Here is a 57,671-nt window from a genome sequence, read left to right on the forward strand (position 1 = left end):
CCGCGGGGGGGGGGGAGGGGGGGGGGGGGGGACACCCCCCCGTGGCGCGGGCGGAGACGGGGGGGGGCCCCCGCACCCCCCCCCCGCCCCGCCCCCCCGTTGTCACAACATCTGTTTCCATCACACACCGGATGCAAACAGGTCAGGTCTCATGCGTTGATGCGCTCTGTCTCGTCCTGCCAGGTGGCAGCCATGGGGCGCAGCTTGTCCTCGTTGGCGCGGGCGTGGTGCGCGCAGAACAGCAGCTCACCGCCGCTGGACTGGAGGACGACCCGGACGTAGGCCTGGGCACCGCAGGCATCGCAGCGGTGGGTGGCGTTCAACTCCGGGGTCTCAAGTGTGGCGTTCACAGACATCCTCCTTCTTGCTCTGTTCACCGGGCGGACGGGGTCCGCCTGAGGCGAGTACGTACATACAACCACGTCCACCCGTGGGCTCATCCAACCCGCACCGTGTTTTCGCCCACCGCGCACCAGCCCGTGAGCACGGTCCGATTCAGTCTCAGGACTCCGCGCCTCAGGGCAGGTTGAGGTGGGTGACGCGCCGCGTCGTCGTCGTCACGGTGCCACCGGTGGGCAGGCGCATTAGAGTAAGGGCGCCCGTCCGTTGTACGCGACGGGCCTTCCCCCGAGCCGCAGCAGGAGAGAGCGCACCCGTGCCGCCCACCACATCCGAGTACAACGCCCGCCACCTCTCTGTCCTTGAGGGGCTCGAAGCGGTGCGCAAGCGCCCGGGCATGTACATCGGCTCCACGGATTCGCGGGGCTTGATGCACTGCCTGTGGGAGATCATCGACAACTCAGTTGACGAGGCCCTTGCCGGACACGGGCACCAGATCACGGTGATCCTCCACAAGGACGGCTGCGTGGAGGTGCACGACGACGGCCGTGGCATCCCCATTGACAAGGAGCCACGCACTGGTTTGTCCGGTGTGGAAGTGGTGTTCACCAAGCTGCACGCCGGTGGCAAATTCGGCGGTGGCTCCTACACGGCCTCGGGTGGTCTCCACGGTGTGGGTGCCTCCGTGGTCAACGCGCTGTCCTCCCGGCTGGACGTCCAGGTGGATCGCGGGGGCAAGACCTATCAGATGTCTTTCCGGCGGGGTGAGCCCGGGCAGTTCACGGACAAAGGTGCCCCGTCACCGGAGGCCACCTTTGAAGCGTTCGTCTCCGGTTCGGAGCTGGAGGTGGTGGGCAAGGCCCGCCGCGGTGTGACCGGAACCCGGATCCGCTACTGGGCAGACCGGCAGATCTTCACCCCGGACGCCCAGTTCTCCTATGAGGACCTGGTCAACCGTGCGCGCACCACCGCTTTTCTGATCCCCGGGCTGCGGATCACCGTGCGCGACGAGCGCCGTGCCCCCGGAACCGCAGGGGAGCTGGGGCCGCACGAGGAAGTCTTCCAACACGACGGCGGCATCTCCGAGTTCGCCGAGTTCCTGGCCACGGACGACTCCGTCACGGACATCTGGCGCTTCCAGGGCGAGGCATCGTTCACGGAAACCGTTCCTGTCCTGGATGACGGCGGGCAATCACGGTTGCAGGACGTTGAACGTGACTGTGAGGTGGACGTGGCCCTGCGGTGGGGGATCGGTTACGACACCACGGTACGCACGTTCGTGAACATCATCTCCACCCCCAAGGGCGGCACCCATCAGACAGGGTTCGAACAAGCCCTGGTCAAAGTCTTCCGCAAGCAGATCGAAGCCAATGCCCGCCGCCTGAAGGCCGGCAACGACAAGATCGACAAGGACGACGTCATGGCCGGGCTCACTGCCGTGTTGACCGTCCGGTTGGCCGAGCCCCAGTTCGAGGGCCAGACCAAGGAGATCCTGGGTACGCCGGCCGTGCGCCAAATCGTGTTCAAGGTGGTGGAGAAGGAGCTCACCAAGGCACTGACCGCCACCAAGCGTGACGCCAAGAACCAAGCCAATGCGGTGCTGGAGAAGGTGGTCGCGGAGATGAAGTCGCGGATCTCCGCGCGGCTGCACAAGGAGACGCAGCGCCGCAAAAATGCCTTGGAGACCTCCTCCATGCCCACCAAGTTGGTGGAGTGCCGTTCAACGGAGGTGGAGAAGTCTGAACTGTTCATCGTGGAGGGTGACTCCGCCCTGGGTACGGCCCGGTTGGCCCGTGACTCCGAGTACCAGGCCTTGCTGCCCATCCGCGGCAAGATCCTCAACGTCCAGAAGGCCTCCGTGACGGACATGTTGGCCAATGCCGAGTGCGCGGCCCTGATTCAGGTGATCGGCGCCGGTTCGGGGCGTACTTTCGACGTCGACGCCGCCCGCTACGGCAAGATCATCATGATGACGGACGCCGACGTGGACGGCGCCCACATCCGTACCCTGCTGCTGACCTTGTTCTACCGCTACATGCGTCCGCTGGTGGAGGCCGGCAAGGTCTATGCGGCCGTGCCCCCGCTGCACCGCGTGGAAATCGTGAGCCGAGGGTCCAAGGCCAATGAGATGGTCTACACCTACTCCGAGCGTGAGCTGCATTCCCTGTTGACCAAACTCGAGTCGGAAGGGCGTTCCTACAAGGAGCCCATCCAGCGGTACAAGGGTCTGGGTGAGATGGATGCCGATCAGTTGGCTGAAACCACCATGGACATCCGCCACCGCATGCTGCGCCGGGTGACAGTTGAGGGGGCGGAAGCCGCCGAACGGGCCTTCTCCTTGCTCATGGGTTCGGAGGTTGCACCGCGTAAGGACTTCATCATCGCGGGTGCCGCGCAGCTGGATGCGGAGCGGATCGACGCCTGATCCGTCACTACGGTTAACAGAAGGTGAACCTTTGGGAAATCGTTGGTTTCTGTGGGGTTAGGTTGGGAATCGGTGGCAACTGATGGTGAAATTGACGGATGTCATCCTAGATTTGTGGTGTTCCACAGGGCATCACAACACAAACGCAACTGATCGCTCCGCGCGGAGCGCAACGTGAACAGTGCGGAGTTGCTGGTGGCCTGACGTCACTTTCGAAAGGGCTGCCCACACCATGTGGCTCCAGGACTATGACCCTCTAGGTTCATCCGTTCTCTCCGCGCTGGTTGCTGCGATCCCCATCATCGTCTTTCTGGTTGCCTTGACCGTGTTCAAGTTGACCGGTCTGAAGGCATCATCGATTGCCTTGGTTCTGGCGGTTGGTCTGGGTGCATTCGTTTTTGGCCTGCCTGCACCAGCCACGGCCTCCGCGGTCGTTTACGGTTTCCTGGGCGGTTTGTGGCCCATCGGCTGGATCGTGCTCATGGCGGTCTGGTTGTACCGAATCGCGGTGCGCGCCGGGTACTTTGACGTCATTCGATCCTCGATCTCCGCGATCTCTGAGGACCAGCGGCTGCAGGTGCTGTTGATCGCCTTCTGCTTCGGTGGATTCCTGGAAGGCGCTGCAGGTTTCGGCATTCCCATTGCCATTTGTGGTGCGCTGCTGGTCAACCTGGGCTTCCGACCCCTGCGAGCGGCCGGAATCGCCTTGGTGGCCAACGCGGCTTTCGGAGGCTACGGCGCCATCGGTATCCCCGTGATCGTGGGTGCCACGCAGGGTGATGTTCCGCTGACCGAACTGTCCCGCATGATGGTGCTGGTCATCCAGGGCATCATGGTCTTCATCCCGGTGTTGCTGGTGGTCATCCTGGACGGGCGTCGGGGCCTGCGGGAAACTGGTGGCATTGCGCTGGCCATCGGATTCTTGGTCTCCGGGCTGCAGTCCGTGTTCCTGTGGGTGGCTGGTCCTGAGCTGGTTGACATCATCCCGCCTCTGGTGGGCATGGCCGCCATGGCGTTCCTGTTGCAGTTCTGGACCCCGCGCACCATCTACCGTGAAGCCCAGGCGCCGACGTTGGAGGAGCTGCGGGCGAATCACCAACCCACCACGTTGGGCCAAGTGGTGCGGGCATGGTCCCCGTTCTACATCCTCTCCGGCTTCATCCTGCTGTGGTCCGTACCTGCTGTGGGTGAGGTGTTGGCGCGTGCCACCGTGCCGTTGTCCATGCCCTTCCTCCACCAGGAGATCGCGCGTACGGCACCGATCGTGGCGGAGACCACCGCCGTGGACGTCGTATGGAGTTGGGGGATTCTGGCGGCCTCCGGAACCGCGATTCTGTTCGCGGCCCTGTTCACCGTGTTGATCACCCCGAGCATCACGTGGCGGCAAACAGGGGAGGAGCTGGTGGGCGCGCTCAAGCAGCTGTGGGCTCCCATCCTGATGATCTGCATGGTCATGGCCGTGGCCAACGTGATGAACTTTTCGGGCATGTCCTCCTCCATGGCCTTGGCTCTCTCCGCCGCTGCGGGCGCCTTCCCGCTGCTGTCTCCGATCATCGGGTGGATCGGGGTGTTCGTGACCGGTTCGGTGGTCAACAACAACACGTTGTTCGCCTCCCTGCAGGCTGTCACCGCCGGTCAGATCGGCACCAGCCAAACGCTCCTGGTGGCCTCCAACACCGCCGGTGGTGTGATGGCCAAGGTGATCTCACCGCAGTCGATCGCCATTGCCACCGCAGCCGTGGGGGAGCGCGGCAAGGAAGCCGACCTCACGCGACAGGTGCTGCTCTACAGCCTGGGTTTGCTGGCCGTGTTGTGTGTCTGGGTGTTTGTGCTCTCCTTGGTTCTCTGAGCGGCAGTCGCCGATCAGTGAGGCCAGAATTCGGAGCAACTGGATAGGATGACAGGGTGGCCGTGACCGCGGTCACGGCCACCCTGTTCCGTGTGCCGGACACCCACCTGCGTGTGCGGCATGAACGCCCAACCCAGGAGTCCCACATGGTCGATGTTGCCCATTCCATCCAGCAAGATCCGGTTGGTTCCACCCAGTCAGTGACCGTCACGGTCACGGGCGCTGCAGGTCAGATCGGTTATGCCACGGTGTTCCGTGCTGCTGCCGGTGCGTTGTTGGGATCGGGCACGCCGGTTCGATTGCGGTTGCTGGAGATTCCGGAAGCTGCACGCGCCGCGGAGGGTGTGGCCATGGAGTTGCAGGACGCGGCCATGCCACTGTTGGAGTCGGTGGACGTGTTCGATGACCCGACTGCCGCCTTCGACGGTTCGGAAGTTGGTCTGCTGATCGGTGCCAGGCCACGCTCCAAGGGAATGGAACGGGCCGATCTGCTGGCGGCCAACGCCGGGATTTTCTCCGTCCAGGGCCAAGCGATCAACAACGGTGCAGCTGAGAACTTCCGTGCCGTGGTGGTGGGAAATCCGGCCAACACCAACGCATTGATCGCAGCCTCCCACGCACCGGATGTTCCAGCGGAGCGCTTCACGGCGCTCACCCGCCTGGATCATCACCGTGCTCAGGCGCAGTTGGCGTTGGCCTGTGAGGTGACCGTCAACGACGTCGACGGCGTGGCCATCTGGGGCAACCACTCCGCCTCCCAGTTCGTGGATCTCTCCCGCGCCACCGTCAAGGGCAACCCGGCAGAAGAAGTGCTGGCCGAACGCGGGCTGGACCGGAAGTGGATTGACGAGTTCTTCATCCCCAAGGTGGCCAACCGCGGCGCGGAGATCATTGAGGTTCGCGGCGGATCCTCCGTTGCCTCGGCAGCCCATGCCACGCTGCGCCACATCCGTACGTGGTTGCGTGGCACGGAGGAGGGGCGGTGGACGTCCATGGCCGTGCCGTCCACCGGTGTTCACGGTGTGCCGCAGGGTGTGGTGAGTTCCTTCCCGGTGTTCTGCCAGGACGGTGACCATCGCATTGTGGAGCCGTGGGAGATCGACGACTTTGCCCGCGAGCGCATTGAACGTTCCCTGGCCGAGTTGGTGGAGGAGCGCCAGGCGGTGGAACAGCTGGGCCTGTTGGGCCCCCGCGCCTGAGCCACCTTTGTGGCGCCCACTGCTTGTGGAGCGCCGAGTGCCCGAGTTTGGTGGTGTCCAAGTGCGGCAGATGACCAAACTCGGAGACTCGGCAGCTGGGACGAGGTCTGGGCCAGGGGGTGGGTCAGGGGAGGGGGATGTGCCTGACGTTGTCGTCGTGGAGCTGGCCGCCCATGGGGAAGGTGGTGGTACCCATCACCTGGAAGCCGCAACGCTCATAGAAGGCATTGGCTCGCGGGTTCAGCTGATTGACCGTGAGCCACACACCGGATGCGTTCCCCGCACGGGCCACGTCAACGGTGGCCGTCATGAGCTCACGCGCGGCACCGGTGCCTCGGGCCTCAGCCACCACGTAGAACTTGGACAGGAACCACACGCTGTCCTGTTCTGCCAGCTCGGGGCGCTGCCGGCGGCCCGTTGCTGTCACGGGGCGGTTGGCCACCAGGACCACATAACCGATGGCCGTACCGTCCTCCTCCAGGATCACCACATGGGTGTCCGGATCCGCCAACCATTGCTCAAACCGGGCTGGTGAGAGTTCCGTCTCCACATGGGCCATGGCGGTGGAGTGATCCACACCCGGAGGGCAGGCGTCGTGAAAAGTCACCACGGCGAGGTCATGGAGCAGGGCGCCGTCACCGGCCAGGCCAGTTCGCACCCGACGGGTCATTGACTGTCCTCGGACGCCGACTCCAAGTCCGACTCTGACTCCGATGCAGATGCAGATGCAGATGAAGATGCAGACGCCACGTCAGCATCGGACGTCGTCGTGGGTGTGCTCCATGCCGGACCAATGGCATCCATGACCTGCTCCAAGGCAACGCCTGATCCGTCACGGCGACCGAACTCGGTGGGCAGCGACCGTGCCACTCCGGCGGAAGACACCGCCTTGGCCGGGCCGTGACCTGCCCAGGCCAAGGTCAGCGAGGTTTCTCCGCGCAGGAACCGTTGGCAGCGCACACCACCGGTGGCCCGGCCCTTGGCGGGGTAATCGGAGAGTGGTGTGATTTTCACGGAGTGCTCGGTCATGCCGGGCAGAACTTCATCAGCCTTGGCCACCGTCACCACCACGGAGTCCGGGGCTGAGGCTGCAGCGGTGCCGAAGAAGATCACGTGATCATCGGCAGCCAACTTGATTCCCGCCACGCCACCGGCGGTGCGGCCTTGTGGTCGCACCGATGATGCCGGGAAGTGGAGAAGCTTGGCCTGGGCTGTCACAAACACCAAATCGCAGTCCTCGGGTGCCACGTCCACGCCCACCACCTCATCACGGGTGCGGCCTTGACCCTTCAGCGTGATGACCTCCCAGTCATCACGGTTCAGCGGGTGTTCGGGGTTCAGTCGCTTGACCACACCCTGCTTGGTGCCCAGGGCCAACACAGCATTCAGCGGCGCCAGGGCCACCAAGGATTCACCCTTGTTCAGGCTCAAGAAGTCCTTGGCGGCAACGCCATCGGCCAGTTTGGGGACGCCGTCGTAATCGGGCAGTGCGGGGACATCCAGGACCGGGATGCGGATCATCCGCCCGGCAGAGGTCACGGCACCGATCTCGCCGCGGGCCGTGGTGGCCACCTGAGAACGCAGGGCGTCGTGTTTGATCCGCCGCCCGGGGTCGGCCAGAGGGGTACGGTCTGCGGTGCGCGCCAACTGTCCGGAGGTGGAGAGGAACACCCAGCACGGGTCGTCGGAGATCTCCAGGGTGGGGCCGGTCTTCGCCTTGGCCGCCGTTGCCGTCACCTCCGGCAGGTCCTCGGACTTCAAGAGCTTGGTGCGGCGGTCATCGCCGTGCTTGTCCGCAACGTCCGCAAGTTCCCCGGACACCACCTCACGCAGCCGAGCATCCGAGCCAAGAATGGCCTGAAGCTCGGCGATTTCGCGCTGGAGGTCATCCCGCTCGGCCTCGAGTTCAATCCGGGAGAACTTGGTCAGCTGCCGCAGCCGCAGTTCCAGAATGTGATCGGCCTGGGCCTGGGAGAGATCAAAGATCTGCATGAGCCGCTCGCGTGCCTCAGCGGTCTCATCAGAGGAGCGGATGATCTGGATGACCTCGTCAATGTCCAGAATCGCAATGAGCAACCCCTCCACCAGGTGGAGACGGTCCTGACGCTTGCCCAACCGGTACTCAGTACGACGACGCACCACCGTCAACCGGTGATCCACGTAGACCCGCAGCAGATCCAATAGGCCCATGGTCCGGGGTCGACCATCCACCAGGGCCACGTTGTTGATGCCGAAGGACTCTTCCAACGGCGTGTGCTTGTAGAGCTGGGCCAACACGGCCTGCGGGTTGAACCCGTTCTTGAGCTCGATCACCAACCGCAAGCCGTTGGCGCGGTCGGTGAGGTCCACGACGTCGGAGATGCCGGCCAACTTCTTGGACTGCACCGCGGACTTGATCTTCTCGATCACTTTCTCCGGGCCCACCATGTACGGCAGTTCCGTGACCACAATGCCTTGCTTGCGCGCGGTGACCTGCTCGATGGACACCGTGGCGCGGGTCCTGAAGGACCCCCGACCGGTGGCGTAGGCATCCTTGATCCCGTCCAGTCCCACGATCCGTCCGCCGGAGGGCAGATCCGGTCCCGGAATGAACTTCATGACCTCGGTCAGGGTGGCCTCTGGGTTGTCCACCAGGTGACGGGCACCGGCCACCACTTCCCGCAGGTTGTGGGGTGCCATGTTGGTGGCCATGCCCACGGCAATGCCGGAGGCACCGTTGACCAACAGGTTGGGGAAGACCGATGGCAGCACCGCAGGCTGGGTGAACTGGTTGTCGTAGTTCGGGATGAAGTCCACGACGTCTTCACCCAGGTCAGCCGTCAACGCAAGGGCAGCGGGGGCCAGCCGGGCCTCGGTGTACCGTGAGGCGGCAGGGCCGTCGTCCAGGGAACCGAAGTTGCCGTGCCCGTCCACCAGCGGCACCCGCATGGCAAAGGGCTGGGCCAGGCGCACCATGGCGTCATAGATCGCAGAATCGCTGTGGGGGTGCAGCTTGCCCATGACCTCACCCACCACACGCGCGGACTTCACGTGTCCACGGTCCGGGCGCAGACCCATGTCATCCATCATGTAGAGAATGCGGCGCTGGACGGGCTTGAGACCGTCCCGGGCATCCGGCAGGGCCCGGGAATAGATCACGGAATAGGAGTACTCCAGGAAACTGGACTCCATCTCGCTGGTGACATCAATGTCAACAACGTTCTCCTGGAAATCCGCGGGCAGTTCTTCGCGGACCGAACGTGATCCTGACCTGCGTCGGGCCATGGGTGGGGATGCTCCTTTGTTGCCTCCTGGCAGGCGTTGACCGCACGGTCACCAGGGATTCTCGATACGCTGAAGTCTATGGTCTCCGAGTCTGCGAATCAGGGTGGCGACACCCACGCCACAGCCCCTGACACTGCTGCCATCGCCATCCAACAGGGCTATCCCGCCCACTGGGAAGCTGACGTCGTCCTGCGCGACGGCGCCACCGCCCACCTTCGTCCGGTGACCCCGGATGACCAGGATGCCCTGCTGGAGATGTTTCACGGGCAGTCGGAGAACACCATCTATCTGCGGTTCTTCTCCCACAAGACCACGCTGACCAAACGCGAGCTGGAACGCTACACCACGGTGGACCACAAGGATCGTGTGGCCTTTGTGATCATGCTGGGCGGGTCCATGATCGGCATCGGTCGCTACGACCGCACGGAGAAACCCCGTGATGCCGAGGTCGCCTTCCTGATCTCCGATGCCCACCAGGGCCGCGGGATCGGCTCCATCCTGCTGGAACACCTCAGTGCGGCAGCCCTGGAGAACGACATCGACCACTTCTCCGCAGAGGTCCTGCCCGAGAACCGCGCCATGCTGCGGGTGTTCGTGGAGGCGGGTTACGACGTCGCCCGGCATTTCGACGACGGCGTGGTGGCCCTGGAGTTCTCCATCGACCCCACGGAGAAACAACGCTCCGTGATGATGGCCCGCGAACACCGCGCCGAAGCCCGCTCCACGGCACGAATCCTGACTCCCGGCTCCATCGCGGTGATCGGAGCCTCCGCCGATCCCACCAACGGCGGCCACGTGGTGGTGCGCAACATCGTGGACTCCGGTTTCACCGGTGCCCTCTACGGAATCAATCCCACGCCCTTTGAACAAGAGGGGATGATTCACAAGGCCTCCGTGGAGGACATCGGCCAACCTGTGGACCTTGCTGTGGTGGCCGTGCCCTACGACTCCGTGTTGGACGTGGTGGACCAGTGCGGCCGAGCCGGCGCCCATGCCGTGGTGATCGTGACCGGCGGCTGGGCGGAGGCCGGTGCAGAGGGCGCTCGCCGTCAGCGGCACCTGGTGCGCCTGGCCCGCGGCCACGGCATGCGCGTGGTGGGTCCGGCCAGCTTGGGTGTTTTGAACAACGCCCCTGACCAGCGCTTCAATGCCACCGTACTGCCTGCTCCGTTGTTGCCCGGCAACATGGGTCTGTTCACCCAGTCCGGTGCCTTGGGCACCCTGCAGGCCTCGGCTGCGGTTCGTCACGGTCTGGGCATCTCCACGTTCCTCTCAGCCGGTAACCGTGCTGATGTCTCCGGCAACGACATGATGCAGTTCTGGGAGGACGATCCCGCCACGCAGGTGTGCGGCATGACCCTGCAGTCCTTCGGCAACCCGCGCAAGTATTCCCGGATCGCCCGGCGGCTCTCCCGCACCAAACCGGTGATCGTGGCCAAATCCGAGGTCACGGGTCTGCGCCTGCCTCCGGGGCACACCGGACGGACCACGGAGGCCCCCGCCGGAGCTCTGGATGCCATGCTGCAACAAGCAGGCGTGCTGCAGGTGGCCACCTCCGATCAACTCATGGACCTTGCCGCGGTGGCCTCAGCACAGCCGTGGCCGGCCGGTGGGCGGACGGGTTTTGTGACCAATGCGATGGCGCTGGGCCGCCTCATGGAGGACACCGCCGCGATCCTGGGCATGGAGGTCACGGCCACCGCGGACAACCTGGACACCGCAGGCGGTGGGCAGCGCGCCGTGGAGACGGTGCACACAGCGCTCACAGATCTTTTGGAGCGTGACGACGTCGACGCCGTCGTCGTGTGCCTGATTCCGGCCCCCGGCGTCAGCGAGGACGAATGGGCCACCACCGTGGCACAGGCCGGGCAGGCCGCGAACAAGACCGTTGTGCTGGCCATGACCGGTAGTACGGAGGTCCGCGCGCCCTCCCACGTGCACCGTTGCCAGACGTCACAAGGTTGCCAGGCATCACCAGACGCCGAGTTGTCGCTGCCGGTGTTCTTGGCACCGTCCTCCGCCGTGGAAGCGCTGCACCGGGTTCAGGACTGGGTGGCCTGGCGGGACCGTGAGGACGACGCCGTCACCGTGCCGGAGGACATCGACGCCGAGGCAGCGGAAGAACTGTTGGCGCAGTGGGCCACCGAGGTGCCGGGGGAATCCCTGCTGTCCCTGGACGTGGAGCGCACGCACCAACTGCTGTCCACCTACGGCATCACCGTGTTGCCCACCGTGCGTTTCCGTGACGTCCAGGAGGGCCTGGAGGCCGCTGAGCGCCTTGGCTACCCGGTGGCGCTGAAGAGCACGGACCGCCATCTGCGCCACCGCCTGGACCTGGGGGGTGTCCGACTGCAGATCGATGCACCCGATCAACTGCGTGAGGCCATCTCCTCCATGCGCCGGACTCTGCCCATGGGCTCGGAAACCTTGGATCTGCAGGCCATGGCGCCCACCGGGCAGGCCGTCGTCGTGACCGCCACGGAGGACCCGCTGGTGGGTCCCGTGGTGTCCTTTGGCATTGCTGGGGACGCCGTGAAGCTCTTGGATGACCGCGCGCACCGGGTGCCGCCGCTGACGGACCAGGACATCCGGGACATGGTGCGTGAACCCAAGGCTTCCCGGAAGCTGTTCGGTTATGAAGGCCAGCCGCCTGTGGCCGTTGAGGCGTTGGAGGACCTGATGATCCGGGTGGCTTTGATGAAGGATCGTCACCCGCAGATCGCCCGTCTGGATTTGAACCCGGTACTGTTGTCCAGCGAACACCTGACCGTGCTCTCTGCAGACGTGCGGTTGGGAGACCCTGGACAACGAACGGACAGTGCACGGCGTGCCATGCGGAGGTGAACCATGAGCGACACCATCGCTGGTCGGTACACCCTGATCGACCCCATTGCCCGTGGCGGTTCCGGCACCGTGTGGCGGGCCTGGGATCAACGACGCCGCATGCTGTGCGCGGCCAAGGTGCTGCGCCAACGTGACTCCGCGGACCTGCTGCGATTCGTGCGGGAACAATCCGTCAAGCTGGAACATCCCCACGTCCTGGCCCCCTACGGGTGGGCAGCGGAGGATGAGCACGTGGTGATCGCCATGGACCTGTGCGACGGCGGCACCCTGGAGACCGTGCTGCAGGACCACGGAGCCCTGTCTGATCCCGTGGTGGAAGAAATCATGCTGCAGTTGCTGCGCGCCTTGCAGTTTGTGCACGCAGAAGGCTGGATCCACCGGGACGTCAAACCCGCCAACCTGATGATGAACGCCACGGCAACGGGTCGTCCCGTGTCCCGTCTGGCGGACTTCGGCATCGCCACGCAGATGGAGGATGCCCGCCTGACGCGGATCGGAACCGTGGTGGGCACCCCCGGCTACATTGCCCCTGAGTTGCTGGAAGGTGCTGACCCCAGTCCCGCCCAAGATCTGTTTGCCGCTGGTGTGGTGGCCATGCGGATGGTGCAGCCCAACCACGGCAGGGGTCAGACCCCAACACCTGAGATGGCCCTGGAAGCCTTTGGTCGGGACTCCCTGCTGGGAGCGGAGATCGCCGCGTTGTTGGACGACGATCCCGCCGTTCGCAAGGACGGTGCCCTGGCCCTGCAGGAACGCCTGGCGGGCGAATCGGACACGCGCGTTTTTGCCCCGGCCCACACCCGCGACGGCGAGGAACTGGACGTCTTCCAGACCCTGGATCCACTGCCGATCGAGTGGCAGGAAGTGGTGGACGGCACCCGTCCGTCACCGCAGCAACCCACCACCGGCGCAGTTTCGGCTGCGCGCAGTGGAGAGGCCGGGGACACCACCCCCGGCCCCGCTCCAACACCTGGCCCAGTGGCCAACCAGGACCTCCCCAGCGGGGGATGGATCAGGACCAACTACGGGTTGGTCTCCACACCGTCCCCCGGAGGTGAGCCCCTCGTGGGCCCCGCCAGCGGACCGGCCGGTGCCGCCCTGCACGGGATGCCGTCCGGACTGACCGTTGACGGCGGTGTGGCCCCGTCAGCCGCCCCGCCCACAGACGGTTCCACCACGGGCACAGTGGTCCAAGGTCCCTTGCCCCAAGGTCAACCGTCCCGTGCCACGTTGATCGGCGGCGCGCCGGTGGCGGGCTGGGCGGGGTCTCAGCGGCGGGATGTGTCCCACCTGAGCGTGGACCAGACCACGGGAAGCACCCAGACCACCGGATTTGCTGCAAGCCAGGGCCCAGTCCGGGGTGCAATCACAACGCCCTTCGCCACTGGGGGCAACACTTCTGCGACCTCCGGGAATGCCGCGGCATCCGGTATGACTGCGGCATCTGGCATGACCGCGACCTCTGGTGTCATTGCAGCATCCGCCGGCACCGGCAGATCGACCGGACCGGCCAAAACCGCCGGAACGGGCAACTCGGGCGGCACAGGCAACTCCACGCAGCGCAGCGGCGGCCCCTTGAGCCTGTTCGGGATCCACGGTGCCACGGGGTGGCTGGTGATCGGTGTGGTGGCTCTGATGACGGCCATCGGATTGTTGTTCGGCATTCTGGCCCTGAACAATGCAGGGGGCACAGACCCGGCGCCGGTACCCACCACAACATCGGACCCCGCCACCACGGGCAACACCGGCCAGCCGGGCACCAACAACAAGGGCAACCCCACCATCGGTTCCGGATTCAGCGGCAATCAACCCGGAAAAGTGGGGGAGTAGCCTGGCCGGACCGGCCGCTTCACCGCCACCACGATTCACGCATCCGCTGACCGCAGACTGTGGTGAACACCATCGACTCTAGGAGGTTCAACCATGACTCAATCCGGACCCCGCGGGGAGACGCTGCATCAGGACATCGAACGTGCGGGGTTCTATCCTCAGCTGGTGCATGACGTGGTGGCCGACGCCTTGGACGGTGTGGTCCCGGATTCCCATCTGGTCCAACTTGAAACCACGTTCGACCGGGACGAGATCCACCGGCACATCACCGTGCTGGTTTTGGCCGGCGGCGCGCTGCACATCACCCACGTGGATGACCAGCAGTACGACGAGGCCGGACATGAGGTCATGGCGTTGGTTTCCACAGAGTCCGTAGCGGCCACTCGGGTACACTCTGTGACCCTCACCTATGCCTACTACAAGCCCCAGCAGTACCAGCCGGGGCATCCTGTCAGTGAAGTCAACCTGTCCGTGGCCTGGACCGGAACTCGGAACCTGGACCTGCAGCCGGCCGGTTGTGAGGACCCGCAGTGCGAGGCCGACCATGGTTACACCGGCATGTCAGCAGTCCAGGACGTCGTGCTGCGCATCAGCGCGGAGGCAGACGGTGTGGAGGCGGTGGAGGGTGCCCGGGAATTCGCACGGTCGCTGCGCCGTGCCGCCTTGAACCGCACGGCAGGCCAATGACCGGCGTGGCGGGCTCTGCCCCCGCGCCCTCCGACTTTCCACCGGGTCCTCGCTACGGACACAGGTCCGTGGCTGACGTGCTCAGCTCTGCTGCCGCCGTGCTGGGGGTGCCCGGCTGCAACAACGTGCTGGAGCTGCCCGCCGCTGAACGGGTGGTGGTGGTCCTGGTGGACGGGCTCGGTCTGGAACAACTCCAAGCCCGCTTCGGCTACGCCCCACTGCTGCGCAACGCCCCATTGCTGGCGGAGTTGGATGCAGCATTTCCCACCACGACGGCGGCGTCGTTGGCCTCCTTGGGCACGGGAACGCCGGTGGGCACGCACGGACTGACGGGCTACGACTCCTACTCCGTGGAGCTCGGTCAGGCGGTGAACATGCTGGGCAACTGGGACCAGCGGGTGGATCCCGTGAGCTGGCAGCCCGTTCCCACCGTGTTGGAACGCGCCCAGGCAACAGGCCTTGACGTGGTGACTGTGAGCCGCAAGAAGTTCCGCAGTTCGGCACTGACAACCGCCGCACTGCGGGGTGGTCGATTCGTGGGCGCGGATTCTGCCCACGCCCGAGTCCGTGCGGCCCTGGAGAACCTCACAGCGGGTAAACGTTGCCTGATGTACTTCTACTGGGATGACCTGGACAAGACCGGCCACGCCAGTGGATGGCAGTCCACGCGGTGGAGTGAACACCTGGAGGAACTGGACAGTGCCCTGCGGCGCCTGGCCGCAGGTGTCCCCAAGAACACGCTGGTGGTGCTGACCGCAGATCACGGCATGGTGGACATTGCCCGGGATGCTCGACTGGACGTCTCCGCCATCCCCGGGCTGCTGGATGATGTCCACACCACGTTCGGTGAACCCCGCTGCCTCCAGCTTCGTCTGGAACCGCAAGATTCGCAGGCACAGCGATTGCACCTGCAAGAGGCTGTGATCCAACGTTGGAAGGACGAATTCGGGGACCAGGTTCATGCTGCCACCCGAGAGCAACTGATCCACGGTGGTTGGTACGGCCCCGCGGATACCATCCGCGCCGAGGCGTCCGAGCGCATTGGGGACGTTGTGCTTCTGCCTGCATCGGATGACATGGCTTTGCACGACATCGCACGGATCGGGACCAAAACCTTGGACATGGTGGGCCAGCACGGTGGGTTGACCCGGGCTGAGGCCGTGGTTCCGCTGGTGCAGGTCGCCGGAAATTCTTGAGCTGCGCCAACTCGTTGGGACCGGTCCCAGGCATGGTTGGCGCGGGGCGTCAACCCGTGTCAGGCCTCGGGATCCGCAGGGAGCGTGGGCCCGCCACTGGCCTGGGCCTCTGCCGTGGCTGAGTCCGACTGCTGATCGGAGTTGGTGTCTCCAGATTGGCCATTGTTGCCGGATCCGCCATTGGTTGCAGATCCGCCGTTGCCTGCGGATCCTGCGGTGGTTTGGGACGCTCCGGGTGCCACCTGGTCGATTGCCGTCCCCTGCTGATCCTGCGCGGGCGCCTGGGGAGCGGCTGGATCAACCGGGACCACGGGCTGGGCGGGTGCCGCGGGCTCTTGAGCCGGTGCCTGCTCAACGGGTGCCTCCACCGGTTGATCCTGTGCGGGAGCCTCTTGCGCGGGCGCGGCGGGCTCATCGGCCGGTGCCTGCTGGGCGGGCTCGTCCACGGGATCGGGTTGTGGGGCTGGAGCCTGTTGCTGATCGTCCTGGGGATCGTCCACGGGCGGTGCCTGTTCAGGCGCTGGTTCGGCGGTGGGTGATCCGTCCGTGTCCGTGGGCTCGGCAGACGGTGTGCCCGTTCCGACCGTGCCCGTGGGACCTGGCGTGGCGCTGGGGGAGGACTGCTCCCCTGTACCGGCGGCATCATCTGATTCACCGGAGGTGGCCAGCACCACCAGGTACACCGCTCCGGCCAGCACCAGGGCAGCAACCAGACCCAGCAGCACAGCGGCCAGCGCTTTGCTGCGCCCCGTGACACCACTACGCCGAGGATCTTGCATGGGCAGCGCGGCGGTGGCGGCACCTTCAAGGGACGAGGCGTGCGCTTGTGTGGAGAGGTTCTCCGTGGGGGGTTCTTGCCGTCCGGACGGTTCGGGAGCAGAGGGGGGTGGAGTTGATGACATGGTGGGGGGATCCTGGTCCGATCAGTCGTCGGTCTTGGCGCCGAACACGATCTCGTCCCAGCTGGGAACGGAGGAGCGTGACCGCTTGGAGTTCACTCGGCCACGGGGCCGCGGACGCGCAGCGGGTTCTTGTGCTGCGGAGTCTGCATCGGCAGCGGGGAACTCGTCCGACTGCTGCTCGGCGACGGTGTCAGTGGATTCAGTCGCAGTGTTCTGGCCCGCCGCATCACCGGTGTTGGCTTCGGCGCCGTCCGTGGGCTCCTGGTGAGCCTGCTGGGAAGTTTCCTCAGCCTGATTCGTATGCGCACCCTGTTCCTTCCGGGCACCGCGCAGGTGCGTCACCGTGTCCTGGGAGGCCTTGGCGGCGACCGAGGATTCCTCCTGGTCAGCCTGGGATGACGTGTCCAACGGACGGGCGTCGTCGTCTGTGATCTCAACCACCGGCGTGGCCGGCTTGGTGCGCTCATCGGCGCGGCCCAGGTGGTGGATGGTGGCCTCTTGTGTGGGGGCTTCCTGATCGGCACCGGCTTCATCGGAACGCGTCTGGGTGTGGGATACAGCGTCAGAACCAGCACTCTGGTCCGCATCACCCTGAGCGGCGTGAGCGGGGCCGTCAAAAAGCGTGGAGTCCTGCGGGGCGGAAATCGGGCGCGGGTGGCGGTCCACGTGACCCATGTTCCGACCCAGGATTTCGGCCAGGTGGTCATCCGAGTCGGTGTCCTGCCCCAGGCGTCGGCCACGGCGTGCTTCCAGGACCTCCAGCAACTCGTCCGTGTCCTGTGCGGAGGCACCCTGGGTGGCCGTGGTGGGGTGCTGCGCGTCACCGCTGGCGGAGGCCGCGTCAGGGGCGCGCTCGGCCACGGGCTCAGCGACGTCTGCTGTCGACTGCTCAGGTGCCGGTTCGGCGGGGGTCGACGACGGCGCAACTGTGTGCGTTGTGGCCTGTGTACGCGGTGCACCGAACAGGCTGTCACTGCCTGAGAGAGCTCGTGAGTCCTCCGGGGTTGTGGTCAAGAGCCGAGCCCATTGATTGTCAGCCGTGACGGTCAGGCCGGCGGGGTTGAAGATCCACTGGGCGGCAGGTTGCTGGTCCACCACGTCCTGTGGTGTGACAGCGGGGTTGCTCAAGCGGAACCGGACCGTGACCTGCCACTGCTGGTCGGGCCGCTGCCAGGCGTCCCAGTCCAAGGATGTGGTGGCCACACCCAGATCTGCAGCGTGGGAGGCCACGGTTTGGGCCAGGGTCTGGGGTTCGCCGTCGAACACGGAGCGGAAGCTGGCGTTGCGGGGCGTGCTGGTGACCACCTCCACCTTCTGGGCCTCACGTGCCACGTGGGCGCGTTCGGCCAGGATGGGCCACTCGTAGCGCTTCACCCGGGCAGCCTCCCAGCCGGATTCCTCCACGATTTCATCCACCGTGGCACCGGCCCGGAAGCGTGCCTGGATCTCACGGGGGCCGAAATCCCCGGAGACGTTGGTGTTGCGTCGTGGTGCCACGCGGCGTGCACGTTGCACGGTGCCGCGCAGCTGCTGGTCCAGCACAAGCAGGAAGCGCCCGCCGGTTGCATCCTGGAGGACCAGGTGCTCGCCGTCGTCGTGAACGCCCACAAGGCGCAATTCATCCATGCTTCTCCAGCCTCCGCTACAGATTTTCGGGTTCTCGAGTGCGGCGGGACGGGCCGGCACGGTCCTCACCGGCAGTGGCGGGGGAGGGTGTGTGCAGCCCATGTGGGGAAGTGGCACTCAGTGTTGTGGAGCAGTCTAATGGGCGCTGCCGCTTCGCGACATTTTGGTGCTGACCACGTCACACACAGCCTACTTAGCAGTGAGTTGCATCACATCTGTTCGGCAACCGTCCGTTGTCAGCGGCTGTGGTTGGATTTTTGAGACTTCATGGTGAACAATCTCAGCGACACGGGCCGACGTCGCCACTCGAGTTCCCCCACTGGAGGGCGCGTTCTCCGCCTACGTTTACACACAGTTCTTTGCATGGATGGGAACGAGATGGCCACAGATTACGACGCACCGCGCAAGCAAGACGAGGAACTCAAGGAAGACTCCATTGAGGAGTTGAAGTCACGCCGCGGCGGCCAGCAGTCCGCCAGCGTTGACGAGGACGAGGCAGTGGCAGCAGAGAGTTTTGAGCTCCCCGGTGCTGATCTGTCCCATGAGGAACTCTCCGTTGTGGTGCTGCCGGCCCAGGAAGACGAGTTCACCTGCGGGTCATGTTTCCTGGTACGTCACCGGTCCCAGGTGGCTGAGGAGCGCAACGGTCTGAAGATTTGCGTCGAGTGCGCCGGCTGAGACACGCATGAAAAACCCCACGCATCCGCGTGGGGTTTTTTCTTGCCCAGGGCTTTACCGTCCCAGGGGAGTGGCCGAGCATCAGCCGTTGAGGATCTCGGCCAACAGTGCGGGGCGGCGGGTGGAAGCCAACCAGTACGGGGTGGGATCCACGGGATCGGTGATCTCGATCCGGCAGATCGGCCCCACGGAGGCAGAGAAGTTCATGTAGGCGCGAGCATCCAGTTGTGGCCCGCGCACCTGCCGGATCTCCTGGGGGTCGGTGAAGGGTTCCACCAGGCCCACGAACCTGCGCTCGATCCGTGCTCGGCCCACTTGCAGGTCGTGATCAGTCACCACAATGGCTGTGGCTCGTGTGTAGGCCACCACGGCGCAGATGGCCACCGCCAGCAGCGCGCCCACAATGCCCAACCACATGGCAATGGGTGCCAGGGCAATAAGCACGGAGAGTCCAAAGCCCAGGAACAGCAGCCACATCCACCACGCCGGGTTCAAACGCTCGTGGTAGAGCACGGTGTTCTCCACGGCGGGAAAGTCTTGGGCGGAGGTGTTCTCCACAGGTGCGTGAGGTGAAGGGTTGTTGTCCTGCGTCATGATCGCCATGATCTCACGTCTGCAGGGATGCGCCCGGGGCAGCGGAGCCGAATGGGGTCTTGGCGCAGGCATGGTTAAAGTGGGGCACTGTGATCGACCCTCACCAGAACCATCAGGCTCCGCAACGGCTCCAACTGCGCATTCAGCGACTGGACCCTGATCTGCCGTTGCCGGTGAACGCGCGGCCGGGGGATGCCGGAATGGACTTGCGCGCCCGGGAGTCCGTTGTCCTGGAACCCGGTCAACGTGCGTTGATTCCCACGGGCGTGGCCATCGCCGTCCCGGAAGGGTGGGCCGGTTTTGTGAACCCTCGCTCCGGATTGGCCGCCAAACATGGCATCACGGTGGTCAACGCGCCCGGAACAGTGGATTCTGGGTACAGGGGTGAACTCAAGGTCACCGTGCTCAACACTGATACCACCCACGCCTTCCGCATCGAACGTGGAGACCGGATTGCTCAGCTGGTCCTCCAACGGGTGGCGGTGGTCGACGTCGTCGAAGTGACTGAACTGGATGTCACTGAGCGTGGCGACCAAGGATTCGGGTCCTCCGGCAGTCAGTGAAGCACCGCGCCGGGACCTCCCGGGCGCGGCGCCCCCGCCGAAGGACCGGCAGCCCCGCCTTCCGCTCATCCAGAGATTTGAGAGAAACCCAGAAATGTTTGGACGCAAGAAGAAGAACGCAGACTCCCCGGAGGCTTCGGCGAGCGCATCTCAGGCTGAGACCGCGCCGTTCAACGACGACGACGTCCGCGCGAACGGCCCGTACGACGTTTCCGAGATCGAATCCAAGGATGACTACCTGGATCTGGGCTCCATCCTGATCAAGCCCCAGCCCGGTGTGGGGTTGCGGCTGGAAGTGGATGAAAAGACCAAGCGCCCACGGGCCATCACTTTGGACGTGGCAGGCTCCACAGCCCAGGTCCAAGCGTTCGCCGCCCCCAAGACCGCCGGGCTGTGGGAGGAGATCCGCCAGGACCTCACCACCTCCCTACAGGGCAACAACGGTGCTCCGGAAGCCGTGGAGGGGACCTTCGGCACCGAGCTGCGCGCGCGGTTCCCAGCTAAGACCTCCCAAGGAACCACCGGCTACCGTCCTGCCCGATTCGTGGGAATCGATGGCCCACGCTGGTTCTTGCGCACCGTGATCTCCGGTGCAGCGGCCATCGATCCCGAGGCCTCCAAGAAGTTCGACGAACTGATTCGCGGCCTGGTGGTGGTTCGCGGCAAGGATCCCATGCCTCCCCGTGACCTGCTGCCCCTGAACGTCCCGGAGGGTGCCCAACGAGTGGGCCCCGCCCAAGGCAGCGCACCTCCTGCCCGGCCGCAGAACAATGGCTCAGCTCAGTCCAGTACGACCACGCAGCCGCCGGAACGTGGCCCGGAGATCGCGGAGGTCCGGTGACTGACCCGAGCGTTCCGTGCACGGCCTCCATGTCCTCCGTGTTGACGCGCTCCATGCCGGTGGCGGTCACCCCGGTGGCAGACGTTGATCTGACCACGCGCGCAGGAGGGGCCCGCCAATCAGTCCGGGCCGCCGGTGTGGTGGCTGAGGTGGGAGTGGCACCTGCTCAGGCAACCGCACAGTTCACCGCCTTGTTGATGGCCACCAACCACCGCGATCCCAAGGCGCAGCCCACCCCCGTGCGCCTGGTGTGGCAAGGCCAGCGCGCAGTACCCGGTGTGGCCGTGGGCGTTGTCCTGGACTGCGTGGGACTGCTGTGCAGCAGGGAGAACCAGCCCACCATTTTCAACCCCCGGTACGAGATCGTGGCCAAGAAGGTGCAACGGTGACTTCCTCCCCAACGGAGCCCCACGGGAAGCCGGAACAGAACACGGATCCGTCAGCCGATCAGGTCGCTGCGGCCTACGCCCAGCGCTCAGGGATGCGGCGCACCGCAGACGGCCACCTGGACGTGATGCACGCGATCGGTGGCTGGCGCGGTTTGACAGAAGCCCTGCTGCCCGGCGCGCTGTTCCTGACGGTGTTGATCATCACGAACCAGTTGGGCACGGCCCTGGTAGGTGCCCTGGCCGTGGCCGTGGTGTTCACGGTGGTGCGGCTGGTGCAGCGTCAGACGTTGGTCCAAGCCGTTTCCGGACTTATCGGCGTGGGCGTCTGCGCATTGTTCGCCAACACCACAGGGGAGGCCCGGGACTACTACACTCCTGGTTTCTTCATCAACGCCGCCTACGGTCTGGTGTTGCTGATCTCCATGGCCGTTCGCTGGCCGATTTTGGGCGTGGTCTTCGGTTACATCCGCGGTGAAGGCACCGGATGGCGCGCGGATCCGCTGCGCATGAAGGCTTACCGTCTGGCCACGGGATTCGTGGTGGCCATGTTCGCCGCCCGCCTGGCCGTTCAGCTTCCGCTGTACTTTGCCGACGACGTCGCCGCCCTGGGGATCGCGCGATTGGTCATGGGCGTGCCGCTGTATGCCATGGTGCTGTGGTTGGCTTGGATGGTCTCGCGCCCGCAGGCTTCCGCGGTCCGCTGAGCAGCCCGGATTCAGGTTCCTTAAGCCCGCTGATTCAGCGACTGAACAACACCTGGAGCTGATGTTCACCGTCGCCGGTGGCCAGGAAGAACAGTTCATCCTCGGCCTCGATGACATCGTCGCGGGTGGGTGCAATGGGCATCCCGTCACGCAGGATGGCCACCAGAGTGGCATCCTGTGGCCAGGGGACCTCTCCCACGGTGGTGGCGATGACGGTGTGTCCGTGGGGCACGGTGAATGCGTTGAGCGTGGCGCGGTCCGATTGCAGGTTGAGCAGGCGCACCACATCACCCACCTCAACGGCCTCCTCCACCAAGGCGGTGATCAGTCGCGGCGTGGAGACCGCCACGTCAACGCCCCAGGCTTGGTCGAACATCCATTCGTTCTTAGGGTTGTTGACCCGCCCCACGGTGCGCGGCACACCGAACTCGGAGCGTGCCATGATGGAGACCACCAGATTGACCTTGTCGTCCCCGGTGGCTGCCACCATCACGTCCATCTGCTCCAACTCCGCCTCACGCAAAATGGCGGGATCACAGGCATCCCCCACGATCCACCCGCTGTTGCGCAGATCCGCACGCCCGATTGCATCGGGTTTCTCATCGATCACCAGGACCTCATGACCGTGCCCGGCCAGTTCGCGAACGATCGAGGAGCCCACCGCGCCCGCACCCACCACTGCCACCTTCATGCCTGATCGACCCCTTCGCTGTTCTCATCATTCAGGTGCATGGACTGGGCCATCTCCTTCACCTCTGCCGACGGCGGTTGGGCGAGCACACGGGCGACGTCGTCGATGGCGTCAATGTGCATCATGGCGTGCACGATGTCCCCCTTCTGATAGCTGGTGGAGGCCCCCGGCAGAATGCCCTCACCGAATCGGGTGACAAAGGCGATCCGGACACCCGTGGCCTCTTGTATGGCGTCCAGATGGAATCCGGACCATGAGTCGTGCAGGGCGAGCTCACCCAACTGCAACCGGCCGGAGGCTTCCCGCCAGTCACCGGCAATGCGCTGTTCAGGGAGCATCCGACGCAGCACCTGATCGGCTGACCACCGCACGGCTGCCACTGTGGGGATGCCCAACCGCTGGTAGAACTCGGCGCGGGCAGGGTCATAAATGCGGGCCACCACACGCTGTACGCCAAAGGTTTCGCGGGCCACGCGGGTGGCCAGGATGTTGGCGTTGTCCCCGCTGGAGACGGCCGCAAACGCGTACGCCTGTTCAATACCTGCCCGGCGCAGGACGTCACGGTCGAATCCGTGGCCGGTGACTTTCTTGCCACTGAAGGTGGAGCGCAGGCGGCGCAGTGAACGGTCGTCCTGATCAATCACTGCCACGGAGTGGCCTGAATCCTCCAAGGCTTGGGCCAACATGACTCCCACGCGGCCGGCGCCCATGATCACAAAATGCGGCATGAGTTCAGATTAGTCGGGCCGTTCCGGCGGGGCAGGTGGGCGCGGGTGATTCACATGGGGAGCTGGTGTGGTGGTGGCAACACGGGCCTGGTCCGGTGCACAGGGGCAGACAGGACTAGCCTGTGGCCGTGAACCTTTTCCATGCCGTGCGGACCACCTTGGTGGGGCGCCCCCTGCACAACGCACGGTTTGCTGACACCGCCCTGTCCAAGCGAACCGGTCTGCCGGTGTTCTCCGCCGATGCTCTGTCCTCAGTGGCCTATGCACCGGATGAGATCGTGCTGACCTTGGCCCTTGCCGGTGTGGCAGCGGTGGCCATTTCGCCCTGGGTGGGACTGGCAGTGGTGCTGGTCATGGCGGTGGTGGTGGCCGCCTACCGTCAAAACGTGCGGGCCTATCCCTCCGGTGGCGGTGACTTTGAGATCGCCTCCAAGAATGTTGGACGCAAAGCCGGCGTGGTGGTGGGTGCGGCCCTGATGGTGGACTTCACCTTGGTGGTGGCGGTCTCCATGTCAGCGGCCGCGCAATACCTGGCGGCAGCTTTCCCCAGCCTGATCGATCACCGCACGGCCGTTGCCCTGGTGGGCATTGTGGTGGCGGGGCTGTTGAATCTGCGTGGGCTGCGGTTCATGGGTCGGGCCACGGTTGTTCCCACCTATGTCTTCATCACCGTCATGCTGGTGTTGATCGGCACAGGCTTGGTGGAATCCCGCACCGGTTCCCTGGACCCGGCGCCTTCCGCTGCATGGGAGGTGCTCCCGGCAGGCGGCTCGGACACGGTGTGGACCACGCTGGGCATGATCATGTTGATTCTGCGGGCGTTCTCCTCGGGGGCCGTGGCCGTGACCGGTGTGGAATCAGTCTCCGGTTCCGTGCAGTACCTCAAGAAGCCACGGGCTGCCAATGCCGCGACCATCCTGACCATCATGGGCGTGATCTCCGCCGTGCTGCTGATGGGAGTCATGTACCTGGTGCAGCGCACCGGTGCCGTGGTGGTTCTGGACCCGGCCACGCAGTTGCGAATCAACGGTCACGCGCCGGAGGAGCACTTCTACCAGAACCCGTTGTTGGGTCAGCTGGCACGTGCGGTGTTCGGCCTGGAAACCCCCATGTTCTACGTGGTCATTGGGGCCACGGTGTTGGTGCTCATGGTGGCTGCCTCCACGGCATTCTCCGGATTCCCTGCCCTGGGATCCCGGCTGGCCCGTGATTCGTTCCTGCCACGTCAGCTCAAGGCCCGCGGGGACCGGTTCGCCTTCACCAACGGCATCATCGCCTTGTTGGTGGCAGCCGCCGTTCTGGTGGTGGTCTTCCGCGCCAACGTCAATGACCTGGTGCAGCTCTACGTGGTGGGTGTCTTCACCTCCTTCACGGTGACCCAGGCCGGCATGGTCCGGCACTGGAAGCGGCAGCGCAGAAACGTGCACCAGCCGCAGCAACGTCGTCGTCTGGTGGGGCCGGCAGTGCTGGCCTGTGTGGCTCTGGTCTTCTCTGCCACGGTGCTGGTGATCGTGCTGGTCACCAAATTCGCGCAGGGTGCGTGGATCACGCTGCTGGCCATGGCTGTGCTGGGCGGGCTGATGCTAGCCATCCGCAAGCATTACGACGCCGTGGACCGGGAACTGGTGCTGGCCAAGAACTCTTCCGCAAGGGCACTGCCATCCCGGGTGCACGCCATGATCATCGTGCCCTCGGTGCGCAAGCCGACCATGCGTGCCCTGGCCTACGCGCGCGCTTCACGTCCGTCCACACTGGAAGCCTTGGTGGTGGATGTGTCGCCGGCGGTGACCTCCCGCATTCTGGAGGACTGGCAGCGCCTGGAGGTTCCTGTGCCCGTCACGGTCCTGGATGCCCCGTACCGCAATTCCGTGCAGCCCGTGATCGATCACCTTCACCGGGTCCGACGCCGCTCCCCACGGGACCTTGTTGTGGTCTACATCCCGGAGTACGTGGTGGGCTCCTGGTGGGAGCGGGTGCTGCACAACCAGTCCACGGCCGCCTTGGCGCATCGATTGCGTCTTGAACCCGGGGTCATGATTGCTTCGGTACCCTGGCACGTTGATTCCCATGCCGCTGACCGCCCGGCATCCACCTCCACGGAGAACACGTGAACCTTGTGAACCGCGAGCACCACGGCCCGGAACTGATCCTGACACCGCACGCCTGGGCCCACGGCGGGCACACCGTGGCACGCACGGATCAGGGTCGTGTGGTGTTCGTCCGGCATGCGGATGTGGGGGAGCAGGTCCGGGTACGTCTGACCGAGCACCAGCCAGAGGCCAAGTTCTGGCGCGGGGACGCCGTTGAGGTGCTCACGGGCTCCGAACACCGACGCGAGCACCACCCGTGGGCAGCCGCTGACGCCGTTCTGTGCGCCTCCGACGGCGCTCAGCCCGTGGGAGGAGCTGAGCTGGGCCACCTCTCCGTGTCCCGCCAGCGCCAGATCAAGACCCAGGTGCTTCATGAGCTGCTGGGTGGGATCGGTGGACTGAGGCCTGAGGAACTGGAGGACCTTCAGCCCATCGTGACCTCCCTGCCGTACGAAGACCCTTTGGGGCTGCAGTGGCGCACCCGCGCCCACTTTGCGGTCAACGACGACGGCGTCATCGCCATGCACCCGCACCGCAGTGACCACCTGGTTGCGGTGGATGACTTTCCGCTCATGGTCCCCGCCTTGCGCAACCTGAACCTGGCCCAGGCCGATCTGCGGGGTGTGGTGCGAGTGGATGTGGCTGCACCCAGCGGGGAAGCGGGTCCTCTGGTCCTGGTCACGCCACCATCAGCGGGGGATGCGGACCTGCCGGAACGACTTCAAGCTGGGCTGGTGTCCCACCTGCAATCGGTCTCCCCGGAGGCATCCCTGGTTCTGGGGCCGGCCGAGGGGGTGCGTGGCGAACCGGCAGTGCTCATGCGCCGGGGCCACACGCAAGAACGTGTGGGCGATCTGACCTGGACGGTTTCCGCCGGAGGATTCTGGCAAATCCACCGGCAGGCACCATCCACATTGCTGCCCCGGATCAGCCAAGCGGCAGGGCTTGAACCCGGACAGACCGTGCTGGACCTGTACTCAGGCGCCGGGTTGTTCACAGCGGCCCTGGCACAGACCGTGGGGGAGTCCGGGCGGGTGGTGGCTGTTGAGGGATCGCCGGTCACCAGCGCGGATGCCGCCGCCACATTTGCCGAGCTTCCCCACGTGGACGTTGAGCGCGGGGAGGTGGAACGCAGCCTGGCCCGGATCTGGCCGGAGCGTGTTCGGGCCCCGCGTGGGCGTCACGGCGCTCGCAGCCAGGGCACTCAAGGCAGTGGGGGAACTCGCCGCAGGCGGTCTGGTTCTGAGCTCCGCAGCAGTGGCAACGGCAAGCGTCCCGCTGTGGCGAGCCCCGACGTCGTGGTTCTGGATCCCCCGCGGGCCGGTGCTGGCAAAGCTGTGGTGGATGCCATTCACGCGCTGCAACCGCAGCGGGTGGTCTACCTGTCCTGCGACCCGGCAACGTTGGCGCGGGACCTGGCGCGGTTCCGGCACCACGGTTGGCAGATCCGATCCATCTCCGGACTGGACATGTACCCCAACACCCACCACCTGGAAACCCTGGTGACCCTCACCCGGTGAGGTTGGCACAGGGGGTCAGCGGCTGACTGTGCAGCAGCAGGGTGACAAATTGTCGTCAAACGGAGTCGTAAGACGGCGTCGCAACCTGTGCAGGTGTCTGAAAGCGGTATATTGGGCGGCGACTGCCGGGACGTCGACGTCGCCGGCCGGCCACGAGTGCCGGTCACGGAAGCGACCCCATGACGTCCGCGGTACAGCACAACCGTGGCGAGAGGAGTTCCGGGCAATATGAGCACCGTGGACAGTTTCGGAGCCAAAGGCGTTCTTGACGTCAATGGCAAAGAGTATGAGATTTACCGTCTGAACGCGCTGGAAGGAGCAAAGAAGCTCCCGTTCAGCCTCAAGGTTTTGTTGGAAAACCTGCTGCGTACCGAGGACGGAGCGAACATCACCCAGGCCCACATCGAGGCCCTGGCCAACTGGGATCCATCCGCCCAGCCCAACACGGAGATCCAGTTCACCCCTGCCCGTGTGATCATGCAGGACTTCACCGGCGTGCCCTGCATCGTGGACCTTGCCACCATGCGTGAGGCCATTGCCGAACTCGGCGGCGACCCCGCCCGTGTGAACCCGCTGGCACCCGCCGAGCTGGTCATCGACCACTCCGTGCAGATCGACTCCTTCGGTAACAGCCAGGCGATCGAGCGCAACATGGACATCGAGTACCAGCGCAACGGGGAGCGTTACCAGTTCCTGCGCTGGGGCCAGACCGCATTCGACGACTTCAAGGTTGTCCCCCCGGGCATGGGCATTGTCCACCAGGTCAACATTGAGAACCTGGCGCGCGTGATCATGACCCGCGAGGTCGACGGCGTGACCCGGGCCTACCCGGACACCTGCGTGGGCACCGACTCCCACACCACCATGGAGAACGGCATCGGCGTTCTCGGCTGGGGCGTGGGTGGCATCGAGGCCGAGGCAGCCATGCTGGGCCAGCCCATCTCCATGCTGATCCCGCGTGTGGTCGGCTTCAAGCTCACCGGAGAGATCCCCTCCGGCGCCACCGCCACCGACGTCGTGCTGACCATCACGGAGATGCTGCGCGCCCACGGTGTGGTCGGCAAGTTCGTGGAGTTCTACGGCGAAGGCGTGGGTGCGGTGCCGCTGGCCAACCGCGCCACCATTGGCAACATGAGCCCCGAGTTCGGTTCCACCGCCGCGATCTTCCCGATCGACGACGTCACCATGGACTACCTGCGCCTGACCGGGCGCTCCGCCGAGCAGGTTGCTCTGGTGGAGGCCTACACCAAGGAACAGGGGATGTGGCACGATCCCTCCCGCGAGATCGAGTTCTCCGAGTACCTGGAACTGGACCTCTCCACCGTGGTGCCGTCCATCTCCGGACCCAAGCGCCCCCAGGACCGCATCGAGCTGTCCAAGTCCAAGGAGCAGTTCGCCAAGGACATCACCAACTACCCGTCCTCCAAGGGCGCGGAGTCGGCATCGGTGTCCATGGCAGACGGCCGCGAGTTCGAGTTGGAGACCGGTGCGGTCTCGATCGCTTCGATCACCTCCTGCACCAACACCTCCAACCCGTCCGTGATGATGGCTGCCGCCGTGCTGGCCCGCAATGCGGTGGAGAAGGGGCTCAAGGCCAAGCCGTGGGTCAAGACCTCCATTGCTCCGGGCTCCAAGGTGGTCACCGACTATTACGAGAAGTCCGGCCTGGTCCCTGCACTGCAGGAGCTCGGCTTCTACATCGTGGGTTACGGCTGCACCACCTGCATCGGCAACTCCGGCCCGCTCGAGGATGAGATCTCCCAGGCGATCCAGGACAACGACCTCGCCGTGACCTCGGTGCTTTCCGGCAACCGTAACTTTGAGGGCCGTATCAACCCGGACATCAAGATGAACTACCTGGCCTCCCCGCCGCTGGTGGTCGCTTACGCTCTGGCCGGCAACATGGACTTCGACTTCGAGTCCCAGGCCCTGGGCCAGGATGCCGACGGCAACGACGTCTTCCTGAAGGACATCTGGCCGGATCCGGCCGAGGTCCAGAAGATCATCGACGCCTCGATCGACACGGAGATGTTCACCAACGAGTACGGCACCATCTTTGACGGGGATGAGCGCTGGCAGAACCTGGACACCCCCACGGGCAAGGTCTTCGAGTGGGATGAGAACTCCACCTACGTGCGCAAGCCACCGTACTTTGAGGGCATGACCATGGAGACCACCCCGGTCTCCGACATCGAGGGAGCCCGCGTGCTGCTCAAGCTGGGCGATTCGGTCACCACCGACCACATCTCCCCGGCTGGTTCCTTCAAGTCGGAGACCCCGGCCGGTCAGTACCTGGTGGCCAACGGCGTGGAGCGCAAGGACTTCAACTCCTACGGCTCCCGCCGTGGTAACCACGAGGTCATGATTCGCGGCACCTTTGCCAACATCCGCATCAAGAACCAGCTGCTGGACGGCGTTGAGGGTGGCTTCACCCGCGACTTCACCCAGGAGGGTGGCCCGCAGGCCTACGTCTACGACGCCTCCCAGAACTACCAGGAAGCCGGCACCCCGCTGGTCGTCCTGGCAGGCAAGGAGTACGGCTCCGGTTCCTCGCGTGACTGGGCGGCCAAGGGCACTGCGCTGCTGGGCATCGAGGCCGTGATCGCCGAGTCCTACGAGCGTATCCACCGCTCCAACCTGATCGGCATGGGCGTGCTGCCGCTGCAGTTCCCCGCCGGTGAGTCCGCCGAGTCCCTGAACCTGGATGGCACGGAGACCTTCTCGATCGCAGGAGTCACCGCTCTCAACGAGGGCCAGACCCCCAAGACCGTCAAGGTCACCGCCGCCAAGGAAGACGGCTCCACCGTGGAGTTCGACGCCGATGTTCGCATCGACACCCCAGGTGAGGCCGACTACTACCGCAACGGCGGCATCCTGCAGTACGTGCTGCGCCAGATCGCGGCCAACTGATCAGTTTCCACTGATTGGTTGACGGGTTGGGCCCGCCCCGTCATGCACGGGGCGGGCCCAACTCATGCGGCCAGACCGTCACCGGCTGTCCGGTTGCGCCACGGTCATGTTCGATTTCGCCACTTTTCCGGGCCCCACGTGGTCGCAACCGAACACGGTGGTGGCGGAACCGACCCTGGTTCCGGGGCGCTGACCGGTGGCCACCACGCGGTGCCCCTGGCTCGGTCCACGGCGCCGTCAGAGGGGCCAGATGAAAGCACGGGAGGCCGTGGACGCGTACGATCGATGGATGAGGAACTACCGGGGGCCAGGAGGACAACCATGACCCTGCTCGAGCGCATCAACGGTCCGGAGGACCTGGAGGCACTGTCACAGCAGGAACTGCTTGAACTGGCGCAGGAGATCCGCGACTTCCTGGTGACCAACGTGGCGGCCACGGGCGGTCACCTGGGCCCCAACCTGGGTGTGGTGGAGCTGACGCTTGCCTTGCACCGGGTGTTCGACTCCCCGCGTGACCCCATCGTTTTTGACACGGGGCACCAGTCCTACGTGCACAAGCTGCTAACGGGCCGCCAGGATTTCACCACGCTGCGCCAGGAGGGCGGTTTGGCCGGCTACCCGGATCGCCGGGAGTCAGAGCACGACGTCGTGGAGTCCTCCCACGCATCATCGTCTCTGTCCTGGGCGGACGGCATCTCACGTGCTTTCGGCATGACGGGACAGGGGGACCGGACGGTCGTCGTCGTGGTTGGCGACGGCGCCATGACCGGCGGCATGACCTGGGAGGCTGCCAACAACATTGCCGGGGATCCTGACCGGCGCGTGGTGATTGTGGTCAATGACAACGGCCGTTCCTACGCCCCCACCGTGGGTGGATTGGCCCGCCAACTGCACAATCTCAAAGCGGACGTCCAACAGGGTGTGGACGCCGTGCGAACGGACCGCCGGTACGAGGAACTGCTGACCACCGTCAAGGACGGGTTGAAGAACGCCGGGCCCATCGGCCAGGCCGCCTACCGTGGACTGCACGGGATGAAGGTGGGGCTCAAGGACGTGGTGGTGCCCCACGGGCTGTTCGCGGATCTGGGCATGAAGTACGTGGGACCGGTGGACGGGCACGATCAGGAAGCCTTGGAGCAGGCCCTGCGCAATGCCAAGAACTTTGGTGGGCCCGTGATCGTGCATGCCATCACGGAGAAGGGTCACGGCTATCCGCCGGCGTTGGCGGATGAGGCGGACATGTTCCACGCCGTGGGCACCATCAACCCGGAGACCGGGCAGCCCATGAAGCCCAGCTCAGGGCGCTCCTGGACCGCGGTGTTCGGAGATGAAATCGCAGCGATCGCCGATGAACGCGAAGACATCGTGGGGGTCACCGGGGCCATGTTGATCCCCGTGGGACTGCAGAAGATGCAGGCAGCACACCCGGACCGCGTGGTGGACGTGGGCATTGCCGAACAGCACGCACTAACCATGGCCGCCGGCATGGCCTTCGGCGGCCTGCACCCCGTGGTGGCCCTGTACGCCACCTTCCTGAACCGCGGGTTCGACCAACTCCTGATGGACGTGGCCCTGCACAAGGCCGGGGTGACCGTGGTGCTGGACCGCTCCGGGGTGACCGGACCGGACGGTCCCAGCCATCACGGCATGTGGGACCTTGCCCTGCTGCAGATCGTGCCCGGCCTTCACCTGGCAGCCCCCAGGGATGAACCCAGCCTGGTGGAACAACTGCGTGAGGCCGTTGCCATCAACAATGCTCCCACCGTGATCCGCTACCCCAAGGGCAACGTGGGGCCGCAGATCCCCGCCGTGGAGCGGTTGGAAGACGGCGTTGACGTGCTGCTGCGCACCGGCACCGGAGAAGAGGTGCCGGATCACGACCGTGACGTCCTGTTGGTCTCAGTGGGTTCCATGGCAGAGGTGTGCCTGGATGGCGCTGCGCGCCTGGAAGCACACGGTGTGACCGCCACAGTGGTGGATCCGCGCTGGGTCTTGCCGGTGCCGTCGTCGTTGGCTCGGCTTGCCGGTAACCACCGGATCGTGGTGGTGGTGGAGGACGGCGTGCGTTCAGGTGGCATCGGGTCCCTGGTGCGCCAAAGCCTGCGGGATGCCGGAGTGGACACCGCTCTCAATGAGGTCGGTCTGCCCACCGAGTTCCTGACCCACGCCTCCCGGGACCAGATCCTTCAGAGGGTGGGGTTGACCGCGCAGCGCATTGCCCAGGACACCCTGGCTTCCGTTTTGGGCACCAAGGTTCCGTACGCACGGCCCGTGGATGACAGCGCAGAGACCCACACTCACGTGGGGGAGCGCTGATCCTTGCGGGAGGATCAGAATTCACGACGACGTGCACCGACTTGCGTACGCGCGCCACGTTGTAGCACCCATCACTTCTCAGTAGGCTGAGATCTTGGAGAGCGGGGTGTTCCCGCTGGGCAACGAAAGGAATCCAGAGATGTTGAGGAAAGCTGCATTTGTGGTCGGCTTCGGAGCAGGCTTCCTGGTCGGTTCCTACATGGGTCGCGAGCCGTACGAGAAGGTTCAGGCCAAGGTGACCGGCGTGGTGGAGGACCCTGAGGTCCGCCGCAAGGTCCAGGAAGGTGCGGAGAAGGCTGCGGCCACCGTCAAGGAACAAGCACCCGTGGTGGGGGAGAAGGCTGCTGATGCCGCCAAGTCCGCCACAGCCAAGGCCAAGGAGTCTGCGGGCAATGCCGCCGACGCCGCCAAGGACAAGGCCGATCAGGCCTCCAAGAGCAAGTCCGGGGACGCCACGGACAACCTGGACGGCGCATCCAAGGACGCCGGTGCCCCCAAGCCGGGTCCCGGTCCCGTCCAGCCGACTCCGGGTTCCACCAGCTGAATCGGAATTCCATCAGTTGAATCGGAATTCCATTAGCTGAATCCGAGCGTGAACAACTGCCCCGCACCGTGTTGTTGGCGCGGGGCAGTTGTGTGTCTGGCGCTTGTTTGATGTGCCAGGCCCGGGTTTGACCTGCGGGCCCGGGTTTGACGTGCCGGGTCAGGACCCGGGGTGTTGTTGCCCCAGTAGTTCGGCGAGCACGGGGGCTGCCAGGTCGACCTGCCAGGAACGTGCGCCCAGCTCCGTGAGCGTCTGGCCCACTGCGGCTGGGGTGGCAGCGGCGGGCGGATCCCATGCCAGACGGCGCAGGTGTTCAGGCACCAGCATGTTTTCAGTGGGCATGGTGTGTTCTGCCGCCAGATCCGCGATGGCCGGTTTGAAGACCTTCAAGCGGGTGGCCGCCGCGGGGCGTTTGGTCTCCCAGGCCTTGACCGGCGGAAGGGCATCCGAGGCGATGTTGAAGGGCACCAGCTCCTCCTCCCGGCGGGCCTCCTGCAGGGCGGTCAACCACCGGGGGGCTTCACGGGAGGCTGCCCGACCGTGGAAGCCCGGGGTCTTGAGCAGTTGGGGCACCGTGCGGGGCATGGTGATGGCAGCGGCCACCAGCGCTGAGTCAGGCAGCAGACGGCCGGGGGAGACATCCCGGTTCTTGGCCAGCTCCTCCCGGGCAGACCACAGATTCCGCAGGGCGGTGAGTTGACGGCGGTTACGAACCTTGGTGATCCCAGAGGTTCGCCGCCATGGATCCTTGCGCGGTACGGGCTGATCGGCGCTGCGAATGGACTCGAATTCCTCCAGCGCCCAGTCCAACTTGCCCTGTTCACGCAGAAGGTCCTCCACGGCCCACCGCAGCTGTACCAGGACTTCCACGTCCAGAGCGGCGTAGGTCAACCAGGATTCCGGCAGGGGTCGCTTGGACCAGTCCACGGCCGAGTGTTCCTTGGAGAGGGTGAACCCCAGAAGTTCTTCTGTTTCTGCAGCCAGACCCACACGGGCCAGGCCTGCCAGGCGCCCACCCAGTTCGGTGTCAAAGAGCTTATCCGGCCACATGTCCAGGTCCCGTAGGCAGGGGAGGTCCTGGGTTGCTGCGTGGAGCACCCATTCAACACCCTTCAGGGCCTCGTTGACCACGGCCAGGGACCCCACGGCCTCCGGGTCGATCAAGATGGTGCCGGTGCCCTCACGGCGCAACTGCACCAGAAAGGCGCGCTGCCCGTACCGGAACCCACTGGCCCGCTCGGTGTCCACGGCCACGGGGCCGTGGCCTGCAGCCAGCTCGCCTGCTGCCCGTTCCACCTGGGAGAAGGAGTTGAGCACGCGGGGGATTCCCTCATGGGGACGGTCCAGGTGGACCGTTTCCGGCACGGTGAAGTCCTCGAATCCCGGTACCACAAGCGCCAGTGCGCTCTGCGTGGCACCGGAGCTGTTGCGCGCCCGGGTGCCACCGTCAGTGGCGTGCTGTGGTGTGCCAGTGGTGCTCACGGTTTGCGGTCAGTTCCTCAGTTCTCCTGTGGCCGATGCAGGCCACGTCCCTACAGGGTGGTGCGCCTCAGATGAGGCCGGCGACTTCTGGGGTTTCGCCCCGATCGCCGTGGCGGGCTAACGGCCGGTCAGGGGGATGACGCCGTCGGTCACCGGGGGCAGACCCGCAAACGTGCAGACCATGTCAGCCCACGCCTCCAGGTGCGCACCAAAGTTCTGGTCCGTGGGGGTCCAGGAGGCACGGAGTTCGACGTCGATGTCCTCACCTGTGTCTGCCAACTGACCGAATCCTTCAGCCACCACCCGTGAGGCGGTGCCGCCTTCACCGGTGAAGGCGGCACCGTTGCGTTCCAGGGATTCCAACAGCCAACTCCAGGCCACGGAGGCCAACATGTGGTCGTGGCCGAGGTCGCGTTCCACCTGAGCCTTGACAAAGGTGACGATCCGGAACTCGCCACCCCATTCCGCGCTGCGGGAGGGGGCGTGGCTCAGGATGAAACGCCCGGCGGCCAGCTCGACCGAGCCGGTGCGCCCGATCGCGCTCATTCCGGGATAGGAGGCCACCACGGCGGCGCTGGCGGTGGCATCGGTGACGGTGGCGGAAAACGCCACGGAGTCGCTGGGACCCATGGGAACGGAGATCTGATTCAACTCGATCTCCGGGCGGCATTGCGCAGCGCGCAGGGAGGCCACGGCCGCTCGAAAACGACCCAGCCCCTCATGCAAATCAGTCACCGCGCCCACGGGTTCCAGGGTAGGGGCAGCCGCGGGTCACCGTCCGGTGGCACGCCGCCTGCCGCCGACTGTGACCAACTCCCCACACCTGGCCTCTGGACGTGATGCCAGGCCCGGAGTGGCCCGGCCACAGTCATCCGGTGCTCAGTCTCCTGTCGGGTGCAACCGCATGGACACGGAGTTGATGCAGTACCGCTGATCCGTGGGGGTGGGGTAGCCCTCTCCGGAGAACACGTGCCCCAGGTGGGAGTCACAAGCCGCGCAGCGTACTTCCACGCGTTCCATGCCCAGGGTGGTGTCACGGATGTAGCGGACCCGGTCCTGCGCCAAGGGCTGGTAGAACGAGGGCCATCCGCAGTGGGAACCAAACTTGGTCTCTGATCGGAACAGCTCGGCACCGCAACCGCGGCAGGCGTAGACGCCCTCGGTCTCCGTGTCCCAGTACTCGCCGGTGAACGGGCGCTCCGTGCCCGCTTCCCGCAGCACGTGGAATTCCTGGGGAGTCAGCACCGCGCGCCACTGGTCTTCCGTACGAGACATGGGGTTGGCGCTGTTTGTGGGCTCCGACGACGACGCCGGAGTGGGCGCAGGGGCGTTCTGGTGGGTGGCGGCATCCTGTTGCTCAGACATCTCTGCCTTTCAGATGGTGGTGTGGACTCGGCAGACCGGCTCACCGCAGGTCTCAGCGGAGGCTTCGGCCTGTTGGTGACAACGCTTGAGCCAGCGGTCTTATGCCGTGACAGGATGGCAGGCATGACTCCAGGTGGAATCCCCCGTCCGGCATCCCGCAGCACCGCCACCGGATCCAGTGGTACGGATCTTGCGCAGGCACCTTCCGGGTGGAAGCGCGGTGCCGTGGTGGGTGCTGCAGCCATGGCCGGCACGGCATCCCTGACCTTTGGGCTGACCTCTGCCGTGGCCGCCTATCTTGCCCGCCAGGTGGTGGTGCCTCCGCGGTACCGCTCAGAGGATCTGAACATCATCTCCTTCACCCCGGCTCCGGTTCCCGCAGACGGGACGGTCCTGCCGCCTGGGGCCGGTGAAGTCACCCTGGCTGCCACCGTGGAAACCACCGTGGACGGTGTTTACAGTCTGCGATTCAACGCCGGAGCGGGTCACGCCCGGATCGGTGCCATCAAGTCGTGGTCCCCTGCCACCTCGGAAGTGGTCCGGACGGTGGAGGAGGTCTATTCGGGGGATCTCAGCACGGCCACCAAGGGCTGGTGGTCCGGGACGGTGTATCCGGATCCCGCTCATGCCGGCTACGCCTTTGAAGACGTGGAGATTCCCATTGAGGTGGGTCTGGCTCCGGCCTGGGTCATTCCTGCGGACGGGCAGGTCACGCAGGAGGGGCAGCGCCCCCGGTTGATCGAAGGCCCCTGGGCGATCATGGTCCACGGCCGTGGAGCCCAGAGGATGGAGGGCCTCCGGGCGGTGGCGGTGGCCCAAGAGTTGGGGCTGACCTCCATGTTGATTTCCTACCGCAATGACCGGGAGGCACCGTCGTCTGCGGACCGGCGCTACGGGTTGGGTTTCACCGAATGGAAAGACGTTCAGGTGGCCATCTCTTACGCCAAGTCCCGTGGTGCCACACAGATCGTGTTGTTCGGTTGGTCCATGGGTGGGGCCATCTGCATGGCCACGGCCGATCAGTCGTTCTACCGCGGTGACATTGTGGCCATGGTGCTGACCGGTCCGGTGGTGGACTGGTTCACACTGTTCACGCATCACACCGCCAACCGGAAGTTGCCGGCGGCCATCGGTCGCCGTGCCTCCGGGCTGATCAGTTCACGGCGCGGACGCCACCTGACGGGCTTGGCCGCTCCGGTGGACCTGGCCAGCCTTGATTGGGTCACCCGCTACCGGGAACTGCGCACGCCCACGCTGATTCTGCATTCAAAGGACGATGAATTCGTCCCGGACACCGCAGGACGGCAGCTCGCCCGGCTCTCGCCGTTTGTGGAGTTCGTGGCCTTCCGGAAGGCACGCCACACCAAGGAGTGGAATGTGGCTCCCCAGCGCTGGGAGAACGCTGTCAGGGCATGGTTGAAGCCGTTGGTCTCAGGCACTGATGGGAGCAACCACCGCGCCCAGCGCTGAGACCAGATCCTCCGGTGCCACCTCCACGTCCAGACCACGCCGGCCACCTGAGACGTAGATGGAGCTCTGCTCCAGGGCCGCGGCCTCCAGGACCGTGGGGGATGGTTGCTTCTGCCCGAACGGGGAAATGCCACCCACCACGTACCCGGTGTGACGCTGCGCGGCCACCGGGTCAGCCATCTTTGCCTTCTTCCACCCCAAGGCAGATGCGGCGACCTTCATGGAGACCTGACGGTTGACGGGGAGCACCACCACACCAAAGGTCTTGGAGGAGGAGCCCGCCGTGGAGTCGGCGGGGCAGACCAGCAACGTCTTGAACACGCGGTCAGGCTCTACCCCCAGCGCCTGGGCGGCCTCGGCACCGAAGTTGGTGACGTCGTCGTCATGAACGTAGGAGGCCTCCCGGAAGGCCACCCCGGCGTTGTGGAGAAAGACCACTGCGGGGGTGCTGTCACCGTGGGAGGACTGAGCGGATTTCTTGGTTTTCTTGGCCATGTTCAATCAACCCCGTTCGGGCAGCCACGTTCAGTCCGTGGTGCGCGGCAGCTGAGCCACTTGCCTGCGAATGCGCTCCAGCATGGCGGACATGCCACGCATCCGCAGGGGAGAGACCAACTGGGTCAGGGCGAACCGCTCCGTGAGATCGGCAGGCAGCTCCGCAATCTGTGACGCCGTCAGACCATCCAGTCCCTCATGCAGGATGGAGGCGAATCCGCGGGTGGTGGGCGCCTCCATGGGGGCGGAGAAGAACAGGCGGACCGGGGTGGAATCCTCCCCGGTTGCCGCCTGGTCCTCCCACTCGACCGTCAGGAACAGCGGTGACTGGCATTCCACCACTTGCTCCAGGGCCTCCGGGTGTTCACCGTAGCGTTCGGGCAGAGCCGGCAACTGACGGGAGAACTCCAGCAAGAGTTGCAGGCGGTCCTGTTGCGGAACGGCATGGAAATCCTCCACCAGCTCCGCCACGGAGGCCGGAAGGTCGGTGGTGTCCTGGGCGCTCATCGAGCAGCCCCCGGCGCCTCGCCGCGTTCGGGGCCGGACACAATCGGGACCCGCACGGAATTGCCCCATTCGGTCCAGGAGCCGTCGTAATTGCGAACCTGCGGGAAGCCCAACAGGTGCTGGAGAACAAACCAGGTGTGGGCCGAGCGCTCACCGATACGGCAGTAGGCAATGACCTCCTGCGTGGGATCCAAACCGACTTCTTCCTGATAGATCGCCTCCAACGCGGCGCGCGGCTTGAACGTGGAGTCCTCCGCAGCGGCACGGGCCCACGGGACCGAGGCCGCCGTGGGGATGTGACCGCCACGCAGCACCCCTTCCTGCGGGTACTCAGCCATGTGCGTTCGCTGCCCGGTGTACTCGGGCTCCGAACGGACGTCAATCAACGGAACCTGCCCCAACGCCTCCAGAACCTGGGGCTGGTAGGCGCGGATGGGGGCGTCGTCGCGCTGCACCTGCGGGTAGTCGGTGCGCTCCCGCGTGGTGGTCTCCGTGGTCAGCTCGCGGCCCTCAGTCACCCACTTGTCCCGGCCGCCGTCCATCAGGCGGACGTCCTGGTGCCCGAACAGGGTGAAGACCCACAGGGCGTAGGCGGCCCACCAGTTGGACTTGTCCCCGTAGACCACAATGGTGTCCTCCCGGGTGATGCCCTTGCTGCTCATCAGCTCCGCAAACTGAGCGCCGTCCAGGTAGTCACGCACGTCCGGCAGGTTCAGATCCGTGTGCCAGTCGACCTTCAAGGCACCGGGGATGTGCCCGGTTTCATACAGCAGGACGTCCTCATCGGACTCGATCACGACGACGCCCGCGTCCTGACCGTGTTCGGCCACCCACGCCGTGGAAACCAGGCGCTGCGGGTGCGCGTATTCGGCAAACTTGGGGTCAGTGGTGTCCGCACCGATGGGCATGGGGACTCCTTCACACAGAGGGATCAGAGAAATCGTTCACCACACTATCGCCGTCGTGACCGCTGTAGCGCGGCGGTCAACGAATGTGCGCGAGCGGCGAACCGGTAAGCTCGCATGTGGTGTGGACCGCACCTGCAGCCTCGGTCTGCGCCACAGCACACGATTGGCACCGCACCAGGTGCTTGGCGCCCATCACCACGGTTGAAAGAGGTCCTTGTGAGCCCGCAGATCCAGCGACTGGTTGACCGCAGGCCGGCCGTCTCGGCAGAAGAACTGTTGGACGGGTTCCGTCCGTCCGAGCGGTTCGGTGAGGTGTCCTTCCAGACCTACCGTCCGGATCCCGCGCAACCGTCACAGGCCCAGGCCGTGGAGGAACTGCAGCGCTTTGCCGCCAGTGTGACTGGTTCCGGCAAGGCATCCGGCAAGGGCGGAGGGTTCTTCTCCCGCATGTTCGGTGGTGGTGGCGGCGCGGCCACCAAACAGGGGATCTACCTGGACGGTGGATTCGGGGTGGGCAAGACTCACCTGCTGGCTTCCCTTTGGCATGAGGCCCCGGGTCCCAAAGCCTTCGGCACATTCGTGGAGTACACCAACCTGGTGGGTGCACTCACCTTCCCCAAAACCGTTCAGGCGCTGAGCCAGTACAGCCTGGTGTGCATTGACGAGTTCGAACTGGACGATCCCGGGGACACCGTGCTGATGTCCCGGCTCATGCGTGAACTCTCCGATGCCGGGGTGAAGCTTGCCGCCACCTCCAACACTCTCCCGGGCTCACTGGGGGAGGGACGCTTTGCCGCAGCTGGTTTCCAGCGCGAGATTCAGGTGCTCTCCGACCAGTTCGAGGTCTTGCGGATCGACGGCGAGGACTTCCGTCACCGTGGACTCCCGGAAGCCCCTGCCTCCCTGCCGGATGAGCAGATCGAATCGTTCATGGACCAGCGTTTTGACGGACAAATCGTGGCCGTGGACGACTTCAGCGACGTGGTGGAGCACCTCAGTGCCGTTCACCCCTCCCGCTATCGGCACCTGATCAAGGACCTGGACGGGATCGTGTGGCGCAATGTCCACACCGTGGACCAGCAGGCCCTGGCCTTGCGTCTGGTGGTGCTGGCCGACCGACTGTATGACCGTGACCTGCCGATCGTGGCCTCCGGAGCTTCCTTTGATCAGATCTTCACCCCGGAGATGATGGCAGGCGGCTACCAGAAGAAGTACTACCGTGCGGTCTCCCGTCTCACAGCGCTGGCACGCGAAGGCCTGGCCGAGAGCTGACGGCTTGGGACCTGACGTATGACAGAGCGCCCCTCCCGTGTGGGAGGGGCGCTCTGTTCATCCTGTGCCCGTACGTGACCGGATCGGTCAACCACGAGCCTCACGCGATCAGTTGTCCGAATCGCCGTTCAGGGAATCCTTCGCCTGATTGACCTGATCTTCGTACTTGTTGTCGGTCTTGTCGTTGGCAAAGTCTGCGCCCTTGTCGACAGCCTCCGGGTTGTCCGAAGCGGCCTGCTTGGCCTTGTCTGCAAATCCTCCGAGGTCCACCATGGGTTGTCTCCTTTCGGTTGGGATCAGTCAGTTCGTCATCAATCTGACTGCCACCACTGTGCTTGAACAGGAACACGGTGTCCAGGACACAAGGGCCCAGGGAGCCGATCTACGCTCACGGCTAAACGGGTGTTGCTGCATGCCACAGTCGTGGGACGCCGCCCTCTGACACGCGGGGCCAAGACACCTGGTCCTGCCGCTCGCCCGATGGGGCCTGGCATGGAACCGGGGACGGTTATGCCAGTTCCATGTTCGGTTGCGACCAGGAATTGAGCGGCTTTGAGGCGGAACCGAACTCACAGGTGGCGTAACCGGACATGTCCGGGGCGGACACCCACGTATGCCGCGCTCCCGACCCGCTAACGCAGTGTCGACCCTCAAACGCGGTGCCGACCAGCCAACGCAGTGCGGACCAGCCCGGGCCGTGAACACGAGCCTGAACCATGAAAGACGAACAGCCCCCGGCAACTTGTGGTTGCCGGGGGCTGTTCTCCCTGGTGGGAGGTGGTGCGCGATACTGGGATCGAACCAGTGACCTCTTCCGTGTCAGGGAAGCGCGCTACCGCTGCGCCAATCGCGCTCGCTGAAAGTCGGAAACCTACGAGCTTGGTGGGATTTACCGAGGTGGAGACGGGATTCGAACCCGCGTAGACGGCTTTGCAGGCCGCTGCCTAACCACTCGGCCACCCCACCGGGACCTGTAGTCCGTGAAGGACTTGGCCTTGAAGCCAACACCCGGAAGTGTCGGCTTCTCAGAGCGGTTGACGGGAGTCGAACCCGCGACCCTCACCATGGCAAGGTGATGCTCTACCAGCTGAGCTACAACCGCATTTGATCGTTGGTTTCCGTTTCCTTGGCCAACGTTCGATCGGAAACTCTAGCACAGCTTCTTGCTGGTCCCGGTTGCCCGGTGACTTCGCCTTTGGCTGTCGCCGTTTCCGACGCCAGAGACTTTAGGGGACCTGATCGGCTCCGCGCAAATCGGCTCCCGGTGGCCCGTACGTGGTCCGTGGATCGGTGCAGGGATCGGTGCACCAAGCGGCGTGTGGCCGCCGATTGGCACGAACCGGGTCACCTGCGTTATGGTTTCCAGGTCGCAAGCGCGATTGGCGCAGCGGTAGCGCGCTTCGTTCACACCGAAGAGGTCACTGGTTCGATCCCAGTATCGCGCACGTGTTTGTGAACAAGAGCCCCACCCGGGATGAACTTCCGGGTGGGGCTCTTGGCTTTTGACCACCGTACGGGCCGCAGCGTCCGTCACCACCAGGTGATTCACACCGATGGGGAGAGCATGACGCAGCCAAGACTGGCCGAGCAGACGGCTCATGGACGCATGTACGCCCGGGCAGAGGGGGAGGTGGCCACCGTCCCGTCCATCACCACCGTCTTGTCCCGGGCGGCAGTGGACCTGGGTGGCTGGCACGGTTGGTTGGCGGCTCAAGCTGTCCTGGAGGATGACCGGCTGGCGGGTGCCCTGGGGTCGCCGTCGCGGATGAGGACCGTGGCCCGTGATGCTGCCGGTGCCGCCGAACGCTACCGGGATCGGGCGGCTGAACGCGGGGACCGCGTGCACAACTATTGCGAGCAAACCGCGCTGCAGGCCATGGGTGAGCCTGCAGATGTTGAACAGGCCCGCGCGGTGCTGCGCGACCACGGCGAGGAGGCCTATGCCGCGCGGTTCGATGAATGGTGGGATCTCTACTCACCCAAGCCCCTGGCAGCGGAGATCACGGTCTGGAACCACACCGTGGGCTACGCAGGAACTCTGGATCTGGTGGCTGAGATCGCGGGCAAGGTCTGTTTGATCGACTACAAGACCAAGGGCACGGACCGCAATGGTCGGGTCAAGGCTCTGGACCCCAAGGTGGTCACGCAGCTGGTGGCGGGGCTCAAGGCTGAGGAACAACTGGTGGACGCGCAGACGGGACAGTGGGAACCGTGGCGTTACGGTCAGGCTGATTTGTTGCTGGGAGTGGCCGTGGGGCCCACGGAAGTGGTGGCGCAACAAGCGGTCCCGGAGGTACTGGCTGCCCACTGGCACAAGTTCTGCGCGCTTCGCCGGGTCTGGACGCACGAAACATTGTTGGACGCAGCCGGCGCCCAACTGCGTCCGGTACCGCCTCCACCGGCCTGAAGCGCTGCGCCCTAAACTTGGACACAACGTGAAGAACTTTGGCCTTCAGCCCTGACTGTGGAGGCCCACACCCGTGTGAACAACCCAGGAGAGCCCCACTTCATGGCAGTACGCCCCATCCGAACCATTGGTGACCCCGTGCTGCGTAGCGTGGCGGAACCCGTCCGTACCTTTGATGACGCCACCAGGAATGACCTTCAGAACTTGGTGGACGACATGGTGGACACCATGCACGATGTCCAGGGCGTGGGGCTGGCTGCCCCGCAGATCGGTGTTGGCCTGCGCATTTTTGTCTATGAGATCGCGGGGGAGTCCGGCCATGTGGTCAACCCCGTACTGACTGTAGGGGATGAACCGCAGGACGGCTCGGAGGGGTGCTTGTCCGTTCCTGGCATGGGGCATCCCACCCCGCGTGCTGACTACGCACAGGTGACCGGCTGCACCGTCACGGGAGACCCGGTCACCGTTGAGGGTCACGGCTTGTTGGCGCGCTGCCTCCAGCACGAAACAGACCACCTGGACGGCACGCTGTACGTGGACCGTTTGCGGGGTACGGCCAAGAAGCAGGCCATGCAGGCCATTCGGAGCCTGAACTACACATCCGTGGTGGCGGACGTGCATCAGCAGCGGGGGGATTCTTTGGCCTCCGGGCGCGGCTCCAGTTTTGGTGCACCGGCAGCCCCCACTGCCGCAGCCTCCACCACAACAACAACGACGACGAACCGCGCCAACCGTCCAGTCCGCAATCATGCGGGCCTTGACCGTTCAGGAGGTGCCCTGTGAAGGTGCTTTTTGCAGGCACGCCGCAGGCGGCTGTTGAGCCGCTGAAACATCTGGTTGACCAGGAAGACCTGGACGTCGTGGCCGTCCTGACCCGCCCAGACGCCCCCGTGGGACGGAAGAAGACCCTGACGCCTTCACCCGTGGCCCAGGCTGCCGCTGAGCTCGGGTTGGCAGTGATCAAAGCGGATCGCGTGGATGCCGCGGTCATTGACCAGATTCTGGTCACCGGCGCCCAGGTGGGTGCTGTGGTGGCTTATGGTGCGTTGTTGAAGCCTGCGGCATTGGAAGCCTTGCCCATGGGCTGGGTCAATCTGCATTTCTCGGCATTGCCCGCATGGCGCGGTGCGGCACCGGTGCAACAATCCCTGCTGGCCGGGGAGACCACAGCCGCTGCCACCACGTTTGTGCTGGACGAAGGTATGGACACTGGTCCGGTCCTGCGAAGGTTCACGGATCCTGTCCGAGCGGATGATGTGGCTGGCACCGTGCTGAACCGCCTGAGCGAGGTGGGAGCACCCGTGCTGGCCGAGTCCCTGCGGGATCTGGCCAACGGCGTCACACCCACCCCGCAGACGGGGCAGGGCACCAAGGCACCCAAGCTGACCGGCACAGACGGGCGCATCGACTGGAACCAGCCTGCCGAGCGCATTGCAGCACGCGTGCGCGCCGTGACCCCTGAACCCGGGGCTTGGACGGAACTGGACGGGGCCCGGTTCAAGATCACGGGCCACGTGGTTCAGCGCCACGAGCCCGACGCCCAGGAAGTTCCAGCACCACCCGGCCAGGTGATGATTCACCACGGGTCCGTGCTGGTGGGAACCGGAAGTCATCCCGTTGAGCTGACTCTGGTGCAGCCGGCTGGCAAGAAGTCCATGGCAGCATCCGATTGGGCCCGTGGTCGCATGACCGGGGCAGACACTTCAGAGGTGAAATTCGCATGAGCCAAGGTCCCGGGAACACGCGCCGCACAGGTGGATCACGTGGTGCCGGTGGAAGCGGCGGTGCTGGCCCGTCTCGTGATACAGGCCGGTCCCGTGGTGCCGGCAGCTCACGTGGCTCCGGTCCTTCGGGTGGGCCAGGTCGCTCCGGTGGTTCCGGTCGCTCCGGTGGGACCGGTGAATCGGGCGGGTACCGGGACAACCGCGGCCGCCAGCGCAACCGCCAGGCAATGGGTGAGCGGCGCTATTCCTCCTCAGTTCCGTCGCAACGGACCCGGCGCACTGATCCTGCACGGCTTGCTGCGTTCCGAACCTTGCGCGCCGTGGCTGAGGACGACGCCTACGGCAACCTGGTTCTGCCTGACCAGCTGCGCCGCCTCCAGCTGAACCGCCGGGACGCCGGACTGGCCACAGAGCTGGCTTACGGGGCGCTGCGGCACCAAGGAACATGGGACGCCGTGCTCACGCACTGCGTGGACCGCCCCTTGGCCAAGATTGATCCCCCCGTTCTGGACGCTCTGCGGTTGGGTGTCCACCAGCTACTGGCCATGCGCATCCCGGATCACGCGGCCATTGATCAAACCGTGGGACTCACCCGCGCTGAAATCGGCGCCGGACCCTCCGGGCTGGTCAACGCGGTGCTGCGCAAAGTCATGGCCCATGACCTCACCGAGTGGCTTGAGGTCCTGACCCGCAACACCGACGACGTCACCCGCCTGGCGTTGGAAGGTGCCCATCCCACCTGGATCGTCCGCGCCCTGCGCCAAGCTCTCACCGTCCACGGGCGCAACCCCGCTGAGATCACGCGGCTGCTGGAGGCCGACAACGCCGCACCCCAGGTGCATCTGGTGGCACTGCCGGGGCTGGGGGAGTTGACCTCAGCCCTTGACGACGGCGCCACCCCCAGCACCCTGGTGGCTGACGCTGCAACCAGTGCCGGTGGTGACCTGCGCCGAGTCCAGGAAGTACGTGACGGCACCGTCCGAGTCCAGGACGCTGGATCCCAGCTGGTGGCTCATTCCGTGCTCCAGTCAGCACCCGTGGCTGACGGGGAGAAATGGTTGGATCTGTGCGCCGGACCCGGCGGCAAAGCCACCCTGTTGGCTGCCCTGGCAGCGCAGCACGGAGCACATGTGACCGCCAACGAGGTGGCCTCCCACCGAGCCGACCTGGTCCGCCAGGCACTTGCCGTGGTGGATCCGCAGGCCTGGACCGTCCGGTGCGCTGATGGCAGGCGCATCACGGCGGCTGATGCCGGTCAAAGCTCCGGGGAAGCCGGATTTGATCGCATTCTGGTGGATGCACCGTGCACCGGGTTGGGTGCGTTGCGTCGTCGTCCGGAAGCTCGGTGGCGCCGGACGCCTCAGGACCTGGCTGACCTGACCGTGCTGCAAGGCGAGCTGCTCGACGCCGCCGTGGGTGCGCTGAAGCCCGGCGGTCTGCTGGTCTACGCCACCTGCTCACCCCACGCTGCCGAAACCATGGTGGCCGTGGATGACGTCTTGAAGGCACACCCGGAACTGAACCTGGTGGACACCGGTGCTGCCGTGAGGGCCGCCGCACTGCCCGGGGCCCTGGACGGCGACGCCGATCCAGCCCAGATTCATGTCGGCAGCCGGGCACGTACGGGCGAACCCGCAACATCGGAAAATCCTGCAACGACCGGCCACACTGCAACGACTGCCCAACTGTGGCCCCACATCCACGGGACCGACGCCATGTTCATCGCCCATTTCCGCAAGAACAAATGACTGGGCGGGGCGCAGGTCCTGGTCACCGTCCGGAGTGAAGGAAACATCATGAGCCGCTGCTGCATCAACCCATCCATCCTGTCCGCCGATTTTGCCAACCTGGAAGCAGAGTTCGCGCGGATTGCCACGGCGGATGCCGCCCATGTTGACGTCATGGACAATCACTTTGTCCCCAACCTCACGCTGGGCCTGCCCGTGGTGGAGCGCCTGCAGGAGATTTCGTCCATTCCCCTGGACATTCATCTGATGATCCAGGACCCGGACAGGTGGGCACCGGCCTATGCGGAGGCTGGCTGTGACTCGGTGACCTTCCACGCGGAGGCGGCCACGGCACCCATTCGCCTGGCACGGGAACTGCGATCCGCAGGCTCCAAGGCCGGTTTGGCCATTCGCCCAGCCACCGCCGTGGAGCCCTATCTGGACCTGCTCCCGGAGATCGACATGCTGCTGGTCATGACCGTTGAACCGGGATTCGGTGGCCAGAAGTTCCTGGACGTGACCCTGCCCAAGATCCGAAGTGCAGCGGAGGCCATCAAGGCCGGCGGCGGCCAGGTGGCGTTGCAGGTGGACGGTGGTGTGACCGAGGAGACCATTGTGCGGGCAGCCGAGGCCGGCGCCGATGTTTTTGTGGCCGGCTCCTCGGTTTACGGTGCTTCAGATCCGGCTGCCGCCATCGCCGCACTGCGTGAGGCCGCAACCACCGCATCCTAGGACTCGAACCAACCTGTCCTGGCGCCGCCGGCGAACGTGCACGCCCGCTGCTGCCTGCGTGCGATAATCGGCACTGACGACACGACGTGCCTCGAGATCGGTGAAATTCCGAGCCGGCGGTGACAGCCCGCTAACCGAGTACAGCAACAGGGGAGATCTCCACTACAGGTGGTCCCACTCGTTGTTACCTCGGCCTGACCGGTGAAATTCCGGTGCCGACAGAACAGTCTGGATGGGAGGGGCACCCGCGGTCCGCCCATGTGGCGTGCCGCGACTCTCCCATGCCACCAGTCTCGAACGCGCTGGTCGCCAGACGGCCGGCGCCAGCACAGCCCGGCCGATGACGAGATCAATTCGGCAGGCATCTGGTGACGTGCACACCGGATGGGAAGCGGTGGAGGCCCCGGCATGGAGGTCTTGCGGTGGCTTTTTGAAGCACAGTTGCACATTGGCGACGGTTTCATCCTGTGGCGTGAGGTGCTGGGCAATGTGTTCGGCCTGCTCTCCGCTCTGGGCGGAATGCGCCGCAAGATCTGGGCATGGCCCGTGGGGATCATCGGCAACGTCCTGCTGTTCACAGTGTTCATGGGGGCCGTTTTCGGATCCCCGAATCCGGTGAATCTCCTGGGTCAAGCAGGCCGCCAGGTCATGTTCATTGCGGTGGCCATCTACGGATGGATCCGCTGGCAGCAGAGCCGCGGCAGTGGCAAAGCCGCGGTGACACCACGTTGGGCCTCGGGACGTGAACGCATCCTCTTGGTGGTGCTTCTGATCCTGGGCACTGTGGTGCTGACCCCCATCTTCCGTGCACTGGGGTCCTATGAGCCTGTTTGGGCCGATGCCTGGATCTTTATGGGCTCCGTGGTTGCCACATGGGGCATGGCCCGGGGGTGGACAGAGTTCTGGCTGGTGTGGGTGGCCGTGGACATTGTGGGCGTGCCCCTGTTGATCAGCGCCGGTTACTGGGCCTCGGCGGCCATGTACCTGTTCTACGGTGCCTTCACCCTGATCGGATTTTTTGTGTGGTGGCGCGTGCAGCGCAAGGAATCCGCTGGCACGGCCACCGGAGCCCACGGCGTCGTGAACACCGCGAACAACCAGGTGGTCTCCGTGGAAACGGCCTTCCCGGATGTCACGGTCACGGTGGAATCGGCTGAGAGGAAGCCGGAATGACTCAGCAGGTGGGACAGTCCTTTTCACCCGCCGACCAGGCGGCCATGCGAGTGGCCCTGGATGCCGCACGGTTGGGCCCGCGCGGGGCCAACCCCCTGGTGGGTGCCGTGGTGGTGGGACCGGATGGCGGCGTACTGCACGTGGGCCACCACCGCGGGGCAGGCACGCCCCACGCTGAGGTGGACGCCATCCGGCAGGCCCAGGCAGCCGGAACGGATCTACAGGCGTGCTCTATGGTGGTGACTCTGGAACCGTGCAACCACACCGGCCGGACCGGGCCCTGCGCGCAGGCGATATTGGCTGCCGGGATTCCGCGGGTGGTCCATGCCGCGCGGGACACTACTGCGGCTTCCGGTGGAGCGGCCACTCTGCGCGCTGCCGGCGTGCAGGTGGAGGACGGCCTGATGGCAGAGCAAGCCACCGAACTCAACCACCGCTGGATCATGGCGCAGCAGCAGCGGCGCCCGTTCGTGACGGTCAAGACGGCGCAGACCCTGGACGGTCGCATTGCTGCAGCTGATGGGACCAGTCAGTGGATCACCGGTGCTGCTGCCAGAGAACACGCCCATTCCATCCGTGCCAGGGTGGAGGCCATTGTTGTGGGCACCGGCACCGTTCTGGCCGATGACCCGCGCCTGACCGTGCGGCACCAGGCCGCTGCTGCCCCCGATGCCACGGCCCCCGATGCCACCCCAGATCCCCCTGCAGATCCCGCACCGCTGCGGGTGGCCATGGGGCATCGTTGCGTCCCGGCCGCGGCCCGCATGCGCGGAACGGATGGCCGCTTCCGGCATCTGAACACCCGGGATCCCCGCGCCGCTCTCACCCAGCTCTACGACGACGGCGTCCGGCACGCCTTGGTGGAAGGTGGCGCCACCGTGGTGGGTGCCTTTCTGGAAGCTGACCTGGCCGATGAACTCACGATCTATCAGGCCCCCATGATTCTTGGCGCAGGGCGCAGTTCCTTCCCGAACCTGGGCATTCACACACTGGGACAGGCCCGCCGTTACCGCGCTGATGTCAGCGACGGCGGCGCACTGCACCACCTGGGCGATGACCTGCTGTGGCACCTGGAACCCCAACCTCACACCCTCACCAACCGTCAGGAGAACCACTGATGTTCACCGGAATCGTGGAAACCACCGGAACTGTGGTGGCCCTTCACCCAGGTGCACCCGGGGCAGGGGATGGCACCGTGACCGTGCGCATCCAGGCGGGGGAGATCGTGGATGATCTGCCGCCGGGAGGCTCACTGGCAGTTGACGGCGTGTGCCTCACGCGGGCCGATCACGTCACTGCGGACAATGACGGTGCCCGTCAGGCCACCGGTGGACCAGCCGCTGGAGAGTTTGTAGCAGATGTCATGGGGGAGACCTTGGCCCGGACCACTCTGGGCGGATTGCAACCCGGAGACACCGTCAACCTGGAACGCTGCCTGCCTGTCGCCGGGCGATTGGACGGGCACGTGGTCCAGGGTCACGTGGATGCAACGGGCACCATCACTCAGCGCGTGGATCACGGCGCCTGGGAGACGGTACGGATCAGCGTCCCGCGGGAACTGGCACCGTTGCTGGCTCAGAAAGGTGCCATTGCCGTGGACGGTGTGTCCCTGACAGTCACCGCGGTCAGTGCAGCCCGGGAGACCGAGCACTGGTTCGAAATCGGTCTGATCCCCGCAACGCTGGCAGCCACCGGGCTGGGGCACAAGACGGAGGGATCTCGGGTGAATCTGGAAGCGGACGTGATGGCCAAGTACGCCGCACGCCTGGCGGCATTTGCCGGAGGTGACCACCAGTGACTGTACAACCACAAGAGACCTTCCTGGATCCTGTTGAGGCCGCGGTGGAGGCCATCCGCACAGGTGGGGCGGTCGTCGTCGTTGATGACGAGGACCGGGAGAACGAAGGCGATGTGATCTTTGCGGCCCAGCACGCCACGGCAGAACTCACAGGCTTCACGGTGCGCCACACCTCCGGGGTGCTGTGCGTTCCCATGCAGGCAGAGCGCGCCGATGCTCTGGGTCTGCCGCCCATGACGGCCGTCAACCAGGATTCCAAGGGAACGGCCTACACCGTCACCTGCGATGCCCGCCTTGGGGTCACCACGGGGATCAGTGCAGCTGACCGTGCCAGAACCGCCCGTGTCCTGGCGGCCAAGGATTCCGGGCCTGAAGCCATCACCCGCCCCGGGCACATGCTGCCGCTGCGTGCGGTGGCCGGTGGCGTCAGGCAACGTCCCGGTCACACGGAAGCCGCTGTGGAGCTGTGCGGCCTGGCCGAGCTGGAGCCCGTTGGTGTGATTGCGGAGTTGGTGCACGACGACGGATCCATGATGCGTCTGCCCGCCCTGCGGGAATTCGCCACGGAGCACGGACTACCTCTGATAAGCATTGAAGACCTGGTCAGTCATGTTGCGGCGCAAGCCACGGACCAGGGTGATGCGGCTGACGTGGTGCCTGCAGTTGCAGTCCCACGCACCATCACGGCCACCTCTGAAGCCGTGGTGATTCCCATGCCTGAGGGCAGGTTCCAGGTCCGCGGCTGGCAGGTCCCGGATGCTGACGGGACCACCATCGGTGAGCACCTCAGCCTGACCGCCCTTGACCCGGGCACCGATCGACCCATGATCTCGGAGAACCCGCCCCTGGTGCGATTGCACTCCGAATGCCTCACGGGGGATGTGTTCGGTTCCTTCCGTTGTGATTGTGGAGCGCAGCTGCACCAAGCGCTGAACATGTTGGCTCAACACGGGGGAACCCTGATCTACGTCCGCCGCCATGAGGGGCGAGGCATCGGTTTGGTGAACAAGCTGAAGGCTTATCGCCTCCAGGACGGTGGTGCGGACACCGTTGAGGCCAATGAATTGTTGGGGCTACCCGCAGAAGCCCGGGACTGGGGAGCGGCTGCCACCATCCTGCGGGAGTTGGGCTTGGACAAGGTGCGCTTGCTGACCAACAATCCGGCCAAGGAAGCGGCATTGCGAACACTTGGCATTGACGTGGTGGAAATCGTTGCCAACGAGGTCCATGCCAGAGCCGAGAACCACGAATACCTGGTCACCAAGAGGGACCGCATGAACCACAAACTGCAGCACATCGACGACGTGCTGCCCCCACATCAAGAACACATCGGAGGAGAGCCATCATGAGCGGTCACGGCGCACCCACCCCAGAACTGTCCACCATCAACACCCAAGGACTGTCCGTTGCCGTGGTCGCCTCCAGTTGGCACACCACCATCATGGACGGTCTGCTGGACGGTGCCCGGCGTGCCCTGCAGGATGCCAACATCAGCAACAGCGTGACGGTGCGAGTCCCGGGCTCCTTTGAGCTGCCGGTGGCTGCTGCTCGACTGGCTGCCACCTACGACGCTGTGGTGGCCTTGGGTGTGGTGATTCGCGGTGGTACCCCCCATTTTGACTACGTCTGCCAGGCTGCTACGAATGGCATCACCAAGGTTTCCGTGGAAACTGGCAAGCCCGTGGGATTCGGCGTCCTGACCTGCGACACAGAACAGCAGGGGCTGGATCGCGCAGGACTGGCCGATTCGCAGGAGGACAAGGGCTACGAAGCAACGGCGGCAGCCATTGAGACTGCCGCCGTGCTGCGTGATCTGGGTCTCTGACCGTCAGAGGTAGTCGTCCTCGGCTTCCTGCTGCCAACGGTTGAAGTCCAAGGTCAGATACAAGGCCAGGGCGGGGGAGTTGTCCTCACGGATGCGCAAACTCACCCGTTCGTGGCCGGCCTCTTTCAGAGCGGCTGCGGATTCCCGAACCAAGCGCTCAGCCAGACCCTGACGCCTGTGGGCGCTGTGGGTGAACAGCTCAAAAATGTACGGGGCATCCGGCAGGCCTTCACCCGCCCTGCGCCCCACCACAAGTGACGCGGCCACGATTTCGCCCTCGTCATTCAGTACCACCGGGGAGGCCTCCGGCAGAAACGTTCCGTACTCGCCGGCGAACAGTCCGGCCACGATCTCCTTGGCCTGATCCAGGTTGTCCACCCCGCCGTTGGCACTGTCCAGACCCACGGCTTCATAGGCGGCATGGAACAGGTGGGCCAACGCTTCCTGATCATCTGGCTCGGCATGACGCCCCGGCAGTTGGGCAGAGCTGGAGCGGGGTACCAGATCAGCAGTACGTGCAATCAAAATGATGGTGCCAGTCATCGTGCCCTCCGTCAATGTCAGCTGCGCGCGGGATGCGCGAAACGCATGTGCTTGTGGTCGCAACGGGTGTTCCGTCTGCCTGTAAGCGTACTCACATGCACAGGAGGAGCTGGTGCGACGTGTCGGATCGTTTCAAGGTCGTTGTAACAAGGGCCCGGTTCAGCAGCGCTGAACCGGGCCCTTGTTGGTGGGGACCACCGAGGTTCTTGTGAACCCCTGTGATCATCAGTGGCGCGTCGAGGTGCTTCCCGCGGACTCGAGTTGATCGACGTCGTGGGCGTGCTCGTGGTGAGCGGCCTCCAACTCGGTGGGGGTCACCGGGGCCACGCGGTCCTCGTAGAAGAAGCGGGACAAGCGTCCGCGAACCTTCTCCGAGCCGGTGATCTTGCCCTTGGCGTTCTCCTGAGCAGGCATCACCTGGGCGTCCTCGTAGGACACCAGCGTGTAGCGGCGGTACTCGTCCAGGGGCTCGTGCACCTCGATGAACTCACCGTGGGCCAGCTGCTGCACGCGTCCGGTCTCACGGCCGTGGAGCACGATCTCGCGGTCCTTGCGCTGCAGGGACAGGCAGATGCGGCGGGTGATGATGAACGCGATGATCGGTCCGAAGAAGAACAGGAACCGCAGCAGGTAGATCACATCGTTGACAGCCACGTGGAAGTGGGTGGCAATGAGGTCACCGGTGGCGGCGATCATCAAGACGCCGTAGTAGACCATGGCGGCCACACCCAAGCCCGTGCGGGTGGGGGCGTTGCGCGGACGGTCCAGGATGTTGTGCACCCGGTTGTCCTTGGTGACCCAACGCTCCACCCAAGGCCAGATGAACATGCCGATCACAAAGACCGTCAGAGCCAGGATCGGCAACAGCACGGCCATGGGCAGGGAAACCAGGTTGAACAGGTCCCATTCCCAGTTGAACGGCCAGTTACCCGGCATCAGACGCAGCGCGCCATCGGTCCACAACATGTACCAGTCAGGCTGGGAACCTGCCTGCACGGGGGAGGGATCGTAGGGGCCGTAGTTCCAGATCGCGTTGATCTGCACCATCGAGGCAATGGCCGCCAGCACACCGAAGACGATGAAGAAGAAGCCACCCGCCTTGGCCGCGTAAACCGGGCCGACCGGGAAGCCCACCACGTTGTTCTCGGTTCGGCCGGGGCCGGGGAACTGGGTGTGCTTGTGCACAACCACCATGAACAGGTGCACCACGATCAAGGCCAGGATGATCACCGGCACAATGAACACGTGCACGATGTACATACGGCCGATGATGGCGTGACCCGGGAACTCGCCGCCGAAGATCAGCATGGAGATGTAAGCGCCAACCAGCGGGATGGAACGTGCCAGGCCGTCCACGATGCGCAGGCCGTTGCCGGAGAGCACGTCATCGGGCAGGGAGTAGCCGGAGAAGCCGGCCACCAGGGCCATGACGAACAACAGGCAGCCGACCACCCAGTTCAGTTCACGCGGGCGGCGGAAGGCACCGGTGAAGAAGATGCGGGCCATGTGCACCATGATCGCCACTGAGAAGAGCAGAGCTGCCCAGTGGTGCAGCTGGCGCAGGAACAGACCGCCGCGGATGTCGAAGGAGATGTGCAGCGTGGAGGCGTAGGCCGCTGACATTTCCACGCCCTGCATGGGGACGTAGTTTCCGGTGTATTCCGTGGTGGCCATGGTGGGGTCGAACCAGAAGGCCAGGAAGGTGCCGGAGAGCAGCAGGATGATGAAGCAGTAGAGCGCGACTTCACCGAACATGAAGGACCAGTGGTCGGGGAAGATCTTCCGGCCAAACTCCTTGATGATCGGGGACAGACCCACGCGGGTGTCCACGAAGTTCGCGATCTTGCCGACGTTGGTGTCGGCCTGGTACTCAGCGGACGTGCCGTGAGTGGACGTGGTGGTGGAGGCAGACATCAGTTACCGTTCTCCTCTTCCATCTCGTTGACCGCGATCACGCGCTGGGAATAGGTGGGACCGACCGGCTCCGGGAAGTCACCGGTGGCCACCAGGTAGCCCTCGTCATCGACGGAGATGGGCAACTGGGGCAGCGGACGGGAGGCCGGGCCAAAGATGACCTCGCACTCGTTGGCCAGGTCGAAGGTCGACTGGTGGCAGGGGCACAGCAGGTGGTGCGTGCGCTGCTCGTACAGAGCAATGGGGCAACCCACGTGGGTGCAGACCTTGGAGTAGGCAAAGATGCCGTCCACGTTCCAGTCCTCGCGGCCCGGGCTCACGTTCACGGTGTCCGGGTCCAAACGCATGAGCAGCACAACGGCCTTGGCCTTCTCGTCCAGGTAGCCGTCGTCGTGGCTGAGGCCGGAGAGGTTCTCCGGGAGCACGTGGAAGGTGGAACCCAAGGTGACATCAGAGGCCTTGATGGGCGTGCCGGAGGGGTCACGAACCAGGCGAACGCCGTCCTCCCACAGGGTGTGGCGCAGGGGAGTCAGATCCAACGGCCCCAGGTCTCGCAGCAGACCCACGAACGGAAGCGGGGCCAGGACAGCTGCACCGATCAGGGTGTTGCGGATCAGCGGACGGCGCTTGATCCCGGACTCGTCCAGGATGGTGCCCATGATCTGCTCCGCCTCAGCACGCTGAGCCTCGGTCACGACGTCGTGGCGTTCTTCCACGAGCTCGTGGTCCGGCATCAAGGTGCGGGCCCAGTGCACAACGCCCACACCGATGCCCAGCATGCCCAGGGCGATGCCGCCGCCGAGCAGCAGGTTCTGCAGGCGCAAGGCGGAGGTGGCCTCAGGATCCGTGACCGAGTAGATGTCCCCGTCCACGCGGATACCGAAGTACCCAATGAAGAAGAGCACGGAACCGATGATGGATACGGCGAACAGCAGCGCCACCTGGCGCTCAGCTCGCTTGGCCGCACCGGAGTCGACGTCGGTGCTGCGGGGGCGGTGCGGAGGCAGACCCGGGTCTTGGAAGGTCTCCGGTGCGGACGCGGTGCGGTCCAGCACGTTTCCCTTCTTCCCCTGGGGAAGGCCGTCACGGTGGTCAGCCATGTGGTCCCTCTTCTTCTTTTCTAGTGTGAAATGTGGTGCTTGTTCACCGGTTGCCCGGCGTAGTGCAGTTGATGATCAGGCAGACCGTGAGGTGAGCCAGACGGCAAAGCCGATGATGATCAACAGGCCGATGGTCCAGATGAACAGGCCCTCGGAGACCGGGCCCAAGGAGCCCAGGCCGAACCCGCCCGGATCGGTGTTGTTGTCGATCGACTTCAAGTAGGTGATCACATCGCGCTTTTCTTCAGGCGTGATGTTGGCGTCGTTGAAGACCGGCATGTTCCCGGGGCCGGTCTGCATTGCCTCGTAAATGTGAGCCTCGTCCACGCCCATCAGGGAGGGAGCGTACTTGCCGCGGGTCAGGGCGCCGCCGGCGCCGGCTGCGTTGTGGCACATGGCGCAGTTGGCCAGGAACACCTTGGCACCGTTGGCGGGATCGCCCTGGGTCACGTCCAGGTACTCGTCCTCAGGAACGGCCGGTCCGGCGCCCAAGGAGGCCACGTAGGCGGCCAGCTGGCGGGTCTGTTCGTCAGTGAACTGCTCCGGCTTCACCTGGGCCTGGGGGCCCTGCATCTGCATGGGCATACGGCCGGTGCCGACCTGGAATTCGACCGATGCAGCACCCACGCCCACCAGGGACGGGCCGGCGTCGGAGCCTTCACCGTTCATGCCGTGACAGGTGGAGCAGTTGGCGATGAACAACTTGGAGCCTTCATCAACCTCCGAAGCCGTGTAGTCATCGGCGGCCTTGGCCTGGTTGGTGGTCGTGGCGACAGCGTAGAGACCACCGGTCAGGAGAAGAGCGCACATGAGCAGGGCCAGCAGGGCCAGCGGGTGGCGTCGCTTCTGTGAGAGAGCCTTCACGTCAGAAGTTCCTTAAGAGTTGAGCGGAGCGGGACTTGAGCGGTGGAACGCGTTACCGGAGGAAGTACACGATGATGAACAGCGCGATCCAGATGACATCCACGAAGTGCCAGTAGTAAGACACGACGATGGCCGAGGTGGCCTCAAAGTGCCCGAACCGCTTGGCCAAGTAGGCGCGTCCAATGATGATCAGGAAGGCGATCAAACCACCGGTCACGTGGATGGCGTGGAAGCCGGTGGTGATGTAGAAGGCCGAGCCGTAGGCGTTGGCGGCGATGGTGATGCCGTGGGAGACCAGTTCGGCGTACTCAAAGGTCTGCACGGATACGAAGACCGCGCCCATGAAGAACGTGAGGATGAACCACTCGATCATGCCCCACTTGCCGACCTGCAAGATGCCGCCGGTGCGGCGCGGCTGCAAGCGCTCTGCTGCGAACACACCGAACTGGCAGGTCACGGAGGACAACACCAGGACAGTGGTGTTGGCCAGTGCCAGGGGAATGTTCAGCTTGGCTGCTTCCTCGGTCCACAGCTCAGGCTGGGTGGCGCGGAGGGTGAAGTACATGGCGAACAGACCCGCAAAGAACATGAGCTCGGAGGCCAACCACACGATGGTCCCCACTGCGGTGAGGTTCGGGCGATTGATGGCCGGGGCGGGCTGCCGCGCTGCTGGGGCATGGGTTGCTGTCGTCACGAACGACATTATGTCGCCAAACGGTCGCCCGGACCAACCGAGACACCCCGTGAAGCAACCGAAGTTCTGACTTCCAAGTATCTGGGTGGAGGTTCCTCTGTTGCGTTCCCAGGTCTGACAGGGCTTGAGCAGTGGTGTGCCCGGTACATGGCAACTCGGCAACCAGGACGAGCAGGGCGGCCGATCACAGGCAACTTATGGCACACGTCATGCCCCCGTTAGAATCGCAGGCGTGACTTCCACACATTCTTCGACGTCGTACCCAGCAGCTCGCGCCCCCCGAGAGGTGGACTGGTCCCAGATGATCACGGACCTGATTGGTGGCACGGATCTGACGTCCGAGATGACCTATGCAGCCATGGACTCCGTGATGTCCGGTGAGGTCGCTGATGTGGTCTTGGCCGGCTTTCTGGTGGCACTGCGTGCCAAGGGTGAGACCGTTGAGGAACTGAGAGGCCTTGCCGATGCCATGGTGGCTCACGCTCGGGACATTCTCGTTCCTGGGTCGGCCGTGGACATCGTCGGTACGGGAGGGGACCGCCTGCGGTCGGTGAACATTTCCACCATGGCTGCACTGGTTGCCGCCGGTGCCGGAGCCAAGGTGGTCAAGCACGGCAACCGCGCGTCATCCTCCAAGTCAGGTTCTGCAGACTGTCTGGAGGCCCTGGGTGTGCAACTTGACATGCCCCTGGAGATGGTGGCTTCCTGCGCTGAGAACGTGGGAATCACGTTCTGTTTCGCCCAGACCTTCCACCCGTCCATGAAGTACGCAGCCGGCACCCGTAAACAACTGGGGGTGGCCACGGCCTTCAACTTCCTGGGGCCCATCACCAATCCGGCACGGGTCAAGGCCTCCGCCATCGGTGTTGCCGACCGTGATCTGGCGCCCATGATGGCCGGGGTCTTCCGTGACCGTGGTGACCGTGCTTTGGTTTTCCGCGG

General features: G+C 65.0%; 50 protein-coding genes, 4 tRNA genes and 1 riboswitch (1 of these 55 only partly in view). Of the genes, 31 read left to right on the plus strand and 23 right to left on the minus strand.

Features of this window, described 5'->3' with window-relative positions; translation table 11 throughout:
- Positions 1–149: 149 nt before the first annotated feature.
- A complete protein-coding gene (locus tag GTW58_RS02925) occupies positions 150–356 on the minus strand; it encodes a DUF7455 domain-containing protein (RefSeq protein ID WP_047689727.1) in 207 nt (68 codons plus the stop codon).
- A gap of 299 nt (positions 357–655) precedes the next feature.
- Here GTW58_RS02925 and GTW58_RS02930 point away from each other — a divergent pair, with 299 nt between their 5' ends.
- The 3 genes from GTW58_RS02930 (at position 656) to GTW58_RS02940 (ending at position 5,812) form a co-directional block, all read left to right on the plus strand.
- On the plus strand, positions 656–2,764 hold the full coding sequence (locus tag GTW58_RS02930) for a DNA gyrase/topoisomerase IV subunit B (protein WP_119932244.1): 2,109 nt from the start codon (positions 656–658) through the stop codon (positions 2,762–2,764).
- 232 nt (positions 2,765–2,996) lie between these two features.
- On the plus strand, positions 2,997–4,613 hold the full coding sequence (locus GTW58_RS02935; RefSeq protein WP_119932243.1) for an L-lactate permease: 1,617 nt from the start codon (positions 2,997–2,999) through the stop codon (positions 4,611–4,613).
- A 146-nt stretch (positions 4,614–4,759) separates the two neighbouring features.
- Positions 4,760–5,812: a malate dehydrogenase gene (locus tag GTW58_RS02940; RefSeq protein WP_119932296.1), complete on the plus strand. Its 1,053-nt coding sequence runs from the start codon at positions 4,760–4,762 to the stop codon at positions 5,810–5,812.
- A gap of 124 nt (positions 5,813–5,936) precedes the next feature.
- On the opposite strand, the gene GTW58_RS02945 is transcribed toward GTW58_RS02940, so the two are convergent.
- The gene (locus GTW58_RS02945) at positions 5,937–6,482 is read right to left on the minus strand and encodes a GNAT family N-acetyltransferase (RefSeq protein WP_119932242.1); all 546 of its coding nucleotides are present in this window, start codon (positions 6,480–6,482) and stop codon (positions 5,937–5,939) included.
- Complete coding sequence (locus GTW58_RS02950; protein ID WP_119932241.1) at positions 6,479–9,076, minus strand: DNA gyrase/topoisomerase IV subunit A; 2,598 nt, start codon at positions 9,074–9,076, stop codon at positions 6,479–6,481. Before GTW58_RS02950 ends, GTW58_RS02945 begins: the two co-directional genes overlap by 4 nt.
- A 78-nt stretch (positions 9,077–9,154) precedes the next feature.
- Here GTW58_RS02950 and GTW58_RS02955 point away from each other — a divergent pair, with 78 nt between their 5' ends.
- The 4 genes from GTW58_RS02955 to GTW58_RS02970 all read left to right on the plus strand — a co-directional run bounded on the left by GTW58_RS02955 (position 9,155) and on the right by GTW58_RS02970 (position 15,633).
- On the plus strand, positions 9,155–11,920 hold the full coding sequence (locus tag GTW58_RS02955; RefSeq protein WP_119932240.1) for a bifunctional acetate--CoA ligase family protein/GNAT family N-acetyltransferase: 2,766 nt from the start codon (positions 9,155–9,157) through the stop codon (positions 11,918–11,920).
- 3 nt (positions 11,921–11,923) lie between these two features.
- A complete protein-coding gene (locus GTW58_RS02960) occupies positions 11,924–13,750 on the plus strand; it encodes a serine/threonine protein kinase (RefSeq protein ID WP_119932239.1) in 1,827 nt (608 codons plus the stop codon).
- 93 nt (positions 13,751–13,843) lie between these two features.
- A complete protein-coding gene (locus GTW58_RS02965; RefSeq protein ID WP_047692481.1) occupies positions 13,844–14,437 on the plus strand; it encodes a DUF5998 family protein in 594 nt (197 codons plus the stop codon).
- Between the two features lie 68 nt (positions 14,438–14,505).
- The gene (locus tag GTW58_RS02970) at positions 14,506–15,633 is read left to right on the plus strand and encodes an alkaline phosphatase family protein (RefSeq protein WP_342453288.1); all 1,128 of its coding nucleotides are present in this window, start codon (positions 14,506–14,508) and stop codon (positions 15,631–15,633) included.
- A 59-nt stretch (positions 15,634–15,692) separates the two neighbouring features.
- Here the strand turns inward: GTW58_RS02970 and GTW58_RS02975 are convergent, their stop codons facing one another.
- A complete protein-coding gene (locus GTW58_RS02975; protein WP_119932237.1) occupies positions 15,693–16,535 on the minus strand; it encodes a hypothetical protein in 843 nt (280 codons plus the stop codon).
- Between the two features lie 21 nt (positions 16,536–16,556).
- The gene (gene sepH / locus GTW58_RS02980; RefSeq protein ID WP_157980422.1) at positions 16,557–18,161 is read right to left on the minus strand and encodes a septation protein SepH; all 1,605 of its coding nucleotides are present in this window, start codon (positions 18,159–18,161) and stop codon (positions 16,557–16,559) included.
- Between the two features lie 378 nt (positions 18,162–18,539).
- On the opposite strand from sepH, the gene GTW58_RS02985 reads away from it, so the two are divergent.
- Positions 18,540–18,839 (plus strand): DUF4193 domain-containing protein, encoded by a 300-nt coding sequence (locus GTW58_RS02985; protein WP_047692037.1) that lies wholly within the window; start codon positions 18,540–18,542, stop codon positions 18,837–18,839.
- A gap of 81 nt (positions 18,840–18,920) precedes the next feature.
- Here GTW58_RS02985 and GTW58_RS02990 read toward each other — a convergent pair whose 3' ends face one another.
- On the minus strand, positions 18,921–19,433 hold the full coding sequence (locus GTW58_RS02990; RefSeq protein ID WP_081994256.1) for a DUF3093 domain-containing protein: 513 nt from the start codon (positions 19,431–19,433) through the stop codon (positions 18,921–18,923).
- A gap of 89 nt (positions 19,434–19,522) precedes the next feature.
- Between GTW58_RS02990 and dut the strand changes: the two genes are divergently transcribed.
- The 4 genes from dut to GTW58_RS03010 all read left to right on the plus strand — a co-directional run bounded on the left by dut (position 19,523) and on the right by GTW58_RS03010 (position 21,930).
- Positions 19,523–19,996: a dUTP diphosphatase gene (gene dut, locus GTW58_RS02995; protein WP_232817936.1), complete on the plus strand. Its 474-nt coding sequence runs from the start codon at positions 19,523–19,525 to the stop codon at positions 19,994–19,996.
- 94 nt (positions 19,997–20,090) lie between these two features.
- The gene (locus GTW58_RS03000; protein WP_047692036.1) at positions 20,091–20,837 is read left to right on the plus strand and encodes a DUF3710 domain-containing protein; all 747 of its coding nucleotides are present in this window, start codon (positions 20,091–20,093) and stop codon (positions 20,835–20,837) included.
- Positions 20,834–21,226 carry a hypothetical protein gene (locus tag GTW58_RS03005; protein WP_052209753.1) on the plus strand — a complete coding sequence of 131 codons (393 nt, stop codon included), beginning with the start codon at positions 20,834–20,836 and terminating at the stop codon, positions 21,224–21,226. The genes GTW58_RS03000 and GTW58_RS03005 overlap by 4 nt, the downstream gene beginning before the upstream one ends.
- Positions 21,223–21,930, plus strand: coding sequence for a DUF3159 domain-containing protein (locus tag GTW58_RS03010; RefSeq protein WP_232817935.1), 708 nt, complete (start codon positions 21,223–21,225; stop codon positions 21,928–21,930). Before GTW58_RS03005 ends, GTW58_RS03010 begins: the two co-directional genes overlap by 4 nt.
- 34 nt (positions 21,931–21,964) lie before the next feature.
- On the opposite strand, the gene GTW58_RS03015 is transcribed toward GTW58_RS03010, so the two are convergent.
- Both GTW58_RS03015 and GTW58_RS03020 read right to left on the minus strand, forming a co-directional pair.
- Complete coding sequence (locus GTW58_RS03015) at positions 21,965–22,621, minus strand: potassium channel family protein (RefSeq protein WP_047692034.1); 657 nt, start codon at positions 22,619–22,621, stop codon at positions 21,965–21,967.
- Positions 22,618–23,349 carry a potassium channel family protein gene (locus GTW58_RS03020; protein ID WP_047692033.1) on the minus strand — a complete coding sequence of 244 codons (732 nt, stop codon included), beginning with the start codon at positions 23,347–23,349 and terminating at the stop codon, positions 22,618–22,620. Before GTW58_RS03020 ends, GTW58_RS03015 begins: the two co-directional genes overlap by 4 nt.
- 122 nt (positions 23,350–23,471) lie before the next feature.
- Here GTW58_RS03020 and GTW58_RS03025 point away from each other — a divergent pair, with 122 nt between their 5' ends.
- The 5 genes from GTW58_RS03025 (at position 23,472) to GTW58_RS03045 (ending at position 32,729) form a co-directional block, all read left to right on the plus strand.
- Positions 23,472–25,460 carry an APC family permease gene (locus GTW58_RS03025; protein WP_047692032.1) on the plus strand — a complete coding sequence of 663 codons (1,989 nt, stop codon included), beginning with the start codon at positions 23,472–23,474 and terminating at the stop codon, positions 25,458–25,460.
- Entirely contained in the window at positions 25,457–26,959 is a 1,503-nt protein-coding gene (locus tag GTW58_RS03030; protein ID WP_232817934.1) for a class I SAM-dependent RNA methyltransferase, read from the plus strand. Before GTW58_RS03025 ends, GTW58_RS03030 begins: the two co-directional genes overlap by 4 nt.
- A gap of 228 nt (positions 26,960–27,187) precedes the next feature.
- On the plus strand, positions 27,188–29,869 hold the full coding sequence (gene acnA, locus GTW58_RS03035; RefSeq protein ID WP_119932235.1) for an aconitate hydratase AcnA: 2,682 nt from the start codon (positions 27,188–27,190) through the stop codon (positions 29,867–29,869).
- A 321-nt stretch (positions 29,870–30,190) separates the two neighbouring features.
- Positions 30,191–32,185 carry a 1-deoxy-D-xylulose-5-phosphate synthase gene (gene dxs, locus GTW58_RS03040; protein ID WP_119932234.1) on the plus strand — a complete coding sequence of 665 codons (1,995 nt, stop codon included), beginning with the start codon at positions 30,191–30,193 and terminating at the stop codon, positions 32,183–32,185.
- A 139-nt stretch (positions 32,186–32,324) separates the two neighbouring features.
- Positions 32,325–32,729, plus strand: coding sequence for a hypothetical protein (locus GTW58_RS03045; RefSeq protein ID WP_052209752.1), 405 nt, complete (start codon positions 32,325–32,327; stop codon positions 32,727–32,729).
- Positions 32,730–32,888: 159 nt separating this feature from the next.
- On the opposite strand, the gene GTW58_RS03050 is transcribed toward GTW58_RS03045, so the two are convergent.
- The 3 genes from GTW58_RS03050 to msrB form a co-directional block, all read right to left on the minus strand.
- A complete protein-coding gene (locus GTW58_RS03050; protein ID WP_052209759.1) occupies positions 32,889–34,121 on the minus strand; it encodes an HRDC domain-containing protein in 1,233 nt (410 codons plus the stop codon).
- A gap of 207 nt (positions 34,122–34,328) precedes the next feature.
- Positions 34,329–34,946 carry a DUF3000 family protein gene (locus GTW58_RS03055; protein WP_119932292.1) on the minus strand — a complete coding sequence of 206 codons (618 nt, stop codon included), beginning with the start codon at positions 34,944–34,946 and terminating at the stop codon, positions 34,329–34,331.
- A 144-nt stretch (positions 34,947–35,090) separates the two neighbouring features.
- On the minus strand, positions 35,091–35,576 hold the full coding sequence (gene msrB / locus GTW58_RS03060; RefSeq protein ID WP_047692029.1) for a peptide-methionine (R)-S-oxide reductase MsrB: 486 nt from the start codon (positions 35,574–35,576) through the stop codon (positions 35,091–35,093).
- Positions 35,577–35,699: 123 nt separating this feature from the next.
- Between msrB and GTW58_RS03065 the strand changes: the two genes are divergently transcribed.
- A complete protein-coding gene (locus GTW58_RS03065) occupies positions 35,700–37,046 on the plus strand; it encodes an alpha/beta hydrolase family protein (protein WP_119932233.1) in 1,347 nt (448 codons plus the stop codon).
- On the opposite strand, the gene ybaK is transcribed toward GTW58_RS03065, so the two are convergent.
- Genes ybaK through GTW58_RS03080 form a run of 3 tightly spaced genes read right to left on the minus strand, consistent with a single transcriptional unit; the run spans position 37,008 to position 38,956 of the window.
- A complete protein-coding gene (ybaK, locus tag GTW58_RS03070; RefSeq protein ID WP_047692028.1) occupies positions 37,008–37,541 on the minus strand; it encodes a Cys-tRNA(Pro) deacylase in 534 nt (177 codons plus the stop codon). The genes GTW58_RS03065 and ybaK overlap by 39 nt on opposite strands.
- A gap of 30 nt (positions 37,542–37,571) precedes the next feature.
- Positions 37,572–38,048 carry a SufE family protein gene (locus tag GTW58_RS03075; RefSeq protein ID WP_047692027.1) on the minus strand — a complete coding sequence of 159 codons (477 nt, stop codon included), beginning with the start codon at positions 38,046–38,048 and terminating at the stop codon, positions 37,572–37,574.
- Positions 38,045–38,956, minus strand: a complete 912-nt coding sequence (locus GTW58_RS03080) for a sulfurtransferase (RefSeq protein WP_119932232.1) — start codon at positions 38,954–38,956, stop codon at positions 38,045–38,047. The genes GTW58_RS03075 and GTW58_RS03080 overlap by 4 nt, the downstream gene beginning before the upstream one ends.
- Positions 38,957–39,172: 216 nt before the next feature.
- Here GTW58_RS03080 and zapE point away from each other — a divergent pair, with 216 nt between their 5' ends.
- Complete coding sequence (zapE, locus tag GTW58_RS03085) at positions 39,173–40,228, plus strand: cell division protein ZapE (protein ID WP_232817932.1); 1,056 nt, start codon at positions 39,173–39,175, stop codon at positions 40,226–40,228.
- 108 nt (positions 40,229–40,336) lie between these two features.
- Here zapE and GTW58_RS03090 read toward each other — a convergent pair whose 3' ends face one another.
- The 4 genes from GTW58_RS03090 to GTW58_RS03105 form a co-directional block, all read right to left on the minus strand.
- Entirely contained in the window at positions 40,337–40,501 is a 165-nt protein-coding gene (locus GTW58_RS03090; protein ID WP_081994239.1) for an antitoxin, read from the minus strand.
- Between the two features lie 505 nt (positions 40,502–41,006).
- Positions 41,007–41,081 (minus strand) — tRNA-Val (locus tag GTW58_RS03095).
- A 42-nt stretch (positions 41,082–41,123) separates the two neighbouring features.
- Positions 41,124–41,194, minus strand: a tRNA-Cys gene (locus tag GTW58_RS03100).
- Positions 41,195–41,257: 63 nt separating this feature from the next.
- Positions 41,258–41,330, minus strand: a tRNA-Gly gene (locus tag GTW58_RS03105).
- A 271-nt stretch (positions 41,331–41,601) separates the two neighbouring features.
- On the opposite strand from GTW58_RS03105, the gene GTW58_RS03110 reads away from it, so the two are divergent.
- From GTW58_RS03110 to ribH, 11 genes are all read left to right on the plus strand, one after another.
- A tRNA-Val gene (locus tag GTW58_RS03110) sits at positions 41,602–41,673 on the plus strand.
- Positions 41,674–41,792: 119 nt separating this feature from the next.
- Positions 41,793–42,635, plus strand: a complete 843-nt coding sequence (locus GTW58_RS03115) for a cytochrome P450 (protein ID WP_047692046.1) — start codon at positions 41,793–41,795, stop codon at positions 42,633–42,635.
- A gap of 102 nt (positions 42,636–42,737) precedes the next feature.
- The gene (def, locus tag GTW58_RS03120) at positions 42,738–43,418 is read left to right on the plus strand and encodes a peptide deformylase (RefSeq protein ID WP_119932230.1); all 681 of its coding nucleotides are present in this window, start codon (positions 42,738–42,740) and stop codon (positions 43,416–43,418) included.
- Complete coding sequence (gene fmt, locus GTW58_RS03125) at positions 43,415–44,359, plus strand: methionyl-tRNA formyltransferase (RefSeq protein WP_119932229.1); 945 nt, start codon at positions 43,415–43,417, stop codon at positions 44,357–44,359. The genes def and fmt overlap by 4 nt, the downstream gene beginning before the upstream one ends.
- 227 nt (positions 44,360–44,586) lie before the next feature.
- On the plus strand, positions 44,587–46,107 hold the full coding sequence (locus tag GTW58_RS03130; protein WP_232817945.1) for an RsmB/NOP family class I SAM-dependent RNA methyltransferase: 1,521 nt from the start codon (positions 44,587–44,589) through the stop codon (positions 46,105–46,107).
- 48 nt (positions 46,108–46,155) lie between these two features.
- Complete coding sequence (gene rpe / locus GTW58_RS03135; RefSeq protein WP_119932227.1) at positions 46,156–46,818, plus strand: ribulose-phosphate 3-epimerase; 663 nt, start codon at positions 46,156–46,158, stop codon at positions 46,816–46,818.
- A gap of 83 nt (positions 46,819–46,901) precedes the next feature.
- A riboswitch (FMN riboswitch) is annotated at positions 46,902–47,066 on the plus strand.
- A gap of 160 nt (positions 47,067–47,226) precedes the next feature.
- The gene (pnuC, locus tag GTW58_RS03140; RefSeq protein WP_119932226.1) at positions 47,227–47,991 is read left to right on the plus strand and encodes a nicotinamide riboside transporter PnuC; all 765 of its coding nucleotides are present in this window, start codon (positions 47,227–47,229) and stop codon (positions 47,989–47,991) included.
- A complete protein-coding gene (gene ribD, locus GTW58_RS03145) occupies positions 47,988–49,109 on the plus strand; it encodes a bifunctional diaminohydroxyphosphoribosylaminopyrimidine deaminase/5-amino-6-(5-phosphoribosylamino)uracil reductase RibD (RefSeq protein WP_232817931.1) in 1,122 nt (373 codons plus the stop codon). Before pnuC ends, ribD begins: the two co-directional genes overlap by 4 nt.
- Entirely contained in the window at positions 49,109–49,789 is a 681-nt protein-coding gene (locus GTW58_RS03150; protein ID WP_047692020.1) for a riboflavin synthase, read from the plus strand. Before ribD ends, GTW58_RS03150 begins: the two co-directional genes overlap by 1 nt.
- Positions 49,786–51,138 carry a 3,4-dihydroxy-2-butanone-4-phosphate synthase gene (gene ribB / locus GTW58_RS03155; RefSeq protein WP_232817930.1) on the plus strand — a complete coding sequence of 451 codons (1,353 nt, stop codon included), beginning with the start codon at positions 49,786–49,788 and terminating at the stop codon, positions 51,136–51,138. The genes GTW58_RS03150 and ribB overlap by 4 nt, the downstream gene beginning before the upstream one ends.
- Positions 51,135–51,614 carry a 6,7-dimethyl-8-ribityllumazine synthase gene (ribH, locus tag GTW58_RS03160; protein WP_047692019.1) on the plus strand — a complete coding sequence of 160 codons (480 nt, stop codon included), beginning with the start codon at positions 51,135–51,137 and terminating at the stop codon, positions 51,612–51,614. The genes ribB and ribH overlap by 4 nt, the downstream gene beginning before the upstream one ends.
- Positions 51,615–51,617: 3 nt before the next feature.
- Here the strand turns inward: ribH and GTW58_RS03165 are convergent, their stop codons facing one another.
- The 5 genes from GTW58_RS03165 to ctaE form a co-directional block, all read right to left on the minus strand.
- Complete coding sequence (locus GTW58_RS03165; RefSeq protein WP_119932225.1) at positions 51,618–52,157, minus strand: GNAT family N-acetyltransferase; 540 nt, start codon at positions 52,155–52,157, stop codon at positions 51,618–51,620.
- 225 nt (positions 52,158–52,382) lie between these two features.
- Entirely contained in the window at positions 52,383–54,071 is a 1,689-nt protein-coding gene (gene qcrB / locus GTW58_RS03170) for a cytochrome bc1 complex cytochrome b subunit (protein ID WP_119932224.1), read from the minus strand.
- The gene (qcrA, locus tag GTW58_RS03175; RefSeq protein WP_119932223.1) at positions 54,071–55,171 is read right to left on the minus strand and encodes a cytochrome bc1 complex Rieske iron-sulfur subunit; all 1,101 of its coding nucleotides are present in this window, start codon (positions 55,169–55,171) and stop codon (positions 54,071–54,073) included. The genes qcrB and qcrA overlap by 1 nt, the downstream gene beginning before the upstream one ends.
- Before the next feature lie 75 nt (positions 55,172–55,246).
- A complete protein-coding gene (gene qcrC, locus GTW58_RS03180; RefSeq protein WP_119932222.1) occupies positions 55,247–56,035 on the minus strand; it encodes a cytochrome bc1 complex diheme cytochrome c subunit in 789 nt (262 codons plus the stop codon).
- Positions 56,036–56,087: 52 nt separating this feature from the next.
- Complete coding sequence (ctaE, locus tag GTW58_RS03185; protein WP_168023451.1) at positions 56,088–56,729, minus strand: aa3-type cytochrome oxidase subunit III; 642 nt, start codon at positions 56,727–56,729, stop codon at positions 56,088–56,090.
- 301 nt (positions 56,730–57,030) lie between these two features.
- Between ctaE and trpD the strand changes: the two genes are divergently transcribed.
- Positions 57,031–57,671 carry the 5' portion of an anthranilate phosphoribosyltransferase gene (gene trpD, locus GTW58_RS03190; protein WP_052209756.1) on the plus strand. It continues 376 nt past the right edge of the window, so only the first 641 of its 1,017 coding nucleotides appear in the window; the start codon lies at positions 57,031–57,033; its stop codon lies off the right edge, out of view.

Origin of the sequence: Kocuria subflava, assembly GCF_012163155.1 — a bacterium.
Classification (GTDB): domain Bacteria; phylum Actinomycetota; class Actinomycetes; order Actinomycetales; family Micrococcaceae; genus Kocuria; species Kocuria subflava.

Bases quoted from the DNA above. Each gene is read 5' to 3' on its own strand.
- ribH (WP_047692019.1), top strand. From the start codon at position 51,135: ATGAGCGGTCACGGCGCACCCACCCCAGAACTGTCCACCATCAACACC.
- GTW58_RS02960 (WP_119932239.1), top strand. From the start codon at position 11,924: ATGAGCGACACCATCGCTGGTCGGTACACCCTGATCGACCCCATTGCC.
- GTW58_RS03020 (WP_047692033.1), bottom strand. From the start codon at position 23,349: ATGCCGCATTTTGTGATCATGGGCGCCGGCCGCGTGGGAGTCATGTTG.
- GTW58_RS02985 (WP_047692037.1), top strand. From the start codon at position 18,540: ATGGCCACAGATTACGACGCACCGCGCAAGCAAGACGAGGAACTCAAG.
- GTW58_RS03150 (WP_047692020.1), top strand. From the start codon at position 49,109: ATGTTCACCGGAATCGTGGAAACCACCGGAACTGTGGTGGCCCTTCAC.
- GTW58_RS02990 (WP_081994256.1), bottom strand. From the start codon at position 19,433: ATGACGCAGGACAACAACCCTTCACCTCACGCACCTGTGGAGAACACC.
- dxs (WP_119932234.1), top strand. From the start codon at position 30,191: ATGACCCTGCTCGAGCGCATCAACGGTCCGGAGGACCTGGAGGCACTG.
- GTW58_RS03115 (WP_047692046.1), top strand. From the start codon at position 41,793: ATGACGCAGCCAAGACTGGCCGAGCAGACGGCTCATGGACGCATGTAC.
- GTW58_RS02945 (WP_119932242.1), bottom strand. From the start codon at position 6,482: ATGACCCGTCGGGTGCGAACTGGCCTGGCCGGTGACGGCGCCCTGCTC.
- rpe (WP_119932227.1), top strand. From the start codon at position 46,156: ATGAGCCGCTGCTGCATCAACCCATCCATCCTGTCCGCCGATTTTGCC.
- def (WP_119932230.1), top strand. From the start codon at position 42,738: ATGGCAGTACGCCCCATCCGAACCATTGGTGACCCCGTGCTGCGTAGC.
- msrB (WP_047692029.1), bottom strand. From the start codon at position 35,576: ATGTCTGAGCAACAGGATGCCGCCACCCACCAGAACGCCCCTGCGCCC.
- acnA (WP_119932235.1), top strand. From the start codon at position 27,188: ATGAGCACCGTGGACAGTTTCGGAGCCAAAGGCGTTCTTGACGTCAAT.
- GTW58_RS03080 (WP_119932232.1), bottom strand. From the start codon at position 38,956: ATGCCCATCGGTGCGGACACCACTGACCCCAAGTTTGCCGAATACGCG.
- pnuC (WP_119932226.1), top strand. From the start codon at position 47,227: ATGGAGGTCTTGCGGTGGCTTTTTGAAGCACAGTTGCACATTGGCGAC.
- GTW58_RS02935 (WP_119932243.1), top strand. From the start codon at position 2,997: ATGTGGCTCCAGGACTATGACCCTCTAGGTTCATCCGTTCTCTCCGCG.
- GTW58_RS03015 (WP_047692034.1), bottom strand. From the start codon at position 22,621: ATGAAGGTGGCAGTGGTGGGTGCGGGCGCGGTGGGCTCCTCGATCGTT.
- GTW58_RS02925 (WP_047689727.1), bottom strand. From the start codon at position 356: ATGTCTGTGAACGCCACACTTGAGACCCCGGAGTTGAACGCCACCCAC.
- GTW58_RS02965 (WP_047692481.1), top strand. From the start codon at position 13,844: ATGACTCAATCCGGACCCCGCGGGGAGACGCTGCATCAGGACATCGAA.
- GTW58_RS03045 (WP_052209752.1), top strand. From the start codon at position 32,325: ATGTTGAGGAAAGCTGCATTTGTGGTCGGCTTCGGAGCAGGCTTCCTG.
- GTW58_RS03075 (WP_047692027.1), bottom strand. From the start codon at position 38,048: ATGAGCGCCCAGGACACCACCGACCTTCCGGCCTCCGTGGCGGAGCTG.
- GTW58_RS02950 (WP_119932241.1), bottom strand. From the start codon at position 9,076: ATGGCCCGACGCAGGTCAGGATCACGTTCGGTCCGCGAAGAACTGCCC.
- GTW58_RS03090 (WP_081994239.1), bottom strand. From the start codon at position 40,501: ATGGTGGACCTCGGAGGATTTGCAGACAAGGCCAAGCAGGCCGCTTCG.
- GTW58_RS03165 (WP_119932225.1), bottom strand. From the start codon at position 52,157: ATGACTGGCACCATCATTTTGATTGCACGTACTGCTGATCTGGTACCC.
- sepH (WP_157980422.1), bottom strand. From the start codon at position 18,161: ATGGATGAATTGCGCCTTGTGGGCGTTCACGACGACGGCGAGCACCTG.
- qcrB (WP_119932224.1), bottom strand. From the start codon at position 54,071: ATGTCTGCCTCCACCACCACGTCCACTCACGGCACGTCCGCTGAGTAC.
- GTW58_RS02940 (WP_119932296.1), top strand. From the start codon at position 4,760: ATGGTCGATGTTGCCCATTCCATCCAGCAAGATCCGGTTGGTTCCACC.
- GTW58_RS03130 (WP_232817945.1), top strand. From the start codon at position 44,587: ATGGGTGAGCGGCGCTATTCCTCCTCAGTTCCGTCGCAACGGACCCGG.
- GTW58_RS03000 (WP_047692036.1), top strand. From the start codon at position 20,091: ATGTTTGGACGCAAGAAGAAGAACGCAGACTCCCCGGAGGCTTCGGCG.
- GTW58_RS03065 (WP_119932233.1), top strand. From the start codon at position 35,700: ATGACTCCAGGTGGAATCCCCCGTCCGGCATCCCGCAGCACCGCCACC.
- qcrA (WP_119932223.1), bottom strand. From the start codon at position 55,171: ATGGCTGACCACCGTGACGGCCTTCCCCAGGGGAAGAAGGGAAACGTG.
- GTW58_RS02975 (WP_119932237.1), bottom strand. From the start codon at position 16,535: ATGTCATCAACTCCACCCCCCTCTGCTCCCGAACCGTCCGGACGGCAA.
- GTW58_RS02955 (WP_119932240.1), top strand. From the start codon at position 9,155: ATGGTCTCCGAGTCTGCGAATCAGGGTGGCGACACCCACGCCACAGCC.
- ybaK (WP_047692028.1), bottom strand. From the start codon at position 37,541: ATGGCCAAGAAAACCAAGAAATCCGCTCAGTCCTCCCACGGTGACAGC.
- ribD (WP_232817931.1), top strand. From the start codon at position 47,988: ATGACTCAGCAGGTGGGACAGTCCTTTTCACCCGCCGACCAGGCGGCC.